The sequence below is a fragment of the Candidatus Bathyarchaeia archaeon genome (assembly GCA_035283685.1).
GTDB lineage: Archaea > Thermoproteota > Bathyarchaeia > Bathyarchaeales > Bathyarchaeaceae > DATETJ01.
In genome coordinates this window covers 1-57,671 of the sequence record DATETJ010000009.1, presented here as the reverse complement: position 1 = coordinate 57,671, position 57,671 = coordinate 1, and the positions used below count along the sequence as shown (strand labels likewise).

The 57,671-nt window shown below is 47.3% G+C and carries 52 protein-coding genes and 1 tRNA gene (1 of these 53 running past the window's edge); 22 read left to right on the top strand and 31 right to left on the bottom strand.

Going from position 1 to position 57,671, the window contains the following annotated elements:
• Together thiL and VJ249_06900 are read left to right on the top strand one after the other, a co-directional pair.
• Positions 1–730, top strand: partial view of a thiamine-phosphate kinase gene (gene thiL, locus VJ249_06905; GenBank protein ID HKZ94290.1) — the 3' portion only. Its footprint begins 278 nt before the window's first position; only the last 730 of its 1,008 coding nucleotides appear in the window; its start codon lies beyond the left edge, outside the window; it ends in the stop codon at positions 728–730.
• Positions 730–1,818 (top strand): hypothetical protein, encoded by a 1,089-nt coding sequence (locus VJ249_06900; protein HKZ94289.1) that lies wholly within the window; start codon positions 730–732, stop codon positions 1,816–1,818. The genes thiL and VJ249_06900 overlap by 1 nt, the downstream gene beginning before the upstream one ends.
• A gap of 519 nt (positions 1,819–2,337) precedes the next feature.
• Here VJ249_06900 and fen read toward each other — a convergent pair.
• The gene (gene fen / locus VJ249_06895) at positions 2,338–3,378 is read right to left on the bottom strand and encodes a flap endonuclease-1 (GenBank protein ID HKZ94288.1); all 1,041 of its coding nucleotides are present in this window, start codon (positions 3,376–3,378) and stop codon (positions 2,338–2,340) included.
• A 262-nt stretch (positions 3,379–3,640) separates the two neighbouring features.
• Between fen and VJ249_06890 the strand changes: the two genes are divergently transcribed.
• Positions 3,641–3,832: a zinc finger domain-containing protein gene (locus tag VJ249_06890; GenBank protein HKZ94287.1), complete on the top strand. Its 192-nt coding sequence runs from the start codon at positions 3,641–3,643 to the stop codon at positions 3,830–3,832.
• Between the two features lie 288 nt (positions 3,833–4,120).
• Here VJ249_06890 and VJ249_06885 read toward each other — a convergent pair whose 3' ends face one another.
• The 7 genes from VJ249_06885 to VJ249_06855 form a co-directional block, all read right to left on the bottom strand.
• Positions 4,121–4,825 carry a dockerin type I domain-containing protein gene (locus tag VJ249_06885; protein HKZ94286.1) on the bottom strand — a complete coding sequence of 235 codons (705 nt, stop codon included), beginning with the start codon at positions 4,823–4,825 and terminating at the stop codon, positions 4,121–4,123.
• 67 nt (positions 4,826–4,892) lie between these two features.
• Positions 4,893–7,616, bottom strand: coding sequence for a PKD domain-containing protein (locus VJ249_06880; protein HKZ94285.1), 2,724 nt, complete (start codon positions 7,614–7,616; stop codon positions 4,893–4,895).
• 112 nt (positions 7,617–7,728) lie between these two features.
• Positions 7,729–8,709 carry a cohesin domain-containing protein gene (locus tag VJ249_06875; GenBank protein HKZ94284.1) on the bottom strand — a complete coding sequence of 327 codons (981 nt, stop codon included), beginning with the start codon at positions 8,707–8,709 and terminating at the stop codon, positions 7,729–7,731.
• A gap of 46 nt (positions 8,710–8,755) precedes the next feature.
• Positions 8,756–9,397, bottom strand: coding sequence for a cohesin domain-containing protein (locus VJ249_06870; protein ID HKZ94283.1), 642 nt, complete (start codon positions 9,395–9,397; stop codon positions 8,756–8,758).
• A gap of 96 nt (positions 9,398–9,493) precedes the next feature.
• Positions 9,494–11,089, bottom strand: coding sequence for an exo-alpha-sialidase (locus VJ249_06865; protein HKZ94282.1), 1,596 nt, complete (start codon positions 11,087–11,089; stop codon positions 9,494–9,496).
• A 57-nt stretch (positions 11,090–11,146) separates the two neighbouring features.
• On the bottom strand, positions 11,147–12,694 hold the full coding sequence (locus tag VJ249_06860) for a PKD domain-containing protein (GenBank protein ID HKZ94281.1): 1,548 nt from the start codon (positions 12,692–12,694) through the stop codon (positions 11,147–11,149).
• A gap of 23 nt (positions 12,695–12,717) precedes the next feature.
• Positions 12,718–14,655 carry an ABC transporter substrate-binding protein gene (locus VJ249_06855; protein ID HKZ94280.1) on the bottom strand — a complete coding sequence of 646 codons (1,938 nt, stop codon included), beginning with the start codon at positions 14,653–14,655 and terminating at the stop codon, positions 12,718–12,720.
• 264 nt (positions 14,656–14,919) lie between these two features.
• Between VJ249_06855 and VJ249_06850 the strand changes: the two genes are divergently transcribed.
• Complete coding sequence (locus VJ249_06850) at positions 14,920–15,912, top strand: ABC transporter permease (GenBank protein ID HKZ94279.1); 993 nt, start codon at positions 14,920–14,922, stop codon at positions 15,910–15,912.
• Positions 15,913–15,917: 5 nt separating this feature from the next.
• A complete protein-coding gene (locus tag VJ249_06845) occupies positions 15,918–17,387 on the top strand; it encodes an ABC transporter permease (protein HKZ94278.1) in 1,470 nt (489 codons plus the stop codon).
• Between the two features lie 274 nt (positions 17,388–17,661).
• Here VJ249_06845 and VJ249_06840 read toward each other — a convergent pair whose 3' ends face one another.
• Together VJ249_06840 and VJ249_06835 are read right to left on the bottom strand one after the other, a co-directional pair.
• A complete protein-coding gene (locus tag VJ249_06840) occupies positions 17,662–18,486 on the bottom strand; it encodes a 3-keto-5-aminohexanoate cleavage protein (GenBank protein HKZ94277.1) in 825 nt (274 codons plus the stop codon).
• 48 nt (positions 18,487–18,534) lie between these two features.
• Entirely contained in the window at positions 18,535–19,701 is a 1,167-nt protein-coding gene (locus VJ249_06835) for a saccharopine dehydrogenase C-terminal domain-containing protein (protein HKZ94276.1), read from the bottom strand.
• A 137-nt stretch (positions 19,702–19,838) separates the two neighbouring features.
• Here VJ249_06835 and VJ249_06830 point away from each other — a divergent pair, with 137 nt between their 5' ends.
• Complete coding sequence (locus VJ249_06830; GenBank protein HKZ94275.1) at positions 19,839–20,741, top strand: tetrahydromethanopterin S-methyltransferase subunit H; 903 nt, start codon at positions 19,839–19,841, stop codon at positions 20,739–20,741.
• A 20-nt stretch (positions 20,742–20,761) separates the two neighbouring features.
• Here the strand turns inward: VJ249_06830 and VJ249_06825 are convergent, their stop codons facing one another.
• Complete coding sequence (locus VJ249_06825; protein HKZ94274.1) at positions 20,762–21,412, bottom strand: cobalamin-dependent protein; 651 nt, start codon at positions 21,410–21,412, stop codon at positions 20,762–20,764.
• Between the two features lie 177 nt (positions 21,413–21,589).
• Here VJ249_06825 and VJ249_06820 point away from each other — a divergent pair, with 177 nt between their 5' ends.
• Complete coding sequence (locus VJ249_06820; GenBank protein ID HKZ94273.1) at positions 21,590–23,014, top strand: trimethylamine methyltransferase family protein; 1,425 nt, start codon at positions 21,590–21,592, stop codon at positions 23,012–23,014.
• 120 nt (positions 23,015–23,134) lie between these two features.
• Here VJ249_06820 and VJ249_06815 read toward each other — a convergent pair whose 3' ends face one another.
• The 6 genes from VJ249_06815 to VJ249_06790 form a co-directional block, all read right to left on the bottom strand.
• Entirely contained in the window at positions 23,135–24,829 is a 1,695-nt protein-coding gene (locus VJ249_06815; GenBank protein ID HKZ94272.1) for a hypothetical protein, read from the bottom strand.
• Between the two features lie 90 nt (positions 24,830–24,919).
• Positions 24,920–26,071: a saccharopine dehydrogenase family protein gene (locus tag VJ249_06810; protein HKZ94271.1), complete on the bottom strand. Its 1,152-nt coding sequence runs from the start codon at positions 26,069–26,071 to the stop codon at positions 24,920–24,922.
• A gap of 14 nt (positions 26,072–26,085) precedes the next feature.
• Positions 26,086–27,558, bottom strand: coding sequence for a trimethylamine methyltransferase family protein (locus VJ249_06805; protein ID HKZ94270.1), 1,473 nt, complete (start codon positions 27,556–27,558; stop codon positions 26,086–26,088).
• Positions 27,559–27,778: 220 nt separating this feature from the next.
• Positions 27,779–28,687, bottom strand: coding sequence for a trimethylamine methyltransferase family protein (locus tag VJ249_06800; GenBank protein ID HKZ94269.1), 909 nt, complete (start codon positions 28,685–28,687; stop codon positions 27,779–27,781).
• Between the two features lie 35 nt (positions 28,688–28,722).
• Positions 28,723–29,214, bottom strand: coding sequence for a trimethylamine methyltransferase family protein (locus VJ249_06795; protein ID HKZ94268.1), 492 nt, complete (start codon positions 29,212–29,214; stop codon positions 28,723–28,725).
• Positions 29,215–29,220: 6 nt separating this feature from the next.
• On the bottom strand, positions 29,221–30,864 hold the full coding sequence (locus VJ249_06790; GenBank protein HKZ94267.1) for a D-aminoacylase: 1,644 nt from the start codon (positions 30,862–30,864) through the stop codon (positions 29,221–29,223).
• Between the two features lie 77 nt (positions 30,865–30,941).
• On the opposite strand from VJ249_06790, the gene VJ249_06785 reads away from it, so the two are divergent.
• Entirely contained in the window at positions 30,942–32,372 is a 1,431-nt protein-coding gene (locus VJ249_06785) for a M20/M25/M40 family metallo-hydrolase (GenBank protein ID HKZ94266.1), read from the top strand.
• Positions 32,373–32,386: 14 nt separating this feature from the next.
• Here VJ249_06785 and VJ249_06780 read toward each other — a convergent pair whose 3' ends face one another.
• Positions 32,387–33,730, bottom strand: a complete 1,344-nt coding sequence (locus VJ249_06780) for a glutamate-1-semialdehyde 2,1-aminomutase (protein ID HKZ94265.1) — start codon at positions 33,728–33,730, stop codon at positions 32,387–32,389.
• A gap of 223 nt (positions 33,731–33,953) precedes the next feature.
• On the opposite strand from VJ249_06780, the gene VJ249_06775 reads away from it, so the two are divergent.
• The 7 genes from VJ249_06775 to VJ249_06745 all read left to right on the top strand — a co-directional run bounded on the left by VJ249_06775 (position 33,954) and on the right by VJ249_06745 (position 39,198).
• On the top strand, positions 33,954–34,241 hold the full coding sequence (locus tag VJ249_06775; protein ID HKZ94264.1) for an elongation factor 1-beta: 288 nt from the start codon (positions 33,954–33,956) through the stop codon (positions 34,239–34,241).
• A gap of 80 nt (positions 34,242–34,321) precedes the next feature.
• Positions 34,322–36,496: a CDC48 family AAA ATPase gene (locus VJ249_06770; GenBank protein ID HKZ94263.1), complete on the top strand. Its 2,175-nt coding sequence runs from the start codon at positions 34,322–34,324 to the stop codon at positions 36,494–36,496.
• Positions 36,497–36,517: 21 nt separating this feature from the next.
• The gene (locus VJ249_06765; GenBank protein HKZ94262.1) at positions 36,518–36,763 is read left to right on the top strand and encodes a hypothetical protein; all 246 of its coding nucleotides are present in this window, start codon (positions 36,518–36,520) and stop codon (positions 36,761–36,763) included.
• 88 nt (positions 36,764–36,851) lie between these two features.
• Positions 36,852–36,936: transfer RNA gene (locus tag VJ249_06760), tRNA-Leu, on the top strand.
• A gap of 76 nt (positions 36,937–37,012) precedes the next feature.
• Entirely contained in the window at positions 37,013–37,369 is a 357-nt protein-coding gene (locus tag VJ249_06755; GenBank protein HKZ94261.1) for a hypothetical protein, read from the top strand.
• 113 nt (positions 37,370–37,482) lie between these two features.
• The gene (locus VJ249_06750; GenBank protein HKZ94260.1) at positions 37,483–38,370 is read left to right on the top strand and encodes an aminoglycoside 6-adenylyltransferase; all 888 of its coding nucleotides are present in this window, start codon (positions 37,483–37,485) and stop codon (positions 38,368–38,370) included.
• A gap of 27 nt (positions 38,371–38,397) precedes the next feature.
• The gene (locus VJ249_06745) at positions 38,398–39,198 is read left to right on the top strand and encodes an undecaprenyl-diphosphate phosphatase (protein HKZ94259.1); all 801 of its coding nucleotides are present in this window, start codon (positions 38,398–38,400) and stop codon (positions 39,196–39,198) included.
• 12 nt (positions 39,199–39,210) lie between these two features.
• Here VJ249_06745 and VJ249_06740 read toward each other — a convergent pair whose 3' ends face one another.
• The 7 genes from VJ249_06740 to VJ249_06710 form a co-directional block, all read right to left on the bottom strand.
• The gene (locus tag VJ249_06740) at positions 39,211–40,185 is read right to left on the bottom strand and encodes a DUF4332 domain-containing protein (protein ID HKZ94258.1); all 975 of its coding nucleotides are present in this window, start codon (positions 40,183–40,185) and stop codon (positions 39,211–39,213) included.
• A 124-nt stretch (positions 40,186–40,309) separates the two neighbouring features.
• Positions 40,310–40,603, bottom strand: coding sequence for a hypothetical protein (locus VJ249_06735; GenBank protein HKZ94257.1), 294 nt, complete (start codon positions 40,601–40,603; stop codon positions 40,310–40,312).
• Positions 40,604–40,607: 4 nt separating this feature from the next.
• The gene (locus VJ249_06730; protein HKZ94256.1) at positions 40,608–41,306 is read right to left on the bottom strand and encodes a hypothetical protein; all 699 of its coding nucleotides are present in this window, start codon (positions 41,304–41,306) and stop codon (positions 40,608–40,610) included.
• A 171-nt stretch (positions 41,307–41,477) separates the two neighbouring features.
• Positions 41,478–41,849 (bottom strand): winged helix-turn-helix domain-containing protein, encoded by a 372-nt coding sequence (locus VJ249_06725; protein ID HKZ94255.1) that lies wholly within the window; start codon positions 41,847–41,849, stop codon positions 41,478–41,480.
• Between the two features lie 242 nt (positions 41,850–42,091).
• Positions 42,092–42,877, bottom strand: a complete 786-nt coding sequence (locus tag VJ249_06720; GenBank protein HKZ94254.1) for a twin-arginine translocase subunit TatC — start codon at positions 42,875–42,877, stop codon at positions 42,092–42,094.
• 35 nt (positions 42,878–42,912) lie between these two features.
• A complete protein-coding gene (locus tag VJ249_06715; GenBank protein ID HKZ94253.1) occupies positions 42,913–43,209 on the bottom strand; it encodes a twin-arginine translocase TatA/TatE family subunit in 297 nt (98 codons plus the stop codon).
• Positions 43,206–43,532 carry a twin-arginine translocase TatA/TatE family subunit gene (locus VJ249_06710; protein ID HKZ94252.1) on the bottom strand — a complete coding sequence of 109 codons (327 nt, stop codon included), beginning with the start codon at positions 43,530–43,532 and terminating at the stop codon, positions 43,206–43,208. Before VJ249_06710 ends, VJ249_06715 begins: the two co-directional genes overlap by 4 nt.
• Before the next feature lie 151 nt (positions 43,533–43,683).
• On the opposite strand from VJ249_06710, the gene VJ249_06705 reads away from it, so the two are divergent.
• The 5 genes from VJ249_06705 to glp all read left to right on the top strand — a co-directional run bounded on the left by VJ249_06705 (position 43,684) and on the right by glp (position 51,982).
• Positions 43,684–44,811, top strand: coding sequence for a putative sulfate/molybdate transporter (locus VJ249_06705; protein HKZ94251.1), 1,128 nt, complete (start codon positions 43,684–43,686; stop codon positions 44,809–44,811).
• Between the two features lie 165 nt (positions 44,812–44,976).
• Complete coding sequence (gene nrfD / locus VJ249_06700) at positions 44,977–46,959, top strand: NrfD/PsrC family molybdoenzyme membrane anchor subunit (protein ID HKZ94250.1); 1,983 nt, start codon at positions 44,977–44,979, stop codon at positions 46,957–46,959.
• A gap of 3 nt (positions 46,960–46,962) precedes the next feature.
• Positions 46,963–50,010: a molybdopterin dinucleotide binding domain-containing protein gene (locus VJ249_06695; GenBank protein HKZ94249.1), complete on the top strand. Its 3,048-nt coding sequence runs from the start codon at positions 46,963–46,965 to the stop codon at positions 50,008–50,010.
• A 27-nt stretch (positions 50,011–50,037) separates the two neighbouring features.
• Positions 50,038–50,688, top strand: coding sequence for a molecular chaperone TorD family protein (locus VJ249_06690; protein ID HKZ94248.1), 651 nt, complete (start codon positions 50,038–50,040; stop codon positions 50,686–50,688).
• Between the two features lie 16 nt (positions 50,689–50,704).
• Positions 50,705–51,982: a gephyrin-like molybdotransferase Glp gene (glp, locus tag VJ249_06685; GenBank protein ID HKZ94247.1), complete on the top strand. Its 1,278-nt coding sequence runs from the start codon at positions 50,705–50,707 to the stop codon at positions 51,980–51,982.
• On the opposite strand, the gene VJ249_06680 is transcribed toward glp, so the two are convergent.
• Both VJ249_06680 and VJ249_06675 read right to left on the bottom strand, forming a co-directional pair.
• Positions 51,979–52,197, bottom strand: a complete 219-nt coding sequence (locus VJ249_06680; GenBank protein ID HKZ94246.1) for a hypothetical protein — start codon at positions 52,195–52,197, stop codon at positions 51,979–51,981. The genes glp and VJ249_06680 overlap by 4 nt on opposite strands.
• A 59-nt stretch (positions 52,198–52,256) precedes the next feature.
• Positions 52,257–52,640: a VOC family protein gene (locus VJ249_06675; GenBank protein ID HKZ94245.1), complete on the bottom strand. Its 384-nt coding sequence runs from the start codon at positions 52,638–52,640 to the stop codon at positions 52,257–52,259.
• A 62-nt stretch (positions 52,641–52,702) separates the two neighbouring features.
• Here VJ249_06675 and VJ249_06670 point away from each other — a divergent pair, with 62 nt between their 5' ends.
• Complete coding sequence (locus tag VJ249_06670; protein ID HKZ94244.1) at positions 52,703–53,113, top strand: hypothetical protein; 411 nt, start codon at positions 52,703–52,705, stop codon at positions 53,111–53,113.
• Here VJ249_06670 and VJ249_06665 read toward each other — a convergent pair.
• From VJ249_06665 to VJ249_06650, 4 genes are all read right to left on the bottom strand, one after another.
• Positions 53,088–54,398: a hypothetical protein gene (locus VJ249_06665; GenBank protein ID HKZ94243.1), complete on the bottom strand. Its 1,311-nt coding sequence runs from the start codon at positions 54,396–54,398 to the stop codon at positions 53,088–53,090. The genes VJ249_06670 and VJ249_06665 overlap by 26 nt on opposite strands.
• Positions 54,358–54,750: a VOC family protein gene (locus tag VJ249_06660; protein HKZ94242.1), complete on the bottom strand. Its 393-nt coding sequence runs from the start codon at positions 54,748–54,750 to the stop codon at positions 54,358–54,360. Before VJ249_06660 ends, VJ249_06665 begins: the two co-directional genes overlap by 41 nt.
• A gap of 68 nt (positions 54,751–54,818) precedes the next feature.
• Positions 54,819–55,379, bottom strand: coding sequence for an NAD(P)H-dependent oxidoreductase (locus tag VJ249_06655; GenBank protein HKZ94241.1), 561 nt, complete (start codon positions 55,377–55,379; stop codon positions 54,819–54,821).
• A 511-nt stretch (positions 55,380–55,890) separates the two neighbouring features.
• Positions 55,891–56,424, bottom strand: coding sequence for a GNAT family protein (locus tag VJ249_06650; protein HKZ94240.1), 534 nt, complete (start codon positions 56,422–56,424; stop codon positions 55,891–55,893).
• A gap of 103 nt (positions 56,425–56,527) precedes the next feature.
• Here VJ249_06650 and VJ249_06645 point away from each other — a divergent pair, with 103 nt between their 5' ends.
• Positions 56,528–57,151, top strand: a complete 624-nt coding sequence (locus tag VJ249_06645) for a DUF998 domain-containing protein (protein HKZ94239.1) — start codon at positions 56,528–56,530, stop codon at positions 57,149–57,151.
• The last annotated feature ends 520 nt before the right edge of the window (positions 57,152–57,671 follow it).

Here is a 57,671-nt window from a genome sequence, read left to right as displayed (position 1 = left end):
ACGGCACTTCACAGAAAAGGACATTGAAGAGATCGCTAACGGATTGAATGCCGGCGCTCGCGAATACGGCGCTTACATTCTGGGCGGAGACACAAGCGAAGCCTGCGACCTCATCATTAACTGCGCCGTTTTTGGTATTGCTGACAAGAGAATCTTGATGTTGCGTAGCGGAGCCAAGCCAGGCGACATCGTTGCAGTCACAGGCTCATTTGGGAAGACGGCTGCAGGACTCAGAATTCTACTTGGACTTATCTCGCCTCCCGCACGGCTTGAGAAAAAGCTGATTGACAGCGTCCTCATGCCCAAAGCGCGGCTTAACGAAGGACTAGCCCTAGCGCAGACTGGCGCAATCACCAGCTCAATTGACTCAAGTGACGGTTTAGCTTGGAGCCTCCACGAACTCTCAAAAGCTAGCAATGTGGGCTTCCTAATTGATAATCTGCCAATAGCCGAGGAGGTTGCCGATCTTGCCAAGCGACATGAGGTTGACCCAGTTGAGCTTTGCCTCTATGGTGGAGAGGAATACGAACTTGTTGTGACAGTTAAGCCAGCGTTGCTGGAGAGAGCTAGGAAAAAAGTGCCACTGATCAGGATTGGCAAGGCGACAGCAGAGAAAACCCTGACGTTGAAGATGTTCAAGAAGCGAGTTCCGATAGCGCCTCGTGGATGGGAACACTTTAAAACAACCATTCCAAAATCACGAATGCGCAAAGGTGGAATCTTCTCCTAATGGTTGAATCCTGCGACGTAGGCAGCCTACCATTCGTCGGCGACATAAACAAGCTCCTAGAAGGCGCCCCAAACTACGGACAACTGACCAACGAATCGACCCTCTTCTTTGAAAACAAGGTAGTATCTGGTTTCATCGACAAGGCTCAAGCCGGTATAGATGTGCCCAACTATCCGCAGTTCAGAGACATGACACAAATGTTCATCAACATGATCAATGGACTGACCAAAGCTAGCGGAGGCTACATCGAGACGGGTACGCTGACCGTGAAATCTGGGAAAGGCTTGATGCCCGAAGCCCAAGCCATCAAAAACCGCTCGCAGTACATCTATGAAAAACTTGGACAGCCCTTCAAACTGCGAATCTGTATCACAGGACCTTATACAATCAGCTCCGTCTTCGCTTACAAGGACAAGAACACCTTCACCCGCTTGGGCAACGTGCTCGCCCAGATAATCGACGCCAACATGTTCAATGATAAGCATGGCGGCGTGAAACTAGTCTCAGTTGACGACCCCGTCTTCGGCTTCGTCGATGATCCCCTGCTGGACCGCGGCTCAGAAGGCAGAGAAAACCTGCTCAAAGCATGGGAAACCATCATGCAGAAGATTCAAGCAAAAGGCGCGCAAACATGCTTGCACCTGCACAACACCTCGGACGAATTGTTCTGGCAAGCCAAATCCCTAAACATTATCGAGTCACACGTCGACGACACGTTCTACCAAGCTAAACGCACCAAACAACAACTCGAAGCCACTGACAAATTCCTCAAAGCAAGCATCGCCATAACCGACTTTGACCAACTGATCCGAAACCAAATAGTAGGCACCTCAAACCAGAAAATGAGTGACGCCGCCATCAACGAAAAAATCGCCGACGCTTGGAAAAACCTGAACGCAAACAGCATTGACCCAAGCGGGTATCTTGAGACCGTGGACATAATGAAACATAGGCTAAAGGACTCCATCGAAAGATTTGGCGAGAACAGAATCGCCTATGCTGGACCCGAATGCGGAATGCGAAGCTTCCCAACATACGAATCCGCCATAGAATACCTAAAACGAATATCTCAGACCGTCAGATCATAAAGAAACCCGCATGCTAGTGTTTTCAAAGAGAGAAGCCACCTAAAGCTTGATAGTGACGCTAAAAGCGATTTGTCATGAACAACTACATAGCCCATCAGCCGCCGTCTATTTGGATCATATTAACAATAGAATGCAGAAACCCTAGAGGGAGCTATCCCATCAAACATTCGCACATTCCCGACACTGAAGTGGTAGTCAACAAACATGCGGCGCAGACTACCTGCTTCTGAACAGAAACCAGCTCGGTATTATTACTGATTCTAAGTGGAAGTTAATAACATCTGAAACAGAAACCCGCCACAAACAGCCCACCCTTCCATGTTCAACTGCAACTGCCCAAGCCAACACAGCGATCTGGATGATGATGTCACTAGGAACAGTTTGACGACGATGTCCACACACCCACAGCCGCTAAACGCACTTCCAACACAGGTAGAAGAAGGCTAAAGGGAAAAGGCGCCTTCTTCTTTTGAAATCTCTTTTCCCGCAGCCGTCCTAGTCGGCAGAAACGAGGCTTAGCTAAGCCTTGCCAAACCACTGTTCTAACGTAGTTGCGCCCTTGCTCTTCTTTATGCCCACACTCATTTTTTCTAAAGCCTTTCTCACCCGTTCCTCGTCAAAGTCTCGTTCACCACACATGAACGCGACCACGCCTTCCACATCTGGTTCACGCCAAGCCAGAGGATAATCGTCCCTGACATTTGGGTGCAGAAAAATCTCGCGTATACGCTGAGGCTCAACTGGAATCTTGGCTTCCTTAAGCGAGAGCACGACTTTCTCTATGGTTCCATGCTCTTTAATCAACTGCAATGCTGTTTTGGGTCCGATGCCCTTCACGCCTTCAGGGTTGAAATCCGTGCCTACTAGTATGCCTATGTCCACCAACTGCTCGCGTGTGATGCCCAGTTCATCCAGCACCTTGTCTAGTTCAATTGTTTCAGGCACAACTTCGACGTACACGTTTTTTCTGGGCAGCTTTCTTCTTCCGCTGATGGTTACGTTGCGTAAGAGTTTTGGTGCGCCGAATAATAGGCTGTCGTAGTCTTGGCTGGCACAGTAATCTGTGTCGCCCTTCATGGTCATGTGGGCAGCTTGGGCTTCGCCTTCGCTTGGCGCCTGCACCCACGGTATGCCCAGTAGTTTGAGCAGGTGTTTGGCGTCGTCTGCCATGTAGTCCTTGAGCCGTGAGGTCATTTGGGCATATGTGCGAGCTTCCTCCATTTTGCCTTCCTGCAGTGCTTTTTCGTATTTGACTAGGGCTTCTTCTTTTACGTGGGCGCGGCGTTTGATTTCCACTTCCTTAAGCGTGGGTGGGACGCCGTCGAACACGTAGGCGGCTTTGATGCCCATTTCGACTAGGTTGCTGGTGCGGTAGAGCAAGCCGCTGAGGTGGCTTGTCACCCTGCCTGTGTGGTCTTTGAGTGGTGTGCCGTCTGGTTGTCGTATGATAGCTAGGAACTGGTAGAGTGCGTTGTATGCGTCTATGGCTATGGATTTGCCGTTCAAGTCGGTTAGGTTGACTGTGGTTTTTGGAACCAAGTCGCGGAGGTTGACGCCCATAAGGTGTAGGTATTAGTACGCGCACAGAAAAAATTTTTGTGTTTGAAGCGGGGCTTTTCAGGGTGTTTTTGGGGTTTTGTTTTGGTTTCTGTATGGTGTGTGTGGCTCTGTTGGCTCGTGTTTTGTGGTGCGGTTCAACATGGTTTGTGGTGCGCTTCAATGTTGTTTAGCGTGCGCATTGCCTATGTTGGGTGGAGCAGAGGGGATATAAGGGAGTCACCGCTAAGGATTAACAAAATTGCGTATTGAGGTTCAGATGAGCATGGGTGAAAAGGCTGCTGCGACCGCGTCAATGCCTATGTGCACGTCGTGTCACAAGATAATCTCGCCTAGCACTGAAGCCACCAAGTTTCAGTGTCCCAGCTGCGGCGAAATCACGATTTGGCGGTGTGGCAGATGTCGCAAGTTTGGCAGACCGTACAAGTGTCCAAAATGCGGTTTTGAGGGACCTTAGAGCTTTTTTTTAAATCAAGACCGCGTGGTTGTAACTGTGCGCTAGAAGGCGGCTTAGCGCCTATGGTCTTCTTCTTCCGACTGAAAGCAAGAACATCAGTTTATGATATGTTAAGTCATTCTGTGTTGGGTGGTGTCGGCGGGTGTGTCTGTATGTGTGCAGGTGATTGGTCATCGCGTTAGTGTCATCATCAAGCTTGGTTCAGATGCGCGCGCTTTCTGGGTAACGGGCGCTTATGTGTAGTTACTGCTTGGTCTGAAGGCGTTTCCCTCGCATGGAAACGAAGGCCTAAGTTCTTCCATAGTTGCCGCTGACAATGATAAGGTCACTGCGATTGACTAGGTCATCTTTGTTCAGGTCTGCATCTGGGTTATACGATGGTTGACCGAATGCGCTGCCATAGGCTTTTCCAAGGATTCTTAGGTCTCTGATTGCAACTATGCCGTCGCTGTTTATGTCACCTAGCGGTAATTGGAAGAAGCCGTCTCTAGCTGTATGCGGGATAGGTGTTGGAAGACCACCAACATTCGTATTGAGCAGTGTCTCGTTGAAGTGCAGAGGAACTGTGCCATTGGTGAGTACGTGGAAAGTGATCGTTGCAAGGACTCCGCTGCCGTCGGCTCCGTCGGGGGGATCTGGAAGTGGAAAGAGGGAGTTTGACATTTGAACCCAGCCAACGTCGTTGTCGATTAGTGGGCCCAGCGGCCAAGTGCTGACTCCCATCAAATCCGCGAAATCAAGGAGGAAAGGCCCTTCAACCATGTCTGAAACGTTCAAGACGATTGGGTTGAAGGTCATGTTGATCTCCCAGCCGTAAAGATTCTGGACATCTGCTATTGTGACGTTGACGTTAAAGTTCGTACCTGCTGCGGCAGTGCTTGGTAAAGGTTGTGTGCCAACCACTGTTGTAGGCGGTGATGAGACCGGTTTTGGGGTAAGCAGAATGGCTAGAACAACTGCTAGCATGAGCAGTGGGGATAATTTTCCCTTCATTGGACTCTCCCCTCTCTTATTTATACATGCGTTGGTCATATTTATCAAGTTTTCCACTTTCATATTTCTAGTGTTTCCTACTTCTGAGGAAGTAGAATGCTGCGGCTGCAACCGCGATCGTTATGACGGCGGCTCCTATATAGAGCAATGTTGTGGTTGGCGGTTCCTGAACAGTGATTGTTTCAGGCGTGCTTTCACTTGGGAAGGTCGTTGTGTCTCCTTGCCAGCTGGCTATGATCTCGTAGGTTCCGACTCCATCGGGCTTCCAGTCAATGGTGTATTGGCCTTGTGCATTTGTGGTTGCGGTGCCTAGTGTTTTCCATGTTTGTTCGTCGACCAGTTTGTAGAGTATTGTGATGGTTGCACTTTGGCGGATTGGGCTGATTGTTCCATTGATGTTTGTGGTTGCTCCAAGCGTGAAGACGGTTGGCGATGCGGATATTGACAATTGACTGTCTAGTTTTTGAATTGACACAGCGTTTTCAACGATGAATGTATTGTCGTTTGTTTCGGTTTCTCCAGTTACAGCGGTTGCGATTGCTTTTAGGTTGTAGGTGTCTGGATTGACTTCCGTGGTGTCCCAGAGAATGGTTTTTGTCTCAGATGCTTCAGTGGCTAGGTTTGTAGCTGTTATTGATTGAATGGCTGTGTCGTCGTAGTAGGCTGTGATGTCGAAGGTTTCTGCGAAGTTGCCTTTGTTAGTTACTGTAATGCTTATAGTCACTTGTTGCCCGATTCTGACCGAGTCTGGAGTGGCTGTGAGAGCCGTGATGCCTATGTTGTGGATTGAAATCGTCACATTTCTTGTTTCAATGTCCCAGAGCCCTTCGTCATCTGTGACGTTCAAAACGACTTCATACTTTCCAGTTGCGCCGTAGGTATGGTTCGCCGTTATCCCAATGGCAGAATTTCCGTCGCCGAAGTGCCATCTGTAGTTGATTATTTTTCCGCCATTTGCCTGTGAGTTTGACGCGTTGAAGGTCACCGTTGCATCCACGAGGGGAGCAGTGGGGTAATATGTGAAATCAGCGTTGGGATGGTCTATGATTGTGATAGTAGCTTGAGCTGAATTGATTAGCTGTTTGTTGTCCTCCACGGTGAGAGTCACTGTGCAGTTGTCTGCTGATGTATAGGAGTGCGTTATGATTGGGTCATCGACTGTGGTGATGTTGCCGTCGCCAAAGTTCCAGTGGTAGTGTTCTATGTTTCCGTCTGGGTCATAGCTATCAGTGGCGTTGAAGCTTACTGGTGTGCCAGCGACTGCGCGTGATGTTGAGGTTGTGAAGATCGCTATAGGGGGAGTGGCCACGGTTGTACCATGTATCTCCACCATGTGAGAGCTATGTGCGTAGGTGAAATGCAGGAATGTGTGAGTTCCATTTGTTGTCTCTTGTGGCTCCGGAATTATAGAGGCGTCTTCGAAGAAAACCGTGTAAGGACCACCTAGAAGGTCTATTGGAATAGTAACATTGGTGAAACCTCCGGTGCCAGTTTCTCCCGTAACGTTGAAGCCTATTCTCTTGTCTACTCGAATAAAATTGAAATCTGAAGTGATGGAGGTGCTTTCCACGATGACGTGGAATGTGAAGCCGCCTACGACAACTGGGTAATCCACGATATTGGTTAGCGAGATTGTAATCGCGCCGTCGACTAACTCATTATTGCTCTTTTCGTAATCTTCTTCAACGGTGGCATTGACTTTTATTATGTACTTGCCTAAGCTAACACTTGTCGTATTCCATGTGAAAATAACCGTCGTTTCCGTTTGAGGTGCAAAGTCAACTAGTTCTTGCGTTTCAATAGCCGTGTCATTGTAGTAAGCCGTAACGTTGAAGCTTTCCACGTAGCCATAGCCCTCGTTTGCCACGGTGGCGTTGATGGTTACTGGGACTCCGGGCATCACTGCAATATGTGAGGTTTTGATTCCGATGATTGCTACATCATTACCTATTGTCACGCTGGCTGTTGTTGTGGCTGTTGCACCATCGTTGTCTGTGACTGTGAGGGCGACGGTGTAGATTCCAGCATGAGTGTAGGTGTGCGTTGTTTTAGCTGTTAGGTTTATGTTCTTTAGAGGTCCTCGCATGTAGACTTCTGTTTCGTCGTCTCCGTAATCCCAATGATAGCTAACCAGCCAGGCGTCAGGGTCGTAACTGGCGGAAGCGTTAAACCTAATGGTGTCACTCACGCCGGCAGTAGACGGGTCAGCTGAAAAGCTGGCAAGTGGAGATGCATTTCCTGTTCTGTTGTCAAAGAGGCCATCTTCTGTTGTGTGTTCTATTGGTACAAGAGTGGTACCTACAACTGTATTCAGTTTCGTTCCTGTTACGAACCGTAGGAGAGTGCCTCTTTCTTCTGCCCTGACCGTGAAGGTGATATTAACTAGGGTTCCGCTGCCAGAGGCTCCATGGGGAGGGTAGGGGAACTTCAGCATGTATCCGACCAAAATGGTGCCAAGCGTATTATTTACTTTCTTGGCGAGTGCTTGGGTTGGGTAGCCGCTTTGTTTAAGGAAAGGGCCCTCCTTAATGGAGAGGACCGTCGTGTTCACAACGGCTGGATTGAACGTCATGTTAACCTGCCAGCCGTAAAGCTCTTGGACATTTGAAACGTTCACATTTATCGTGAAAGTACTTCCCACGATCTTGCCGGGATCAATTGTTTCTGGGGGGTCAACGAAGACATTTGGTATTGTCGGAGCCTTTCCCAAGTAAACTCCTTGTATTGCTACGAGGCTGAGAAACAGAATTCCAAGCAGAGCCCATGATAATCTTCTTCTAGACGCCATCATTCTCCCCTCTCTTAACCGTGAATATAAGAGCGTTCATGGACTTTATCAAGCTTACTCAGCCTATCGTTATATTGCAGGAAAGATGAAGCTGTAAGAAAAGAAAGCCTACGGGCTACTTTTTTGATCTGCGTTTCACGTAGAAGAATGCTATCGCACCCACAACTACTATCACTACGATAACCGCAACTAACACTTCCATCGGAACAATAGGCGCAGGTGATACTACAGAGACAACGACGCTGTCAGCATTGTTAGATGTTTGAGTTTCGCCTGAAACAGTACTCGCGGTGGCGGTTATCGTATAGTCTTGTGTGGCCAACTCTTTAGTATTCCAAGTGAAACTCAACGATTCCGAGTCGCCTGGCGCAAGTCCACTCACAGTTTGGATTTTTATGACTGTAGAGTCATAGGATAAAGTAACATCGAATGTTTCTGCTACGCTTCCGTTATTCTTAACGTTCACTACAACGGACACGTTAGCTCCAACCGTAACCCTCGATTCAGAAACCGTCAGACCAGTAACGGCTACATCATGCACTAGCGCCACATTGACTGAACCGCCGACTGGAGTAAAGCTTATGCGTTCCGGCAGTTGCGTGTCTGGGTTCATTGTATTAAGGAAAGTGTCTGTTCCAGGAGCATAAAACTCCAAACTACTTGTTCCTTCAGCCGTCGCATTAAACGTCACGTAAGCAAGGATTCCGCTGCCACTTGCTCCTTGGTCTAAGGGTGTACTGAAAGCACGACCTGCGAACACCCAGCCCGCTGTATTGTTGAGAGTCGTCGGCAACTCATACGTGTCTCCACCCTGCGCTAGCGCGGCTTGCTTGAGAAACGGGCCCTCGTAGAACTCAAGCGCCTCGAGAACAGCCGGATTAAAGGTGAGATTGAACTGCCAACCATAAAGTTCAGAAACGTCAGCTATGGAAACAGTGATGTTGAACACTGTACTAGGCAACCAAGCACTTGTTTCAGGCTCCAAATAAACTGTGGTGTCTGGAGAGGCTAGCGCAATACCGCAGGCACCCAACGTAAATGTGAACCCAATTAGCAAAGAGCCAAAAAACAACGTTCGCAACAGACGCTGTTTCATTTTCTGTTTACCTCACAAATCAAATTTGTCAGATTACGCTTGATTTCTATCTGGACCGCCCTTTTCTCCTTCTCGTGATGAAGAGCACTGAGGCACCGACTGCCACAATGACAACTACTATGGCTGCTATCCACTCTAACGGAATTCCAAGTTCCAAACCGCCGGTCGCATTTCTAAAAGACCCACCAACTGAGGTAAAATCCGTAATAGGAAGCACCGTTTGGTAAGGCGGCGGCACAGTGTTCAGCTTGGTCCCCTTTACGAAGTTCAAAGACGAAGCCCCTTGGCCTTTCACAGTGAATGTTACAGTCGCGAGAAGCCCGCTTCCTGTAGCTCCCTGCGTTGGATAAGGAACCGTAAATGATGACGACAGAAGCAGAAAGCCGCCTTCGTTGTTCACTCTCTTCATGACTACGGTCTCGTTTACTTGTTTGAGAAATGGGCCCTCATCGGTGCTAGCCACGTTTAGTATATTTGGATTAAACGTGACGTTCACTTGCCAACCATAAAGGTTGTTTACGTTAGTTATAGTCAGGTTAACATAGAACGTTGCGCCAGCTGATACATCCAGTACCTCTGCAGGCTTCATAGCGATCTCGGCTGCTGGGGAGGCAATTGCTACTTCTTTGGCAATGAGGATGTATCCAAGAGCGCAGAACAGGAAGAGCAGCTTCAGGTTCTTGATCAATAGCACCACGCTTCGAGGATTTCTACAGTGTAGAAGCGTAAATTTATGAAACTTTCGCTAGTTGCACAATCCTGCCGCGCTGCTTGGGTTGAAGCGTTATGTCTCTCCATAATGAATACTCACCGTCATGACATCGTCAATGTCCACCACACTATCTTCAGTGATATCGCAAGCTGGACCCCAAACTGGATTCCAAGATGGATCTGCCGTGCCGTAGTTAAACACAACCACCATGAAATCATCAAGGTTAACACGCTTGTCTGGAAAGGGCATCAAAACGCCACTGTACCAACCGCATATGTCGCCTCTAATCCTAACCACAAATGAAGCACCAGCAAAATAGTTGTCTGAAGTGTCTACTTCTCCTTGAACAGCAACTGCGACTGCGTTTGGCACATAGATCCCAGGCTTGACTTTGGTCGTATTCCACTCAAAAACTAAAACAAAAGACCTCCCAGAATCCAAAGTCACTATTGTCTGGCCCAACTGCGTTGAGTTAGCGTAGCATTTGACTTCGAAAGTTTCCTTTCCTTCTCCCTGATTCTCAACCTCTACTTCAAAATAAACAATTTCTCCTCTATACGCGAAGGTAATATTATTGTGGCTAGGAGTGTACGGCGTTACACTACGCACTGCAACATCATGAAGCTCAACACCGCTCCTATAGAATATGTCGTAGACCAGCTGAGGGTATCGCGGAGAGTTCCACGTTACCCAGATTCTTAAGTCGTTAGTCTGCACGGCACTCGGCCAATCATCATCTTCCATCGACGTGGTTAACTGAACATCATTTGTCCATGACCCATCAAAGATTTTATAGTATATGTCCGTATCATGTGCGTTTCTGTCAGAGTCCCAAAAAACCCAGATCCTCTCGTTTGCAGTTTGCATTATAAACGGATGTGTGTCATCTTTTGGATCGGTTGTCAACCGCACTTCTCCCAACCAGTGAGTGCCATTATAAGTTTTCGCGTAGATCTCCCGTGCCTCTTTAGCCCAAACTACCCATATGCTACCGTTTGCCGCTTGCATACATGACGGATACAAGTCATCCCAATAGTTGTTCTTATAGTCAGTCACAAGTAGCGTGTCATCAGACCATGGTTGGCCAGAGTCAAAAGAAGACTTGAAGAAAACGTTAGCCGACGGCTCGTATGTCGGGTCGGGTGGCGATACCGTTACGTTTCTGCCAGAACTCCAAAAAATCCAAACTTTTCCGTCTGATGATTGCATAATTGAGGGATAGCTGTCACGAGCGGGATCTACTGTCAAACGAGTATCCCCAGACCACGATGCTCCATTGTTAATCGATGTCTTGTAGTAAAGCTCGAAATCACCCGTTCTATCAGAATCCCAAACAATCCATATTCTTCCGTCAGCGGTCTGCAGAATTGACGAATGAGAATCTCGATAGGTATCGAAAGTCAGCTGGATGTCGTCGGACCAAGAAATGCCATTATCGGAAGAAATCTTATAAAAAACCTCATAGTTTCCTGTTCTGCCCGAATGCCAAGTCACCCATATTCTTCCATCACTTGTCTGGGTGATAGATGGATCCCAATCATCGCTGGGATCAGTTGTCAATCTTACGTCGGTTGACCAAGTGACAGCACGGCTGAGTTGCACAGCCGCTGACAAGGTCGCCAATAAAAGAAGCGTTGCAATCGTGAGAGATGTGAATTTTCTCTCCATTGGTAGACGACTCCTGACTGAATGAACAAAAAAGGGGATGATGGCTGCTTCCTTTTGCTAGGAAACAGCAACTAGTACGTACATCGAATTGTCGATGATGTCTCTTTCGTATGGGTGTTGGCCTGCTTCAGCAATGATAACGTAGTTGCCGGGTCCGAGGTCAGCGGTTATTTCCCAGTAGAAAGTCAATGTCTCACTTTGTCCAATCGTCAAAGTAGGTGTTGCCGTGCCAATTGTGCCCACCTTAAACACGCGCAAGGTTAGAGGAATTTCGTGTTCTATCTGTTCGCCTTGATTTTCGAGGGTGATGGTGATTTCAACCAGGTCCCCGACGTGGGCTGGATTTGATCCGCTGGCGTTGGCAGACATGGCTATTATGGCGCGGTCGTGAACTACTGGATGTATCTTGAATTGGTTGGGTCCCGGAAAGATTCCCGCCTTCCATTCCATGGTGGGTTCGTCGAGGTAGAAGCATCTTCCTATCGCCCAGTACTTCTTGACCCAATATGGCCAGTTATATGGACCTGTGGTGGTCTTCCATCTAGAATCGCCTAGGAAAAAGTCAGCTGGAAGGTCTTTCTCTTCGTGCGGAAGTATGGTTTCAACTGCGGTGCTGATAGTTCCCAGTTTCAGGCCTTCGTCTTTGCTGTATATGTCAAAGGCAACTCGCACTTGGTAAGACTGGTCGGTCGGGTTGCCAACTTTTGCCCAAAGCGTTTCGTGTTCTCCGAAATCGGCTTCTTTGAACACAGGACGTTCTGGCCAAATCAGGGTTTTTATGAGGTCTGGATGATCTCCAGCTTGCATCCATGCGTAGACTGTTAGAGCGTATTGAGCCGAGTCGCTCGCGCCGTTGTTGTCCGTTACAGTCAGAGTGATGGTGTATGTTCCCTCAGTGCCCGAGTCCCATGTCCTTTCCATTACCTTGTTTGTGGCATTAGTTCCGTCACCGAAGTCCCAGAGGTAACTCGCTATCCAGGCGTCGTCATGGGAAGCGCTGGCATCAAACTTGAACACGGTTCCTACTGTCCCAATTGATGGAGTCACCGAAAAGATGGCAACTGGTGGCTGATTAGTCACCCTATTGTCAAACAAACCGTCTTCAGCTAGGTGTGGCATAGGAACAGTGTTTCCTGCAATCACAGTGTTGAGTTTGGTCTCTTGCAGGTCCAACATGGTTACACCCACGCCAACCACTTGGAATGAGATGGTGGCGAAGATTCCGCTGCCGCTTGCTCCCGAAGGTGGATATGGGATTCTCAGCACTTCGCTTACGTAGGCGTAGCCTACAGCGTTGTCATATCTTCTCGAAAGGACCATGGTTGGGCCAGCGGACCGAAGGAAACTAGGTGATGGAAGAGTGATTGCTGTTACTTGAATTACGCTGGGGTTGAAGAACAGTTTGAAGCTCCAGCCGTAGAGATTGGCTACATCTGCGACATTGACACTGACAGCGAAGACACTTCCCACAACCTTTGTTGGATCCACGATGGCTGACGGATCAACATATACTCGAGCTGTTGTTGGCGCGGGCGCTATGCCCGCCATGGTGCTTGTGAGCAACAAGGCTACTAGGGACAGCCAAATCATATTTTTTATTTTCATTCTATTTCACTCTCCTGTTCGTGTTATGGATAGTAGAACCCTGGGTAGCCATTCTGGTATCCTGTTTGTCCGTAGCGAACACCGATTTCCATGACGTCGTCCAATTCTATGACCAAGTCTTTGTTCACGTCGGACCATGGGTCAATTGCATGCGACCATGGAGATGCTTCACCGTAGTGAAATACCGCAGCTTGGAAGTCGTCTAGGTCAATCTTTCCGTTGTGATATGGAATTGCTTGTCCACCTGTGTAGAAGTCTGGCCGTACAAGTTTTCTGAAGTAAGTTGGGTTAGCCACAAGGGTTATTGACTGACCTTGCTCACGGCTGACAAACCTATATGGTCCAGTCCCCGTCAGGTGACCAGTGGTTTCGTATTCGCCTTGCTCTCGAGATGCTTCTGGAGGTATGCTCTGCCAGATGTGCTTGGGAATCATTGGTATTCCTCCGGCCCAGTGAAGAGCCCAGGTACTTAGGACATCGTAATAAATCTCCACAGTGTATGTGCCTGTTGCCGTTACGTGGTGCAGGTTTACGGTATAGGGATAGAACAAGGAAGAGTAGGCGGCTTTCATGTAGGGAAGAGTAAATTCAACGTCATATGCGGTGAACGGTTGGCCGTCGTGCCACAGGATGTTTTGATAGAGTTCCATGGTAATCTTTGTGGCAAGCGAGCCTCCTCCTTTGTCCCATGTGCCCACTGTCCAGCTCTTCGCCATCCAAGGTATATTAGCTCCTGTTTCGGGGTCGGCAGTTATTAGAAAGTCATAGACTTTGTTCAGGAATTCCCAATCCCAATAGAAATCGGCTTGAACAGGGTTGAAAACGTCAGCATCGTTCATGAAGCCATATCTGAATGTGCCGCCTCTTTCAAAGCCTTCAGGGTGGACGCTGTAGAAAGTCCACAAGCCGTTTGCTCCGGCAGTGCCCATTCCAGAGATCACTTTAGTGTTGACAATTCCCTTCCATGGTTTATCCCAGTATGCCTCTTCACCCGTGTGGTGGCCGTAGTTCTTTCTGTAACCTATAGCACCTGCAGAGTGCCATCCTGGAATCATGGGAACCTGATCCATCAGTATATCTTGAGCTTTCTTGGCGGGTAATTCCGCAGAAGGCATATCTACTGCGAACTTGAGCTGCTCAGCCCAATAGTCAAACGTCGAGTTAGTGAAGAACACGTAATTGTTTGCCCAATCTCTTCCTGCAGTCCAATAGTCTATTCCGAACTTGCTGTGATACTGGTCGTATAGGAAGTCTGGGTCTACATAGGGTCCCCACCCACCAGTGTATATGTTATAGTCGTATGGCATTTTCATTACTTCTGCCCAGCAAACTGTCTTGTCTCTAACGAGGCCTTCAACAGGGAGTCCGAGTGCTGCAATTTCGTAAAGCATATAGTCTCTGCCCCAAGCCAATCTGTCAGGATCGTCGGCCCTTATGTAGAACTTCATCGTTGGCAGTTCGTATCTACCTGTCGCGTTATGATATTCTCTCATTCCATCAGTATCGTCATCATAATAGCCCGCGTTTGTGAGTATTTGTGCCGCTGTAGTTGGGTTATAAGGATATACCCTCACAGTGGGACTATGCCATTGCGTCCATTCAGTTGCTATGGGTGAATCCAACATGACACCGCTGAAGGATTTCAGCTGTGTAGTGAGAAACGTTGATCTATCAAACAGATGAGCTATCGCTCTTCTCACGTTAACGTCGCTTGTTGGCCATTTTATGTTGTTGAGTTCCAGGTTGTACATGTCAATCATAGTCAGAGTTTCTACCCCGAAATTGTCCGGGTCGCCTAAGAGTTCGAGGTAGGTGTCATAGTCTAAAGGCCAATCTACGATGTCTATTTGCCCGGTTTTCAGAGCCCCAAACTCGGCATCACGACCGCCAAGATACACTTTGATAAGAAGTTCGTTAAGTCGTGGTCCAAAGGCTTCATAGGTTTCTGACTGTGCGCTCACTGGTGAAACAGACATGAAAGACATAGTGGACGTTAGGACTAGCGTTATAGAAAGCAGAATACTCACTAAATTCTTTGAATAGCAATGCATTTCTTTTATTCTCCTCTCTATTCAGTAATATAAAATATGATTGACGTAGGGTTTAAGGCTTCTGGAAGTTACTTCTACGCGTGCGCTGGTGTCAATTCAGTGCATAGGGCTAAAACTAAAATACACCCGTTGTTCTAGTCTTGATTAACATCAGCGGCAGAGGAGAAGAGGGCTTTGGGCCTACGAGGGTACATATCAAAAAGAGTCCTGTATTCTGTGGCGCTTACATTTCTGGTCATTACACTCAACTTTGTTATATTCACGATGATGCCCGGGGGACCTATGTCACGTTTGGCCGACGTTTCGAGGCTGCGCACAGAAGACCAAATCGAGTACCAACTGAGACGTTTTGGGCTTCTTGATCCACCCCATATCAGATATGTCAAATATGTTCAAAGCATGCTGACCTTTCAATTTGGCTACTCTTACTTCACTGGAAGACTCATATACGACGAGATTGGCTCACGCCTTTTGACAACTTTCGCATTAGTAATAACAGCAGAGATCATATCCATTGCGATCGGATTGGTTTTAGGAATCCTTGCAGCACATAAACGCGGAGGAATTTTCGATACTACGTCTTCACTCTTATCAATAGTAGGAAATTCGCTACCAGTTTTTTGGGTAGGAATGCTCCTGATCCTCATATTCTCCTACACATTAGGCTGGTTTCCAATCGGGATGTCCTATCCTCAGGAATGGAATCTCCCAGGCAGATGGCCAACTAATCCACTAGTAGAGCTTGCCTTCAGGCTTCAACACCTTGTCTTGCCAGCTACTGCTCTGGTAATAATTCTAGCTGGAAGTTATCTTCTTTTGACAAGAGCGTCAATGATTGAGGTTCTTTCTGAGGATTATTTGATCACTGCGCGAGCTAAGGGTTTGCGTGAGAGGACGATTTTGTTCAAACACGCCTTTAAGAATGCGTCACTTCCCGTGATAACTTATATAGCAATCGAGTTTGGATTCATGCTTTCCGGGGCAACACTAACTGAAACTGTTTTCTCATATCCAGGTCTCGGATACTGGATTTGGCAATCTATAGACAACATGGATTTTCCAGCGATGCAAGCTATCTTCTACCTCATAGCTTTGTGCGTAATAGTGGCGAATTTCATAGCTGATATAGTCTACGGGTCTGTCGATCCGCGGATTAAATATGGGTGAAAGAAATGCCCAGTTTGAACTTCTTGAAAGTTTTGGTGCGTAGCAAAAGAGCAGTGATTGGGATCGCGATTCTCGCCTTTTTCGGCCTTCTGGCACTTGGCGCTCCTTTGATAACGCCATTTAGTCCAATCTATTCGAAGCGTGTGATAGCAGCCGATCTTGCTTATCCTGCGTGGTTTAGATATATGCCTGGATATGAAAAGACGAGTGAGAACCTTTTCCCTATTGACGACCCAGGATTCCTTTATGGCACGTCAGTTGGACAATGGGTCTTTACAACATTGACACCTGGAGGAGACCTCACACTTAGGTACGTTTCTGACATAGGAAGACCTGAGGGCGATCCGGGATGTGTCGCCATAGATTTCCAGCGAGACAGTGCTGGATCAACTGAACAGGTTAAAGCCATTCTGACCAAAGAGTTCTACTACCCTTTCGAAGGTCCTCCAAAAAGATTCCGAGGTGAAATTTTCATACTTGTGGAAGGCGTCAAGAATGCTTCACAATGGGGCGTAGAAATCAAAGTCTTCATTCAGCGAGCTGACGGGGAGCCAAAGTATCTGTGGAGCGCGAAACAAGGAGGAGACTACCAAAGCGAAGCGTGGATTACACCAAACGTCTACAGTGATTATGTTTACCCGCCGTTGATAGATTCATACAGCATAGACCCGCAGAAAACAACATTCGCCGTGCAAGCTAATTACAAGTACGGCGTTGAAGTAGTGTTTAAGGGCGAAGTGCAAAGAGCATCTATTTATGTTGACGATCTTGATCTGAGACTCTACGGATCCTGCTTTGGTTTGTTTGGAACCGACAACGTTGGGCTTGATGTGTTTACCCAGCTTGTGTATGGAACACGAATATCACTTCTTGTAGGCGTAGTTGCATCGTTAATATCCGTGAGTCTCGGACTAGCTGTAGGGTTGTTTGCAGGTTATCTTGGGAGAGTAGTCGACGAGGTCATGATGAGATTCACGGATATGTTACTTGTCATACCCGAACTGCCGCTGCTCCTTGTAATCGTAGCAGTGTTAGGTCCTTCAATATGGAACATCATTGGAATAATTGGTCTCCTTGGATGGATGGGATTTGCGAGGACAGTGAGATCACAAGCGCTTAGCCTAAAGGAAAGAGCTTTCGTTGAAGCTGCTAAGGCTGTGGGAGCAGGTAAGGTTCACATTGTAGGACGACATATTCTTCCCAATGTAATGAATCTAGTCTACGTTACGTTGGCCATGTCGGTGCCTAGCGCCATCATGGCGGAAGCATACCTAAGTTTCTTGGGTCTCTACGATCCCTTCGTCATGACATGGGGACGAATGCTGAACGAAGCTTTGGAACTACCAGGAGGCTTTCGAAGATGGTGGTGGATAGTTCCACCAGGTTTGTCTATAGCAGCAATCTCAATCTCATTCATACTCATCGGATACGCGTTAGACGAAATATTGAACCCGAAACTGCGTCAAAGGCAATAAAAGCTATCTGAAGTCATAACGAGGTCTTGGATCCGCGCACTAGAATGGAACGCTGCGCGCGCGATCAATATAGAAAGAGGCTTTTTCTTAACCCTTGACCTTTGCAGGCATCCCGTCGCCCATGTTCCTTCCCGAAGCTCAACCAATTATTCGTAGCGGGCTAGCTATGAGACACTTCTTCATGATCTCCTAGCTGGCCTGAACGCGCACGCGAAAAGCTTCAAGACCAACAATCTTTGCCATCTTGTCAACTCCTTAGGTGATGGAATCCGAATCAACGAAGGCGTGGTTTCAGCCCCAGAATCCTTCTCGCTTCATTAGGCGAAGCTAAATCACGCTGAAGGTGCTCAGCCAGTTTGCGCGTCCTAGCAACAAACTCCTCATTTGCCGCAAGCCTGCCCTTGGCGTAATAGATGTTGTCTTCAAGTCCAACTCGGACATGCCCGCCTAGAACCACAGCCGTAGTAGTCACGGGCAACTGCCACCGGCCTATTCCTGCAACACTGAACGTCGCCTTTTCAGGAAACTGCCGCGTCATGTGCAGCAGGTTGTCTAGAGTTGCTGGAATGCCACCGTCAACTCCCATCACCAATTGAAAGTGCGCTGGCTGCTTGACAAGTTCTTGCTGGACAAGCTTAATGCCTTGGTGAATAAAACCAACATCAAACGCTTCGATTTCCGGCTTGATGCCAAGATGAAGCATTTTCCCAGCAAGGAAAGTCACTGTTTCCCACGTGTTCACATAGACCATTGAGGGTTTGCGACCTGCAAAGTTAATCGAACCCGTTGTGAGACTGGCCATCTCAGGCTTGGTCTTAAGCGGTTGGGCTCGTTCCTCGTCAGACTTGCCTGCGACGCCACTTGTCGACGCCATAACGATAAGATGCGTGCGCTTCCGTACCTTGTCCACAGTTTCTTTGAACACACTGTAGTCGGATGTAGGGTTCTCGTTCTCGTCTCGGCAATGGACATGGATAACTGAGGCACCTTCTTGCTCACAAAGGTAAGCTGTCTCTGCAATCTCGTCCGGTGTCACCGGCACATAGGATGTGTCTTTTTTCCGGGGCACCGAGCCGGTTGGAGCCACAGTGATTATCAATTTATCCGTTTATTCACCCTCTCAAAAGACAAACTGAGGTCAAAAGAATTAGTTTATTCTTTTCTTGCTCTCCTTGACAATAATGCCTCGTTGCCTCATCATGTTAATGTACTTCGTATAGAGCTTCCCGTTCATACCAAGCCTCTCGGGTGGAATCACACCTTTCTCATCCAAGGTCTTCTTGGCTACAAGCTGAGCCACAACCGAAGCGGTATAAGCCGTGGTCCTCGCCATGGCTGTCACCTTACGCCTCTTGTCAAAGCGGTCCAGCATCTGATACGTAAACCTGACTTTTCTCCCATCTTTCAGCCCAGCGACCTCAACAAGCATAGCAACAAAATCTGGAGTTCCTGGCCTCTTTAATTTTATCTCTAGCAGTTTTTCGGTAAGACTTCGTGGTGAAACGCTTACACTATCAACCTTCACCGGTCTCTCTTCGAGAAAGCCGAGAGCTTTAAGTAAGTTCATTTTTTCAATGTGTCCGGGATATCTCAGCGACTTCTCCCACATCTCCTTTGTGCCTTTAACCGTGTGAAGCAACGTTCTCAATCCGTCGGTGTAGAAACCCTGTAACCTGCCAACATGCGGAAACGTAATCTCTTCAAGACCAGTGGTCGCTTCGACTTGAATGGTTTTGCCATTTCGCACAATGTTTGCCCTTCGAGTGTACAATTCAATAAGGTCTTTCGATGACCAGGTGATCACATAGTCCAATGGAGGAAGAGGCTTCTCTGGCAACCCCCCGTTTAACAAGTGAACGCTCTCAACTTGGTCCATTTGACTAACCGCGTGTCCAACCAATATGCTACCTAACCCCGGGCTCATTCCACAGTCAGGGACAACACAGACATTGGCTTTCAAAGCGTCTTTATACAGCATCATAACGTCCTCGGGCATGAAAGAAACATCAACCATGTCAACGCCCGCTGAGATTGAAGCCTTGCAGGCTCTGAAACCCATGAAACCTGGCAGTGCGCCAACAGCTAGATCGAACTCCTTCATTGTTCTCACAAGCTCGCGATAGTTGGAGGCGTCTACAGCCATGCTTTCAACGTTGTCTCGACCGATTTTGGCAGCAGTCTGTTGAGCTCGGGCTTGGTCAACGTCAGCCACCACGATTTTCGCTGAAGGTAGACTCTGAGCCAAGTCTCCAGCTGCAATCGATCCTATGTTGCCGCAACCTAGCGCGATTATTTTCAAATCAAACCCAGACATTCATCTAGAGAGTGCATGCTTAAAACTTGCCCCAGCCATTCCAGGAACTTGGCCAGAGCAGGAAACGGCAGAGCAAAACATAAAGCAACGAACCTGAGTTAGTTCCAACGCTGCAAGACTTATTGAGGCATTAGACAATGTGGCAACAGAAATCCGAACAAAAAAAGTTCAAAGTGGGAGAAGTATCCATCGGCGGAACGCTAGGCGAAAGCCCCACAGTCCTAGTTGGATCAATCTTCTATCACAGGCAGAAGACTTTGGGCTTTCAAGAAGAAACCGGTGACTTCAACCGGAGCAAAGCTGAAGAACTAATGAGGACTCAGGAGGAATTCTCGGACAAAACCGGACTGCCCTGTATGCTCGATGTCGTCTTGCCCTCTAAAAAATGGGTAAGCCAACTACTGGATTTTATAACTTCAGTTACAAGTGCACCAATTTTCGTGGACGCGCCTTCAGCCGAAGTTAGAGTTGCAGGACTAGACTATGCGAAACAAACTGGAATTCTGAACCGTTGCGTCTACAATTCGCTCACTCCTGAATCCAAAAGCGTCGAATACGAGAAAATCATGGAAGCTGGAATCGAATCAGCTGTCTTGTTAGCCTTCAACGCCAAAAGTATGACCGTCGCGGGCAGAATTGAGGCGATAAAGCAGCTTCTGCCCAGAGCCCTTCAGAGCGGCATCAAAAAAATACTAGTTGACACATGTGTGCTGGATGTGCCAACCTTGGGCTCGGCGTTTAAAGCGACCCTTGAACTGAAAAGCGAATTAGGGTACCCCACTGGGTGTGGGGCTCACAACGCTATAGGTACATGGAAGGGGCTGAGAACCAAGATGGGTCTCCAAGCTGTCAAGCCTTGCATAGCCGTTGCCAACGCCTTAACGGTTGCAGCGGGAGCCGACTGGATACTCTACGGACCAATAGAAGACGCGCCATTCGTGTTCCCCGCAGTTGCCTTGGTAGACTCTGCCTTCGCTCAGCTACGAATGGAGAACGGAAAGATGCCCGCTGCATCTCATCCAATTTTCAGAATTGCCTAGAAAAATATGTAACCGATTCGTTAATCATTTACATTCAAAAGCTTTTTCGCGATTCTGACGGCTTCTATTGCGTCTTCGCCATAGCCGTCGGCTCCAGCTTCTTCAGCCCACTTTGCTGTAGCGGGGGCGCCTCCCACGAGAACTTTCACTTTCTTTCTCAGGTCAGCTTTCTTTAGAGCTTCGATGACTTCACACTGAATTGGAAGTGTCGTTGTCAAGAGAGCGGACAGAGCAACTATATCAGGGTTTAGCTCTCTAGTTTTCTGCACGAAGTCTTCGGTAGAAATGTCTTTTCCAATGTCGTGCACTTCAAAGCCTGCTGTGAAAAGCATCATGGCAACGATGTTCTTTCCAATGTCGTGGATGTCGCCTGCGACTGTGCCGATTAAGACTTTTCCTAATGCTTGTCTCTTTCCGCTGCTTTTCTTGATCAGTGGTTCCAAAACCTCGACAGTGGCTCTTCTGGCAGCGTCGCCTGCCACCACTAGGTGTACCAGGAATATTTCTCCGTTCTCGAATTCCTTGCCTATTTCTTTCAACACTTCCGTTAAAGCGTTGACAACTTGGATAGGGTCATTGCCCTCCGTTATCATTTTTCTAACGGTTTCGACGAATTTGTCTGCGTCAAATGCAAGTAGCTCTGCTCGAAGAGTTGAGACAAGCGTGCTCATGGTTACACCGCATTTATCTGGTTGCCTTAGAAATTTGTACTTCTCGATTTAAACCTATGCTTCAAAGAAAGTCGATGCTTATTTGAATAGCTCCAAAAGCTGTTGGGTAAGAAACTGTTAAAAGCGCTAAAGAGACCCAGACTCCAACTTGTAGCGCATGTCTCTGGAAGGGTAAAAATGTGGCTGAAGTTCTTAAACCAAGGGGAAATCGAAAAAATTCATAATGCCAGCCTGACAGTCTTGGAGGAAGCAGGCGTATCAGTCCAAGACCCTGATTTTCTGAAGTTTCTCGCAAACATGGGAGCGAACGTCGACTATGAAAAAAAGAGAGTTAGAATGTCTTCAGTTATGGTTGATGAGTGCCTGAAGAAGGCTCCAAGCGAAGTGACTTTTTACGCCCGAGACCCGAAGTACAACGTGAAGTTTGAAAATGGAAAAATCTACGCTCATCCGACAGGTGGAGCTGCCAACGTACTCGACCTTAATTCGGGAGCGGCGCGACCCGCAACTCGGAAAGACGTTGAAGACTTGACCACAGTTGTCGATGCGCTTCCGCACATCCACACCCAAGTGATGATAGTCTATCCAAACGATGTTCACGAACGTTTGAGGGATATTTATGCAGTTGACGCTGTTCTGAGAAACACTGGAAAGAACTTCGATGCCACGCCTTTCAACGATGAAAGCTTCAAGTTCATAATCAACATGATCATCGCAGTTCAAGGAGAAGAAGAACTAACTAGAAAGCCGATAATAACTGCCAGTGCCTCTCCAACCAGTCCACTTCAGTTCTCAGCCGAGGTAACAAGAATAACGACTAGGGCAACAAAGTACAACTTGCCCATCGCCGTGCTACCCTGTCCTCTAGCAGGAGCAACTAGCCCTGTTACCCTTGCGGGGACGCTAGTTCAACAAAACGCTGAAATGCTGGCAGGCATAACCATGGTGCAGCTTCTAAACCCGGGCAACCCAGTTCAATATTCGCCCCGCTGCATACCATTGGATATGCTAACTGGGCAAGCCTGTTACGGAATTGAGGCAACCATGATGAATGTAGGCTGTGTTCAGCTCGCACAATATTATGGTTTACCATGCGACGTGTATGGTTTGGACACGGATTCCAAAATTTTGGATGAGCAGTCAGGCATGGAGAGAGCAATGGGTGGGCTTCTCCCTGCACTAGCGGGAGCGAACTCTTTGTCAGGTGCAGGATGCATAGAGGGTGGAATAACCGCAAGTTATGAGCAACTCGTCATCGACGACGAAATCTTTGGAATGATATTTAGAGCAGCCAAGGGCATAGACGTTAACGAGGAAAAACTTGCGGCGGACGTAATAGTAAAAGTCGTGAAAGAGTCGTCGAACTTTCTGGAGCAGAAACACACTCTAAAGCATTTCCAAAGCGAATACTTCCGACCCAAGCTTGCCAGCAAAGACGCAAGAGCACGTTGGGAAAAAATGGGCAGCAAGAGCATAGTAGATGTAGCCCGAGAAAAAGCTAGGAAAATACTGGCAGAGCACCAGCCGCCTCAACTCGATAAAGATGTGGGGCGTAAAGTGGACGAAATTGTGAAAACAGCGACGAAAGCGTTAGGACCTTAGAATACTGGCGCTGCGTCAACACCTGAAGACCAGTCTGGCTTGGGTGAATGTGAAACGTTTGGAAATTCGTTCTTACCAGAGATGCTGCCAGTCCTTTTTTGCTCAAAGGCTGACGGAAGCCTATTGATTCATAGCGGGGCACCAAGGTTTGTTGATGAAGTTTCTGATTTTCCTTTCAAAGGTCTTTCGAGGGGGAAATCCCAATGATGAAACGTAAGTGTTGAAATCCACCAGACTCTTCCCTTTCCGAAGTGCCGCTGTCTGGAGTCTTCTGACCACGTCGCCCGCGATGCAGTAGCAGGGGGCGTAGCCCACTGTTTCAAGGAAACCCCATGTCTCATTGTAAATCATTTTCTTTGAAAGTCCTGTTTCTTTGTGTGCCCATTCAACGAAATCGGCTATGGGTTCCTTTTCCATGTTTATCCTTACATCAAATATGGCTCTTAGAAAACGCATGATTCGCCATTTTTGAACGATGAACTCGTTTTCAAGCAACATTGTTTCAATGTCGTCCCCTCGGCTCAATATTTTCAGAAGGGCAGTTTCCTCGTCGCTTGGCTTCTTCTTGACTGAGAGTTTTTTCAGCAGTATGGCGAACTCCAGTTCTCTGTGAAATGAGATGCCGTCTGAGATGTGTGTGGAAATCGCTGACGAAACAATCTCTAATAGACGCGGGTTCGCTGCAAACTGTGTGACTGAATTCGAGTAGTTGACTGCGTGGCCATATTCCTCATGTAGGATCGCCTGAACGAGCTCGGGAGCATTGATCGACGATGAAGTACGAGGATCTGTGGTGATGAAGAAGACATTGAATGGTTTGTGGGTCAGACCGTCGAAAGGCATCATCGCGGCAGTGGTTATCAGGTTGACCAAGTATGGAGGAGTTTCTATGACTCTTGTCTCATACTTAGGCGTCATTCTTACTATGTTATCATCAAACACTTTCTGAGTAACATATCGAGTTTGCCTTACAAATTGTAGGGCTTCTTGCCTCGGAATGCCTTTACGTTTGCTTATTTCTTCATCCATTGTTTCCACTGACGGCTTGGCGCCGTAGGCTTTGGCTAGCGAGCGCGTAATCCTGTGAAGGATTGGTAGCTCTTTCTTGAGCCAGCGCGTGGCTTTTGCCTCGATTTCCTCCGTAGTTTCTGGATAGCCCCATACGTCGGCGAGAAGCTTCGGATATTTGGCTTTGTGCTGAACTTTCTCTCGGTTCTTCCTAATGATCGGGTATACTTCGCCAAAGTCTCCTTGTTTGATGCCTTTAGCTCCGAAGAGTCTTCTGTATTTTGAAGCTTCTTGCTTCAGTACGGTCATCGATTTCTTGACGTTTTCGTCTTTGGCTTCGGTGAATATTGTATCTAGTATGCCCAGAAGGTGATCGGTTGTTTGACATGTGAGTATTCTGATTTCTGTTGACCATTTTTTGTCTCCGAGTAGACTTGTATATGCTTTAAGGGCTTCTCCAACCTGCATTGCTAGAGACTGGAGATGCTCAGGAACGATTCCTTCTTTTACCAGATGGGCAAAGAAGGCGTTTGCAGCGCGTGAGGGAACCATGTATGGCTCGTTGAAACTCAGGGATGTCAAATAGCTTCGGAGAAGTCCCCGCTGGTCTTCATTCGTGGCTAGCTTCAGAACGCTTTTCAATTCATTCTCTGCAGCTGCAAGGTTCTTTTTGGAAGGAACAAAGAATTTTCCTGCGCACAGGTTAATTCCATCGGTGTATGCAGACGATGGGTCGAATTGCTTGTACCACTTGAGAAATCGCTCTTCAACTGCGTTTAGTTCTTTCAAAATAGGATTTGGCTTCATGTTCTCTCTTCATCCACGACAGTTAGTCATTATGAATCTTTCTTTGCTCAGGTTTTGAAAAAGCCATGAATATCACGAACTGGAAAGAGACTAATGCAAGGCCTTCTTGCTTTCTTTCACACGTATACTGCGTTTCTTCAACAAAGCCATCAACTTCCTGAAGATGACTTCGTCGGCGCCGAGTTTTTCTGGCGGAATTATGCCTTTGTCTGTTATGCTTTTCTTGGCGATTAGCTGAGCAACGCATGAAGCAGTGTACGCTGTAGTTCTTGCCATTGCTGTCACCATGTTGCGTTCGTCATAGTGATCTAGCAAGTAGAAGCTGTACCTGATTTTCCTGCCGTTCTTCATTCCGTCGACTTGCACTATCATTGCAAGAATGTCATGGACCTCAGGCTTCTTCAGTTTGTGCTCCAGCAGTTTGACCGTTACGCTTCTTGGGGAAACGCTGGAGTCATCAATTTGGACTGGTTTTTCATCGAAGAAGCCCATCTCTCTCAGTAGTCTTATTTTCTCGATGTGCCCAGGGTACCTAAGAGTCTTCTCCGCCAAGTTCTCGACGCCTTTCACCGTGTGGAGCAGCGTTCTCAGCCCGTCGCTGAAGAAAGCCTCAAGTTTGCCGACGCCGGGGAGTTCGATTTGCTCTAGCGTGGCCAGTGGTTCAACCTCAGTTATCTTGCCGTCCTTGATGATTCTTGCTTTTCTCATGTATTCGTCTATAAGACCTTCAACAGACCACGTTATCGTATAACCAAGAGGAGGAATTGGCTTTGAAGGCAGACCTCCAACCAAGATTTTAGCGTCGTGAACGTGATCGAGTTTGCTTACACCGCGCATCAAGAGCATGTGGCTCAAGCCAGGTGCTACACCGCAGTCGGGAACGATTGTCACAGCTGCCTTTGTGGCTTTTTCACTCAGTGCTAGGGGATTCTCAGGCATGAATGAGACATCGACCATGTTTACCTTCGCGTCGATGCACGCCTTAAGTGCTTGGAAGCCTATCTCCCCAGGAAGCGCTCCTATCGCCAAGTCAAATCCTTTTAGGGTGTTGACCAAGTTGTCGCGGTTGGACACATCGAGTTCAAGTGAGGCGACGTTCTTCTTGCCAATTCGGGCAGCAGCTTCCTCTGCCCTATTGTGATCTCTGTCTGCCACGACTATTCTCGCCGAGGGCATGCTCTCTGCAAGGTCTTTGGCAATTACGGAACCGATGTGCCCGGTGCCCAGAATAAGTATTTTCATTTCCATCACCTTGATTAGAGAACCGGGAGAGACTTGATCTTGTAGCGTGTCATGATCTCGTTTAAGGCTTCCCTTAGGTCGTTTTCAACGTCAGGCAGTAATGGTTCTGGGATATGATCCTTGAGAATCTTGTCCACGGCTTCTCTGGCTCGGGCTACCATTTCTTTTGGCTTCTGTTTCCTAGTGGCTTCCAAAGTTGACCGATCAATGACATCTGAAGGCATAAGCTGCTCTTTTTCGAACCATTTTAATGTGTGAGCTTCTCCAAGGTAGTGCCCGCCGGGGCCAACTTTGCTTATGACATCAAACGCTAAGGTCTCAGAGGTGGCGTTGATGCCCTCTACGAGTCGTAGAGCCATTCCGCAGATTTCGTTGTCAATTATGAGTTTTTCAAGAGACTGGCAGTTTTCAAAAACGAGCATTCCGGGGCCAGAGATAACGTTTACACCTGCAAGGGCTCCTAGAATTGCCCCAGCGCCAGATTCAATGCCACATTGAGTATCTATGATCTTTGAGTCGCTCAGACCAAGATACGCGTGGCTCGGCAGTCCATAATGCTTGGCGATTTGTGCGGCAGCGCATGCTGTCATCATGTTTTCAATTGAGCCGAGACGAGAAGAGAGGTATTTCATGTCGAAGGTTGTTGGGGACCCCCCGTAGATGACTGGTGCTCCTGACTTTACAGCCTGAGAAATCACCAAGCCGCTTAGGAACTCGGCGTTGAATTGAACGAGAGTTCCTGCAAGAGTCACGGGGCTTGTGGCGCCCATCTGTGGTGCGGGTATGATTTCGGCTGGTAAACCAAATTTTGCGCAGTCTATCAGGTTTTGGCATGTGGTGTCGCTCCACATAAGCGGCGAGGAGGGGCAACAGTCGAAAATCGCCAAAGGCTTTGCCGCTAGCTTGTTTTTTCCAACTATGGTTTCCAGTAACCGCTTCATATCCAGGAGTCCCTGTTTTGTGAATGCACCCGTGATCATGGGTTTGGTAGAATTCTTGAGCACAAGGTAGAGACGGTAGAGGTCTCCTAGTTCCTCAGGCACTTCGGACGGCACCATCGCTGTACTCTGCGCTTGGATATGCTCCAAACCGTCTACCAGTCTCACTAGCTGAACAAGATCTTTCGAAAACGGTTGTCTTATTTCGCCTGTCGCATGGTCGCTGAAATAGACAGCGCTTGAGCCTGGGTTGAAGACCGTGCTGTTCCCACCTATTTCCAGCTCATTCTTTCCATCTCGGCTGTACAGTCTTATTAGTGAGCGGGTCTTACGCAGGGACTCCTTTACCAGAGACTGGGGAACATGTACGGTTTTCTTCCCTAGGTTCACACTGCACCCTGAGTTCTTTAGCAGGTTCAGAGCTTCGTTGTTCTTCACTACTACTCCAGTTTTCTCCAGAATCATTAAAGAAGCATTGTGAATGTTCTCGATGTCGTTGGTTGAGAGAAGCTGCAGTGTCGGTCTAACGGCAGATGGCGCTTTAGGCATGAAGCATCCCTTATCGACATTTGTGGGAACGAACCTATTTTCAAAGTCGACACTTAAGGCTTCTCTTTATTCAAGGATGGCAGTCGATTTCCTTGCTAAGCGCTGTGTCATTTGAAAGCAGTATTGGCTACACGCAGCTTTCTAGCATTATTCCCCGTTTCTAGGAGTCTGGACCGCGATTCAGTCTCAAGCCTAGGCGTTTCAAAGAAGTGCGTGAGTTTCATTTTGTTTTCTTGAGGATTTCCTTCATGAATGAGTCAAGTTCCTTTTCAGTGTCCGGAGCAGGGTGTCTAGGAACGTGCTCTTTCAGTATTCTGTCCACGGTTTCTTTGGCTCTTTCCAAGGTATTCTTAGCTCCGGTTCTTTCCCATTGTAGCTTGCTCATTTTATCTATTACAGGAGAAGGAACGTGTTCCTCGATTGAAAACCACTTCACGGTGTGTTTCTGAGCTAGAAAGTGTCCACCCTGATCGACCTTTTTGAGCAAGTCGAATGCCAGTGTTTCCTCATTTACGTCGATGCCTCTTGCAAGCCTTAATGCCATGCCGCAGATTTCGTTGTCAATAACGAGTTTTTCGAAGCTCTGGCAGTTTTCAAAGGCTAGCATTCCTGGTCCGGTTATGCAGTTGATTCCAGCCAGCGTTCCTAAGACTATCCCGTTAGTTGATTCGACTCCTGTTTGTGCATCAACCGTTTTTGTTTCGCTCATGCCAAGATAGGCGCCTGAGGGTATGCAGTAGAATCTCGCTATTTGGGAGTAGGCTATTGAAAGCATACAGACTTCAATGTTGCCGACGCATTGGGTTCCGTATCTCATGTCCATAAGCGATGGGGACCCACTGTAAATGACTGGGATTCCTTTTTTCACAAGTTGAGCCATGACAAGCCCGGACAGAAATTCAGCGTTGTGTTGCACTAGGAGTCCAGCCAACGTCACAGGTGCGGTTGAACCCAATTGTGGGGCGGGTATAACCTCAAGAGGAATATCTGATTTTGCTGAGTCAATGAGGTTTTGTGAGGTTACCTTGCTCCATTTTAGAGGAGGTGAAGGGCAGACATCCATCAAGAAAGGTGGTCTCTCACTGAGTGTTGACGGGCTTCCAAGTGCAATTTCGAGCATTTTCTTCATGTCGTGAAGCCCTTCGATTGTGAAGGAGCCTCCGACTACAGGCTTAACGAGTTCTTGAGTATTATGTACAGACGATATCTGTCGGCTACTACGCTTGGCACGTCTGAGACCAGCATCGCAGTGCTCTGAGCATGAATGTGTTCCAACGCGTCAGTCAACCTGACAAAATCAACGAAGTCTTGAGACAGCGGAGTTCTCATCTGCATGGTCTTTCTGTCTAGCATGTACACTGCAGTTGAGCCAGGATTGAAGTACACGTTAGTGCCGCCGAATAGAAGTTTGCATTTGCCATCAAATGAGTACAAGCTGAATTCAGCGGGAGCCTTTTGAAGAGATTCCTTAACAAGTGACTCGGGAGCGCAAGCTGACTCTTTCTCGAAATCAACTTTGGCGCCGGCTTCGTCCAGTATTTTCAAAGCTTCTTGGTTGTCTATTTTGAAGCCTATCTTCTCCAGGACCCGAAGCGAGGTTGCATGAATCGTCTCTATCTCATCGCGAGAAAGTAGCTGCAACAGGCTCCTAGCCAACAGTTTTCACCTTGTCGTGTGGCGAAGGACCCTTCCCGGAAGCGCGCCAAGGTGTCTGCCTCTTGCCACCACTATTTCGCCGCTAACCATCACGTACTCGATTCCTTCGGGATATTTGTGCGGATAATTGGGTAAGGGAAAATGATATGGGAAACGGCAAGTTGCTCTGTCCTTCATTGTGTCTGGGTTGAAAACAACAATGTCTGCACACATGCCCACTCTTATCAAGCCTCGATCAAACAGGCCGAGTTTCTGAGCTGGAAAAGATGTCATCTTCCTAATGGCTTCCTGAAGAGTAAGGACGCCTTCCTCCCTGACGAATCTCTCCAAAATGTAAGGATACTCGCCGTAACTGCAGGGATAATATCCGGAGATTCTGCTCAAAACCCCATAGGGTGCAACTGCGCTACCGTCGCTGCAGATCATCATGAGAGGATGTTTCAAGACCGCGCGAATGTCATCTTCGTCTATGTAATTGAAGATGGCGCTTGCTTCACCTTTTTCCTCAACCAGAACGTCGAAATAGGCATCAAACGGATCTGTTCCTCGAAGTCTAGCGATGTTATCAAAACTATTTCCAACCAGTTGCTTGTTTTTCTTGGCAGTGAATAGGAAAATTCTACCCCACTGCCCATGTTTAACGAGACCGCAGTAACCTGGTCCAGGGAATTTATCCGCGACTATCTCCTTCTTAATCCTCTTTCGAGTCTTATGGTCCTTCAGTCGTTCTACGATTTTGCCAGATCCACCAGCCTGAGCCCACTGCGGAAGAACACTGCTTAGTTGAGGACCCAAGTCGCTGTGGGCGTCATTGTCAATAGTCAGTTCGATACCGCGTGTCCGAGCGTCTTCGTAAAGTTTCGACATCTCTTTGAACTTGCCGTGTCCTCCATATTTGGGGCAATTGTGGGAGACTTGGACAGGTACTTTGGCTTTCTCTCCGATTTGTATGACTTCTTTCAAAGCGTCCACTATTGTCTCCCTTTCGCCTCTAGTGTGAGATGCGTAGAAACCCCCGTACCCAGCAACCACCTTGCACAGTTCAATTAACTCAGAGGTTTTGGCGAAGCAGCCCGGCAAATACACTAGCCCACTAGATAAGCCAAAGGCTCCTTCTTTCATGGACTGTGCGACAAGCTGCTTCATTTCATTCATCTCCTTCCTTTTAGGAGACCTGTTCTCGACGCCCATCACAGCTGTTCTCACAGCCCCGTGGCCAACAAGCGAAGCCACATTCAGGGACACTCCCTGCTCCTCTAAGCGGTGAAGGTAGTCACCGAAAGTAGACCAATTCCACTTCACTGCCTTAGCTTCAGCTCCCCACTCATCTTTGAGAAAGCGTAGCTTCTCTCTTCTCAAGGGCGCAGGGCTGGTGCCACAGTTGCCGATAACCTCTGTTGTTACGCCTTGTCTAATTTTGCTTTCTGCTCGAGGATTTATCAACAACGAAAGGTCCGAGTGCGTGTGAATGTCTATGAAACCTGGAGAAACCACTAGCCCGCGCGCGTCTATAACTCTCTCAGCCTTGGAGTCGCTCAGCTGGCCAAGCTCGGCTATTTTTCCCTGAGCGATTCCAATGTCAGCTTTAAACCATGGGTTGCCCGTGCCGTCGACTATGACCCCATTCTTGATGAGAGTTTCGAAAGCCACAAGTGACCCTCACATGTCATCAACATATAATCTTAAGATTTTTAAGGTCTTTTCAACAAATGCTAGCACGATGTAGTATGGTCAATCTTGAAAAAGTCGGCAAACACATTGACGTGCATCTAAGTCAACACATAAGTAGGATGCAAGAGTTCCTGCGCCAACCCAGCGTGTCAGCGGAAAACTTCGGCGTCAGAGAATGCGCCGAACTCCTAAAGAACTACCTTCTCAATCTTGGATGCAAAGACGCAAGACTCATAGAGACAGGAAGTTTTCCAGTAGTCTACGGCGAATACAACAGTCAAGCCGAGAAAACCTTACTTGTTTACATGATGTATGACACTCAACCGTTTGCCGGAGAAGAGTGGTCAAGTCCACCCTTGGAAGCGAGGCTTGTGGACATAAATCCGTTTGGCAAATGCGTCATTGCCCGAGGCGCCATAAACACCAAAGGACCACTTGTCGCATTTCTAAACGCCTTAGAATCCATCCTAGCAGTCGACGAAGAAATCCCTGTGAATCTGAAGTTCATGGCTCAAGGCGACGAAGAACTTGGAAGCACTGACTTCGCCAGATTCGTAGAAGAACACAAAGAAATGCTGGGAAAGGCCGACGCGCTTTTTGGACCAGACGCCAGCCAAGACGAGAAAGGCAAGGTGATCATGGGTCTTGGATGGAAAGGAATTGAATACGTCGAACTTGAATGCAGCGGCAAATCCTGGGGAAGAGGACCCACGGAATTCGACATACATAGCAGCGACAAATCATGGGTCGACAGCCCAGCGTGGCGCATGATACATACACTTGCAACCATGACCTCCGAAGACGGTAACCAAGTCCTAATTGATGGCTGGTACGACAATGTGAAACCGCCATCAAACGAGGATCTTGAACTCATCGACAAGCTAGTTCAGACACTCGATGAGGAGACCGCCAAGCGCGAAATGAAAGTTGACCGATTCATGAACGATCTGCACGGGAAAGAACTGCTTATGCAATATCTTTATTCAACAACGCTTAACATCGACGGCATTTGGGGCGGATACACTGGCCCAGGATCGAAAACAGTTGTTCCCCACAAAGTCACTGTCAAACTTGATACGCGACTTGTCCCAGATCAGCATTCATCAGAAATCATACCAAAGATTCGCCGACACCTTGACAAACACGGCTACTCAGACATCTCAGTTAGGTCATTAGATCCGTATGAGTGGTCCAAGACAAGCGTAAGAGAACCAGTGGTTCAAGCTATGATCGAAGCATACCGAAAACTAGGATACGAACCCGAGATTTGGCCACACTATGCTTCAAGTGTGCCTTATCACATGTTCAGTCGAGGTGCGCTCTACCTGCCGTTTTGCGACGGAGGACTCGGACATGGCGGAAGAGCCCACGCACCGGACGAGTATTTTGTTATCGAAGGAAACGACAAGGTCGCTGGACTGGCCAGTTGTGAGAAATCCTACGTCGCCATACTCGACGCCTATGCAAGCTACAAGCCGCTAAAGTAGGGAATAGAAAGGGCTTATTGCCTTGTTGTAGCCTTTGCAGCGGCGTTAACGGCTTCGAAAGTTGTCTTCAAATCAGGGTTTGTGTGGGCAAGTGACGTGTAGTACGTGCGCCCAGGTCTAACGTATACTCCGTTGTTAATCAGCTCCAAGTCAAAGTTCATGCGTTTCTTGGAATCCGCTTGCGCAATGCCTCTATAATCCTTGATCCGACGAGAGGTGAAAATACTTTGAAACATTGAGGCTAGACCTATCACCTGAGCATCGATTCGGTTGTCTTCAAACGCGTCTCGCATGCACTTCTTGACTTCGTCAGCAATTTTATTTATGTGCCTATAGGTCCCTGGCTTCTTGAGAATCTCAATGGTTGCCAACCCGGCGGCTAAGACTGTTGGACAACCGTTGAAAGTGCCGCTGTGAAAAACACGATCAAAGGGAGACTTGGCGCCGACAGGAGACATGTGCTCCATAATGTCGGACTTGCCTGCGAACACACCGATAGGGAGACCACCTCCTACGACTTTTCCAAGCGCGACTAAATCAGGAGTGACTCCGAAATACTGCTGTGCGCCTCCAAGCCCAAGCCTGAAACCAGTCATTATTTCATCAAAAATCAACACTATGTTGTTCTCTTCGGTAACTGCTCTCAATCCCCTCAAGAAGTCTCGATCTGGCGGCAGGGATCCTCTGGCTACAGGTTCAATGATAACTGCAGCCAGTTCATCTCTGTTTTTCTCGATTGTTCGTTCAACCGTTGCTGTATCATTAAACGGTAGGACAATTGTGTTTTCCAAGATGAACTTCGGTAAGCCCGCTGAATTGGATACCGCAACTGGTGAGTTGCTTGGACCAGCTAGATCAAGCGGAGGAGATACGCTGACTGCTACATAATCATGCGCTCCATGATAATGTCCTTCGAACTTGGCGATTTTGACTCTGCGAGTATGAGCTCTAGCCAATCTTATGGCGTGTAAGGTTGCTTCCAACCCAGAATTCACGAATCTGCTCATCTCTGCACATGGAATCAGTCGCTTCATTTCCTTGGCCATTTTGATTTCAAGTTCGTGGGGAGTTCCGTAGATTGTGGTGCCATTATTGGCAAGTTGTTTCTTAATCGCTCCAACAACAGCAGGATGTCCATGGCCAAGAATCAATGGGCCTAGACACAAGCAGTAGTCGACATATTCGTTGCCGTCTACGTCGGAGATTCTGGAGCCTCTGGCCTTCTTCATGAAGACAGGGTACGGTTCGAAGAATTTGATGTTTGCAGTTACGCCTCCAGGCATCACCTTAGACGATTGTTTCCACAGTTTAGAAGATAGGCGTGTCCTTTTCATGTACCTCGTCTTAGGGTCGCTCATGGATGATAGACCTCATGTTCACACGTTCATTCTGGCAAATGAGATTAAGCATTAACTGAAGGTCTTCGGAAGTTAACTTTTGCGACCTTGATACGTTTAGAGGTGCAAACTGATAGGAGGATCTGAGGACACGCTTCATCCACCGCACAGAACAAAAAAGAAAAAAGGAAGTGTGCTTGAGATATCGCCATTAGACAACGAATGAGGACCTGAAGTACGAGAAATGGATTGGTGGATTATGATGGCTAAGATGCTTGTTTCCATGAAGATTTTTCCAGAGGACATAACCATACCTTTCGATCAGCTTAAACAGCAGATTCAAGCGATTATTCCACAAGATTCCAAGGTATTGAGGTTTGAGGAGGAGCCTATTGCGTTTGGGTTGAAAGCCCTGATTGCTCACATCCTTGTTCCTGAAGAGAAGCAGGATGAGTTAGAGAACATTGAAAACGGCATCCGCCAGATTCAAGGCGTGAGCAACATCGAAACCTTCATGATGCAGAGATGGTAATCCGCTTTTAGGTTTACACTTAAATAAGAGATGCATACTTCCCGATATACGATATTGTTACTGAACTGGAAGTGCATAGTATGAGCGAGGTGCAACTCAGAGTTGGAGACGCCCGTCAAAGAGACGTGGGCAGAGGCATTGCTCGCATAGACCAAAAGACAATGCAGAAACTGGGGCTTTCGGCGGGCGACGTCATAGAAATCGTGGGCAAACGCACAACAGCCGCAATCGCTTGGCCAGCTTATTCTGAGGATCAGGACAGAGGTTTGATCCGAATCGACGGGTTTACGAGAAAGAACGCTGGCGCAGCCATGAACGAGTATGTTTTGATTAAGCCTGGAAAGGTTAAGGATGCGCAGAATGTGGTTTTGGCGCCTGTTGACATGAGGTTAAACGTGGATGAAGACTTCACTAATTTTGTGAAAAACCGGTTGATGGAGCGCACGTTTGTTGAAGGCGACACAACGCTGGTAATGATGCTGGGTCACGCCATACCGTTTACGGTTACGAAGACTCGTCCGCACGGCATAGTGCGCATCACCTACGAGACTCAGCTTCAAGTTTTGAATGAGCCGATACCCGAAGCCAAGGTGGGCATGCCGAGAACTACGTATGAGGACATTGGCGGATTGCAAGAAGAAATGCAGCGCATTCGAGAGATGGTAGAATTGCCGCTGCGGCATCCTGAAATCTTCCAGAGACTCGGCATCGAACCGCCAAAAGGCGTGTTGCTCCACGGTCCACCGGGCTGCGGTAAGACATTGCTGGCTAGAGCTGTAGCCAACGAGTCTGAGGCAAATTTCTTCTCGATTAACGGACCTGAAATCATGAGCAAATTCTACGGAGAATCCGAAGCTCGATTGCGCGAGATCTTCCAACAGGCTCAGCAGAACTCGCCGAGCATCATTTTCATCGACGAATTGGACGCAATTGCACCAAAGCGTGAAGAAGTGACGGGCGAAGTTGAGCGACGGGTTGTGGCGCAACTCTTAGCTCTAATGGACGGCTTGAGCGGAAGAGGCAACGTCATCGTTATAGGCGCGACTAATCGTCCAGGCGCGTTGGATCCTGCCCTGCGTAGGCCTGGTCGTTTCGACAGGGAGGTTGAGATCGGCGTGCCTGACAAGCAAGGGCGACATGAGATTTTGCAGATTCACACTCGTGGCATGCCTCTGGCGCAGGATGTTGACCTCAAGAAGTTGCGGGATATGGCTCATGGTTACACTGGTGCTGACTTGGCTTCTCTAGCTCGCGAGACTGCCATGAAGGCTTTGAGACGTTACCTGCCTGAAATCAATTTGGAGGAGGAGCGCATTCCGCCAGCGGTCTTGGAGAAGATGGAAATCCTCATGGAGGACTTTGTCAACGCCTACAAAGAGATTACACCCACAGCGATGCGGGAAGTCTACATTGAAATCCCAACAGTTCACTGGACAGACATTGGCGGCTTGGATGAGGTTAAGCAGGAACTCCAAGAAGCTGTCGAATGGCCAATCAAGACCCCCGAGATGTTCAAACGCATGGGCATAAGGCCGCCTAAAGGCATCATGCTCTCTGGTCCGCCTGGCTGCGGAAAAACACTGTTGGCAAGAGCCGTGGCAACTGAAAGCGAAGCTAACTTCATTACTATAAAAGGCCCTGAAGTGTTTTCAAAATGGGTCGGCGAGTCGGAGAAGGCCATCCGTGAGGTTTTCCGCAAAGCCCGTATGGCAGCGCCAGCTGTGATCTTCTTTGACGAATTTGATTCTCTTGTCCCGAGGAGAGGCATGGGCTACGCTGACAGTGGTGTCTCTGAACGAGTGATAAGTCAGTTGCTAACTGAGATGGACGGCATATCGACACTGGAAGACGTAGTAATCATTGCCGCCACAAATCGACCGGATATAGTTGACCCAGCAGTTCTTAGACCTGGCAGATTTGACCGGTTGATCTATGTGCCTGAGCCTGGTGAAAAGGCGCGTTTTGACATTTTCAAGTTATATACCAAAGATATGCCCCTAGCTAAGGATGTTGACCAGCAGAAGCTGGCAGCTGACACGAAGATGTATTCTGGCGCTGACATTGAGGCTTTATGTCGTGAAGCCGCTATGAACGCGCTGCGCAAAGATGTGCAATCGAAAGAAGTGTCGGTTGCTGACTTTCAGAAAGCTATGGAGAAGATTGGTCCAACTATATTGCCTGACATGGAAGCGTGGTACAAAGGGTTTATGAAACAGATTCGTCGAGTGCAGAAGCCAACGACGCCTATTACCTGAGGCCTATGCGAGGTGGCTTGTTTGGCTATTAAGACTTGGCGTCCTCACCCGTTGGATCTAACAATACTTGAGACGTTGGAAAGGAAAGGCGGGATGACAGATGAAGAGCTTTTCGACCTGCTTAAGGAAACTCACGAAGACTTGGGTTTTGGAATGCTGAACAAGACTCTGATGAAGATGGAAGTGGAAGGCAAGGTCTACGTGTCTGCCTTGACCAAGGGCAAGAGGCGCGTTGAACCTGTGAAACGCAAGGAGCCAGTTCGCTAGAACGTAGATCTCCCTCAAGCTTGCCTGTTTGCATTTTAGGTAGAGTTAATTACTGGAAATAATCTCAAATCTCTGAAGCTGTTTCAGTGCGGGGGTTGCCAAGCCAGGTCAAAGGCGTGGGCTTCAGGAGCCCATCCCGTAGGGGTTCGTGGGTTCGAATCCCACCCCCCGCATCAAATGCGTTACATCGATGGTTCTCAAAAACCATTAAAAGTGGACAATGTAGTTAGATTGAGGGAAACTGCATTGATGAATGACGATAACTACATATGTCACATCATCATTCCTTCCAAAAATTATCAAAAATCAAAGGTTTTCTTTGAAAGAGTTTTCAGATGGAAAATCGAAAAACGACCAGAGACAACTTCTGTTGACGTTCTGCCACCATCAGGAAAAGGTGTAAGTGCAGAATTGAACTCGGAAGAAGCACTTGTGGTTCCATCAATTCATACCTCCAATATCGATGCAAAGCTCAAACTAATCGAAAAGTTTGGTGGAAAAAAATTGAAGGACAAGACACCCATCGGAGAAAATACAGAACATGGGTTTTTTGCTCTATTTTTGGACCCAAATGGAAATAAGATGTGCCTGTACTCTAAGAGATGAGTAGAGAAAGTATGGAAACTGAAACTTCACATGAGTCTGGGGTTCAAATCCCACCCCCGCACTGAAGTGAAGCAATTCAAGATGTTAGGAAATGCGATTAGGAGAAGTCAGCTTTGAATGGCGTAGATGTGCATGGAATGTATGAGCAACTTGTCCATAGGTTCGTTAAATGGGCTAAAACTAGAAGCGACATCCGAGCTGCAATCATTCTAGGATCTAGGGCTCGAACTGAATATCCTGCTGATGAATGGGCAGACTTGGATGTGATTGTCGTAACCTCCAACCCTGATAGATATGTGTCCTCGGCTGACTGGCTGCTAAGCATTGGCAAACCGTTGCTCACCTTCATCGAGCCAACGTCTGGCGGTGACGAAATGGAACGTCGTGTACTTTTCGAAGGCATGCTTGACGTTGACTTCGCTATCTTCCCTCTAGCCAAAGCTCAGGCGCTTATCCAGGGCGGAATGGCTTCGGTTCAAGCTGCAAACGCGTTTGGTCGAGGGTTTCGCGTGATTTTGGACAAAGATGACATCGCTTCTAAACTTCAAGCTTTGGTTTCGTCTGTCAAGAATGCTACTCCTACGCCCCCCACACATGACGAGTTCCTTCAAGTTGTCAATGACTTCCTGTATCACGCTGTTTTCACAGCCAAGCATTTGAGGCGAGGTGAATTGTGGTGGTCCAAGATGTCGTCGGACTGTTACATGCAGCACTTGCTGCTTCGCATGGTTGAGTGGCACAGCCGGGCAAGGCATGGATGGAGCTATGACACTTGGTTTCGTGGGCGATTCCTAGAAAGATGGGCAGACCCGCAGGTCTTGAAGCAGATGCGCCACGCTTTTTCCCATTACAATGAAGCAGATGTAAAGCGCGGACTGCTAGCCGCGATGACTTTGTTCCATACAGTAGCAGCGGAGGTTGCTGAAAAACTGAAGTACAAATATCCCGTTGATGCTGACAAACAAGTGACAGAGTGGATCGAGGCGCGGTTTTCAGAGTAAACCCGGGCTAGGAGCCTTGTGTAGAGAATGGCCACACTTCTCGAAATCGTGCTTTTAGCTGTTATTCAGGGCTTAACAGAGTGGTTGCCAATTTCCAGTTCGGGGCATCTTGTCATAGCTCAGGAGTACTTGGGCTTGCGGGTTCCTGTATTCTTCGACATTGTTCTGCATCTGGGTTCTCTGGTGGTAGTTCTGGCTGTGCTCTGGAAAGATGTGCTTAACATCTTGAAAGCAGTTGCCCGCTTAGACTTCAAGTCAGAAGATGGCAAGCTGGCCCTGTACGTAATCTTGGGTAGTATGGCAACAGCGGTCATCGGGTTGACTCTTAGAGATTTATTTGAATCGTTTTTTCACAATCTGCTAGCTGTGGGCGTGGCCTTCATAATTACCGGCAGCTTCTACAGCATAGTATATGTTTCTAAACGGGGCAAACTGCCAAGCGGATCTCTAAGTCCACTTCGCGCGGTTCTTGTAGGAATAGCCCAAGGGGTTGCCTTGATTCCAGGCATTTCGCGAAGTGGTTCGACAATTGCGACTGGTTTGCTATTGAAAGTTGAAAGCAAAGTGGCATTCAGGTTTTCTTTTTTGCTTTTCGTGCCAGCTATCATAGGCGCCACTGTGTTGACAGCACTGGACTCTGAGAACCTATCTATGGCAGGCATTGACTATTTTGGCCTGTTCTTGGGCTTGGTCGCTACCGTCATTGTTGGATTCTTTTCCCTGAAGCTGCTGCTGAAAGTTGTTCTGAAGGACAAGATGCACGTGTTCGCTTATTATTGCTGGGCACTGGGCTTACTTCTTGTCTTGTCTCAGGTTGTTCGAATCTGATGCCACGATCGGTTATAGATGAGCTTGTTTAATCCACTGTGAAACGTCTTCGATTGTCGGTACCTTGCTTGCAGACATTTTTCCCTGTTCCACATAGGTTTTAGCGATTCCATTTAGGCCACGGTAAAGTTGAACAGGATCTTGATTGGCTAGCTCTCTGCGAGACGTGACTCCAAATCTGACTAGAAGCTCCGAATGATTTTCGTTTATGCCTGGAACCATCAGCAATTGAGCTTGAGCTTGAAGATGTGCAATGGTTTCCGGTGATTGGCCTGTCTTTTCGGCAATTGAGGTTGAATCGGCTGCTAGCAGTTCGCTTACGTTGGTGATTTTGGCATTGCTTAGTCTAGTTGCTAGGCTAGGAGGAACATTTTTGAAGTCCTCAAGTCTGGTTTGTCCTGTCAGCCTCGGCTTTTCTTGCTTCACTTTATTCTCATTAAGTCCTTCGACAGTCTTCTTGATTTTCGTTAGTTCAGTGGCTTGCTTCCTAGCATTGTCAGCGCTCTTTTCTGTTTCCTTCTCCAAGCTTTGCAACGATTTCTTTTGGGCGGTCAGGCCTTCGGTGACCTCTTTTCTGGTTTCTTCAAGGTTTAAGGTGATTTTACGGAAGGTCTCGTCGGCTTGTTTATCGCTGTCTTCCAGTTTTCTGAAGAAGCCTATCTGAGTGTTTTCAAGCATGTTGGCGTTTGCGGCCAGGCTTTCCTCAACTTTGCCGATTCTCTGCGTGATCTGTGGGTCTACAGGCATTCCACGATAGATCGAAAAGGAAGTTGCTGAGAACAACACCAACGCTATGATTGCGGATGCCCAGAAGTAGACTTCTGCGTTTATGTTGCCTAACGTTGTATCAAGAACTCTGAAGACCGTAATAGAACCGCTGCCATATAGATTAAGCTGAACCAAAGCATTGAACACGTTCAAAACAGCAATTAGCGTGAGTAAGCCAAGAATCCACGTGAGTGCTCCATTTATTCGGTTGGCTGTCAATGTTCTCTACCGTGTTTTTGTGCTGATTCGATGACTTAAGATTTTTATGAAGCGTGAATTCTAAACGCAAATACAGTTTGCCTCAGGAGTACCCAAGTCTTCTCGCCGAGACTTTGAAAAACGATTAAGTACCCGTTGTCGAAGGAGATTGATGGTGTTGGAGACGTTTTTCCATTCGCTCAAGTTTTTCAGCCAGCTCAACGATGGTCTTCTCGTGCTCCAATAAGATTGACATAATCATCGCTTCGAACAGAACCGGCCTGGTTGCCATGCTCGAGGCGGAAGCATGCAGTCTACAAGCGTTCATCATCTTATCAAACGCCTCAACATCATGCATACGAAGTGCTTTTCTAAATCCTTCCCAAGTAGCGATTTCTCCTTCTAGACCCTGCCGATACGAGACGACTGTTCGCCCCAAACAGTTATGCCTCCATAAATTTCTCCAAAGTTGTCCTATTTTGTAAGATGTCAACTTTGAGAGGCTTGGGAAAATCAGAGTTTTGAATTGTCAACTGTAACCTGCCATTTAATTCGGTGACTTCTGCGATTGTGCGTGTCTTTTCAAGCAAAATAGATTCTAGAATGTTTTGCCTTCTTGAGCTTTCGTTATTAAAGCATGTTGCTACCGTGATTATGTTTCGTCTGAGGGCAAGATCAGAAAGACGAGTAATCACCTTGTTGAAAATGACAAACGATTCTTGATTTGGCACATCTCTGTCTAGAAACAAACTTGTAATGTTTGAGATTAAGACCAACTTCGATTTGTAACGTTTCAAGGCGTCTTCTAACGTTTCTAGGATGATAGCTGAAAGTTGATACGCTGTGAAAGCTCGTGAAACAAACACTTGTTCCAACGCTGATCTAGGGTTTAAGCCAAATTCGCGAGCGATAGCTGAAATTGCGTATGGGTTGAAGGTGTTTCCGCCGTCCACATAGATGGCTGAGGAAGCAAGCCCGCCTTCCTCTTTTGGGAGCTGGCAGTGAACACATAGCCTAAAGGCTAAGGTCTTGCAGAATGGATGCCTATGTAATATGGCGAAGTCGCCCAGTTTGAAGCCTTGAAATTCTTGGTCAATGCTTTGGATGCCGGAGGATGACGCTTGCTTGTTGATGGTTAGCAAATGGGATCACAACGGTTTGAAGGAAGTGAAGGTTCCTGCGGCAGTCTTCAAAAGCGTTGAGATGAAAAGGAAATCAAGGGTTTACAGTGAGCCATGCGAAACTACTGCCGTTTAGAGAAGCCGTTTGCTGATTCATGCGTAGCTGCGTGGCGGAAAAATTCTCAGGGATTCTTAGTAGAATGGTCCTTTGTTGCATATCACTTGTGAGCCGCGTTTCACTAAGTAGACGCCGTTGTTTCCGTTTCCATTGTTTGAATCGTTGCCGCTGCGTTCTTTCTTTAACAAATCGCGGAGTTCTCGGTAGCTCTGAAGGTAGCGCACGCCCTTAGAAGTGGTTTTGTAAAAAGTCCTCTCGCTGTTCTTGACCGTTTCCAGAAGTTTCAGGTCTAGCATGAGTTTCAAGTATTCGTTCAGCTGGGCAAAGCTGAGGTTAGCTCGGTACATGACCTGGGTCTTTAGAGCTCCATCTATAGTGACTTCCAGTATTTCCGCCATGATGAACATGTGGTCTCGACGTTTGTGTAAATTGTCTCCAACTGACAAAATGCTCTATAACTCCCTTCTATAGTCCTCATTTAGAAAACAGAGCTAGCCAGACTCTAAAGGAGTGTTTCATCTAGAACAATATTCCAGAATCGAAATCTCCCATGTTCTTTCTCCTTTTTTCGTTTTAGCAAATTGCTTGGGTTAGCGGGAGTCCTGAAGAACTAATCAGCAACTGAATGAGTAAATTGCTGGTCCAAGACAGATTTCCTTCCTGAGCGTTGCCTAGAATGCCATAGGGATCAAGGCTGACGGTTTTTTTCGTATCGTCTGGCGATCAAGACACTGATCTCCGTGAGAATTAGGATTGGGATGAATAACGTCACTTCAGTGATTATTGTTGGATCAGGATCAATAATCGCGATCAGTATTATTATTCCTGGATAAAGCGTTTTCCGATTTCGAGTTACATGGCTTGTCTTTAAGATTCCAGCTTTCACCAGCAGGACGAAGAACACTGGGAACGTGAGCATGAAGCCTGAGAGGAGTGTACCGCCCATGATAAGCGAGAAGAACTCGGCGAACTCAAACTTGAGAGGAAGCCCGAGAAACTTGGAGGCTAGAAGTAGAGCGCGTACACTCATGGGCATTATGAGAAAATAGCCAAATGCCACACCAAAGACGAACAGGCTTGTAAAAAAAGTCACGAAGGTCAAAATGCTCTTTCTTTCACGTTCATGCAAGGCTGGACTAATGAATTTGTAGATTTCGTACATAATAACAGGCGAACTGATTACAACGCCCAACATAACAGAGACAAAAAGATAGATTTCAAGTGGTGCAAACCAACTGATTGGAAGAAGCTCAACCTCAGGCGGGACAAGGTCTTCTTGCACTTTTCTGATTAATAAAACGGCGACAGTTGTGGTCCAAGGGTTCGTTAAAGACAGGTTTTCAAAGTTGATGTTTATTGGAAAAGCCATTACAAACATTGATGCCACTGCCACAGCGATGAAAATAATCCGCAATCTTCGCAGAAGCTCAGTTACGTGCTCCCAGAAGGTCAACTCTGCTCTAGCGTCAGGCATCGGAAATCACTAGGGTCGATAGTTGGTCTAAAGTCCTAATTTTCCACGGCTTTCTTGTTCATCTCATTTAGGACTTGTTTTACGTTTTTTCCTTCGGTTTCTATTCCCATTTTCTTTGCTGCGTCAAGTATGGCTTTGTCTTTCTCCTTTTCCTCAACTGGGGTTTCCGAGCTTGATCTTCTGAATTCTCTGACACTCTCACCTAAGGCTTTTGAGATGTCTTTAAGACGGCTTGCCCCAAAAACGAAGATGAGGATGACGAGAACTAGAATTAGTTCAGGCCAGCCCAAGTTTAGAAAAGAAGACAAGATATGCCAATCGAAAAGGATCAATTCTTCACCTCGCTTTCTTCGATTCCTGCGGTTGAGGTCCTCTCCACCTGGCTCTTCCCAACGCTTGCACCTGTTTGCCCAGTTATTTCTCCTTCCGTTCTCCTTTCGGTGTTTATGCCTAGTTTGCGCGTTATGTCAGTGATTTCTTTGCTTTCTCTAGGAACTGTTTGTGAGGAAACAATGGCGTCTGAAACTCCTCCACTAGCCTTTCTAAATTCGGCAATGATTTTACCTAGCTCTCTTGCAATTTCAGGAAGTTTGCCTGGTCCAACGACGAGTAGCAAGAGCGCCAAGACCAGTATGATTTCCTGCCATCCAAGCATCCGAAGGACCCTCGAAATCAACGTTGTATATGTTTCAAACTTAAAAAGTTAGCTTTAAATGATTGTGATCATAAATATATCGGAAAGCAGGACCTGACCTTCCTAAAACAAGGATTCCAAGCGATTTCAATTAGCGGACGGATTTGTCAGCATGGTGTCGTTGCGATTCGACAGAAACGAGTTGGCTGGAGCGTTCGGAGACCTTGGAACATTTATTCCCCTTGTTACAGCCCTTGTGGTACTGAATGGTTTAGATCCTAAAGGCATTTTTCTAACGTTTGGTCTTCTCTACATTTACTCCGGTCTGGCTTTCGGCATCCCTATGTCCGTTCAACCAATGAAGGCTACAGCTTCCATAATGATTACCGAAATGTATTCTCCGACATCGCTTCTTGGCGCTGGCCTGGTGATTGGGGTCTTTTTTCTTATCTTGTCACTCACAAATGGCATTGCGCTGATAAACAGGCTCACTCCCAAAAGCGTTGTTCGAGGAATCCAGTTAGGTTTAGGTCTCAATCTGATGTTGGTTGCATTTAGATTTATGCAGAAAGACTACCTGATAGGTTGGATTCTATCCCTCATTGGCGTAGTCATTGTGTTGGTTTTCCTCAAGAGCAGAAGATTTCCATCAGCTCTGATCCTTATTTCAATAGGTGTTGGATTCTCCCTTCTTGACGGTTTCCCGCTGAGAATCTTCACTGAGAGCATCAGTATGGGATTTCCGATGTTTAGCCTACCCACAGCTACCGACATAGTGCAGGGTACGATTTTGCTTGCTCTCCCTCAAATACCTCTCACGGTAGGCAATGCAATTTTGGCTACGTCGCTGCTTTCGCACGATTACTTCAAAGACAAGAACGCGGTTTCTGTTAGGCGTTTGGCGTTGAGTCACGGTTTCATGAACGTGTTTGCAGTTTTACTCGGTGGGATACCTGTGTGCCACGGAGCAGGAGGGTTGTCTGGGCATTACCGTTTTGGAGCTAGAACGGGTGGAGCCATGATAATTATCGGCGTCATTATGGTAATCCTCGGCATATTTTACGGCAATGCTATAGTGCAAGTCTTGGGTTTGCTTCCTTTTTCCATTCTCGGAGTGCTCCTCTTCTTTTCTGGATTGGAGCTCGCATTTGCGGTGAGAGATGTGACCTTGAATAGGCGAGAGCTTTTCGTTGCCTTGTTTGTGGCTGCGGTTTCCGTTGGCATTCAATACGGCTACGTTTTAGGACTGGTTGGAGGCGTTATGTTAGCACGTTTGATCCAAAATCGCCGCAAAACATGAATAAACCATCTTTTGGAGGGTTTAATTATTCCTTTTTTTTGGTGTTTGCCTCCGACTTTCTCACTAAATTGGCTTTTTTGTTCTTATTTATATGATGAAAATCCATAAATACTAGCTTACAACACATAAGAAAATCCGTTTAGATGACAAGAGGGAGGAGATGATATGAGAAAAAGTGTTCGGTTTCTTGGATGGATAGGAATCTTGCTGGTGCTGGTTGGATTAGGAGTTTACGCCTTGAATCTGCAATATATGCAGGGATTTGCCTCAACTGGTATGAGAGATGTGATGATATGGGGTGTGTATATCACGAATTTCGAATTTTTGGTTGGAATAAGCACTGGCATAATGATTGCCATAAGTGTAGCTTACTTGTGGAACAATAAACTGTTCGAGCCAATATTGCACATCGGGGGGATTCTTGCAACGGTTACAGTTGTGCCGGCGATGCTCTTTGTAGCCGCTGACATAGGTCGTCCCGAGCGACTTCTAAACATTGTTCTATACCCGAATATGTCGTCGATGCTTGTTTTGGACTTTGTTTCACTTTCACTTTACATCGGCTTTTGCTTGGTTTTCTGCTTTGTGACTATAACTGGCAGTGGCGGGAAAAATGCTAAGAGTTTGGTTGCTGCAATTGGAATACCTTTTGCAGTTTTTGCGCATTCTTTTACGGCTTGGGTTTTTGGAGTTATAATGGCGCGACCGCTTTGGAACACCTCTCTCCTCGCTCCCATATTCCTGTCCTCAGCTTTGGTCTCAGGAGTCTCTCTGCTGATTTTAACAGCACTCCTGGTTTCCAAGTTTTCTGTCTTCGAGTTTTCATCTGAGCTAACGTCAGAACTTGCACGTTTTCTCGGCGCTATTATTCTCGTCGACATCTTTTTCATCTTTGTGGAGCTGGTCACGGTGGGCTATGGGGCAGGGTTTAGCATTCTTGGGCCATTGTCGCAGGTTCTGAGTGGACCTTACGTGACAGTGATATGGATTGAGATTGCTATTCCCTTAATCGTTTTTGCTCTGTTAGCGTATCCGAAAACAAGGAAGTCAACGGCTATCTTAACCGTTGTAGCATTAGTTGCGATGAGAGGAATATGGGTCAAAAGATACTCAATGCTTCTCTCGGGATTGTCTGTTTCCCCGCTTGGGGAAGCAGGAGCATACAGTCCAACTATGATCGAATGGGCAGTTTCCGTTGGCCTTTATGCGTTGGGTGCTTTGCTCTTTTCATTAGGCCTCAAGATACTGCCCTTCCTTGCGTCTAGAGGTGCGATCTTGCCAAGCGGTCAGCTTGCACTAAAGCCAAAGTCTATGATCGCCGTGCAAGACATAGGATCAGGTCCGCAAGTAAAAGACGTATCCAATGTCTCTAGAAGAGACTTCTTGAGAATAACGGCGGGCGTTACAGCAGGCGCAGCGGCGTTAGCCAGTATTCCGGGCTCTTCAATCTTTCTATCAAAGCAAGAGGCAATTACGCAAGCGTCAACCGTTGAGGAATGGGCTATGGTTCTTGATCTTAGACGTTGCATAGGATGTCAAGCCTGCTTTGCAGCGTGCAAGTCTGAAAACGGAGTTCCAATGGGAATACAATACACGTGGGTTGAAACTCACGAAGAAGGCAAATACCCAAACATGAAATTAACCTTTCTTCCAAGACTATGCAATCACTGCGATAATCCACCCTGCACTCAAGTCTGTCCAGTGAACGCAACTTACAAGAGGGAACAAGATGGCATAGTGATGCAAGACGTTAACAGGTGTATAGGTTGCAGGTACTGCATGGCCGCGTGTCCCTACGAAGTGAGAAGTTTTCTTTGGGAAGAACCCAAGGGTGCTTGGCCACAAGCATGGAACGGCAAAGCCGACGCCAAACATGGCTTCGTAGTTAAATGCCATGGCTGTTTCCACAGAATCGAGAAAGGGCTGAAGCCAGCTTGCGTTGATGCCTGTGTTGGAGGCGCTCGCATCTTTGGCGACATGCAAGATCCGAATAGTGCAGTCAGAAAAGTCGTTGATGCAATCCCCACGAGTGGACTTAAAGCATATCTTGGCGCTAAACCTATGGTCTTTTACGTGGGGTTGTCTGACAAAATCGCTGAACGTGGAAAGAAAGCAGCTAATACAATCGTAGTGCATCAGGAGGAATGATGAATGAAGATGAAGAGACGAGAATTCATAAAGGGAGCAGCCGCAGCTGGAGCCCTTGCCCTGCTCACTGATGTCAGCAAAGGCTTAGTGAACAATGTTTTTCGACCTGCTAAGGCTCAAACCACATCGGAACAGGAAAAATACGTTTGCAGTCTTTGTTTAGGCTGTAACGTTAGGTGCGGCATCAGAGTACAGATAGAAGCGTCTAGTGGACGTGTTGTTAAGGTTGAAGGCAATCCATATCATCCAAACAACAATGCTTGGAACCCAATCCCGTATAGCACTCCTGTAAAAGACTCTTTGAGTTATTCAGGAAGAATTTGTCTGAAAGGCGCCAATGCAGGCATAGACCACGTGTACGATCCCTACAGAGTCAGGATCCCGTTGAAAAGAGCGGGTCCACGAGGTTCAATGAAGTGGAAACCCATAAGTTGGGATCAACTGGTCACGGAGGTTGTTGACGGTGGCGCCATTTACAGTGACATAGGCGAGAGTGTCCAAGTTGAAGGCTTCAAAGACGTAGCGACTGACATGACAACTCCCGCAAACGAGGCAGTTCTTAAAGCGTCAGACGCCCCCAAGGCTCACCAAATTGTTGTTCTCCGCGGCAGAGGGCAACCGGGTCGAGTGGATTTTCTTAATGCACGCTGGCTTTCTGGCGCACTAGGATCGGCTAGCTTCATTGCCCATGACAATATTTGCGCAAATGGAGTTCAAACAACGCACAAAGCCATGACAATCATTGGCAAAGATAAGTACGAAGGTCAAATTCGCACAGTAACCAATGACGATTATGCTGATCAACTTCGAGTGGACATTAAACACGCCAAGTTCATAATCGCTTTTGGCGACCCCTACTCAGCCGGGCAACCTGCAATAGTTCCTGCAGGAGCTATTCTGCCAGACAGACTCGCAAACGGCGACCTGAAGTTGGTTGTGGTTGACCCTCGAGCTGGAAACGTCGTCACAAACGCAACCAAATGGATTCCAGTCAAGCCGGGAACAGACGGCGCCTTAATGATGGGCATGATCAGATGGATTATAGAAAACAAGTGGTACAACAAGTTCTTCCTTGAAAACACGACGGAAACTTCAGCTAACAAAGACAGTGAAAAAGCTTGGACAGGCGCCCCTTACCTAGTTATTACAGGACCTGAAGACTACCCTGACGACCTCAAGTATCTGAGAGGAAAGCATCTTGAGGGAACAGACCCAGCTGATAGTGAGAAATATGTTGTGTGGAATGGTTCAGGCACAGAAATTTTCGACAAGGTTGATCATGGAACGCTTTTCTTTGAAGGCGAGATTCAAGACAAAGATGGCGCCACCATACAAGTAAAAACCGCATTGCAAATGCTGAAGGATAAGGCTTATGAAAAAACTATGGATGAGTGGGCTCAGATATGCGGAGTCGACGTCAATGATTTGAAATGGCTGGCACAGGAGTTTACGAGCTACGGCAAGAGCGCAGGCATGCTAGTCTACCGCGTCTTTGGTGTCCAACCCAACGGTGTCTACACCGTGATGGCTATGATAAGCCTTCACATGCTCATTGGCAATATCAACTGGAGGGGCGGTTATCTTCAGGCTGCTTCCTTTAGTTGGACAAAGGGCGTCTATGATCTCGACTCATTTCCAGACAAACTATCACCTAAGAAAGCTCCTATCTCTAGAGAGAAGTTCAAGTATGAAGACACGAATGAATATGCCAACAAGCCAGCGGGTCAGAAATACCCTGCAACCAAGCCATGGTTTCCGAAAACCTATGGCGGTTTATGGACTGAAGTGTTTGAGAGCATCAAAGATAATTATCCGTACTCATGTAAGATTTTGATAACATATTTTGGCAACCCAATTTTCGTTATGCCATCTGGGCACAAGTACATCGAAATAATCAAGGACACCAGTAAGGTTCCAATCCACGTTGCAATCGATGCAGTAGTCAGCGAGACCAGCATGTACGCCGATTATATAGTTCCTGATGTGGTGGGTTTAGAGGGCGTGTATGGGCTGATGCCGCCTTACCCGCCGTGCATGGCAAGATGGATAGGCGTGCGAGTTCCCGCTATAGAGCCACTGGTTGGCAAAGTAAGCGGAGATGATGATAGGCCAGTGTGTGCTGAAACCTTTGCGATAGATGTCGCAAAGAGACTTGCAAACATTCACGGCAAACCCAGCTGTTTAGGCTTCCTGAAAATTGGAGACAAGGAACTGAATAGAGCTGAAGACTATTTCCTAAGAGCCATAGTTAACCTTGCCAATAATGCGTCTTCATTGGTTCAGGCAGCCAGCGATGAGGAGGCGAAATTTGTTGAGGACAATTATCCCAAGTCGTTCGTTGATTATGCAAAGTCGATTCTGTCGGATGAGGAATGGCGTAAAGTCTGCTACATCATAGTCCGTGGCGGAGTCTTTGAGCAAGCAGACTCTGGGTTTGAAGCGCAAGGGCAGCACAAGTATGCAAGGAAAAACATTTTCCGCTTTTGGGTTGAAGAGTTTGCTGCGCTGAAGCACTGGAAGACAGGAGAACACACGTTTTGGGGTTCTGCCCAATACGTCCCTGCACAAGATATGGACGGCAACTCACTCGATGATTTAGACAAGGACTACAAGTATGTTTGCGTCTCATACAAAAGTGGGCTTCACACGCAGTCTAGGACTATAGGCTACCGATGGGCCCGCGAAGTCATTCCGGAAAATGCTGTCGAAATGAATGAAGACGACGCTGCAAACGAGGGGCTAAAAGACGGCGACATGGTTAAGATTGTGTCTCACTCGCTGCCGGAAGGAGTAACAGGAAAGGTAAGAGTTACTAAACGAGTGGGACCAGGCGTGGTGGCAATGATGTTCCATTATGGGCATTGGGCATACGGCAACGCCAACTATGAAATAGAAGGTCAAGGCTCAATTGCCGGTGACCCTAGCCGTGGCGCAGGAATATGGGTAAACAAATTGACCAGAATCGATGATGTGACAAAAGCTCCGGTTGTCGACCCCATCAGTGGCGCTGCAACTACTACTGGTTTCAGGGTAAACTTGGTCAAGCTCTAGAAACAGCTGTAGCAATGAGAAAAAACTATGAACAGCGTGAGGACGGAATCTCTCAAGAACAGAGAAGCATTGTATTCGTGGTTTGCAGCCCTTTATCTTCACGAGCCAAACGAAAGACTACTTCAACCATTCTTGAACATCGAGACAACAAACGTTCTCGCCTCAGTCTTCCAAGATGAAAAACAACAAAAGACCCTAAGAGAACTTGCGGCTTATGTCGAGCTAGCCTCAGTTGGAGACTTGAAGAGTGAATTCAACGCTTTGTTCGTCGTGCCAACCAAGGGAAGCTATACGCCCCCGTATGAGTCATGTTTCAGAGAGAATAAAGGAAAGGGCATGGGCAACCTTTGGGGTGAAACAACAGCCGATGTTGCAAAGTCTTATCGTGCCGCAGGATACGAGGCGACAAATCTCCAGGGGGTCTTTGCGCCAGACCATATTGGCGTTGAACTGGCGTTCATTGCAAAACTCTGCCACGACATACTGCAGTCTTTTGAGAACAAGGATTTTGAACAAGCACGAAAAAGGGAAGAGCTTCGGAAATCATTCCTCAGAGAGCACATAAGCCAATGGATTGAGGACTTTTCAAGAGCCGTCGGCACTTCATCTTCATCGGTGTTCTATAGGCGTCTAAGCGCGCTGACAGTAGACTTGATACACTCAGACTTGAGTTCCTGAGGGAACTGTGACTCATTTGTCGAGGATTGACCAAAGGAGAATTTTCAAACTCGTGACGCTTGAAGAAGCGTCTCGTCGCCTTCAACAAGCTCTACATACGGTAAGACTGGACTCGGAAATCGTCTCCGTAGAGAAAACTCGTGGGCGAATTTTAGCTGAAACCACAGTCTCTCACTCGGACATTCCCCTAACAAAAATGTCCGCGGTTGACGGTTATGCCGTTAGATCTAGTGAAACACAAGACGCCTCCTTAAAGAAACCGTTGAAGCTCAAGGTTAAGGGAGAGCTGTTTCCAGCAAGCACTCCGGGTGAGTTCAGCCTGTTGCCGCGGTGCACAGCGTACTTGGGTTGTGGAGCGCCGGTCCCAGATGGTGCAGATGCTGTGATTCGAGTTGAGGACACGAGACGACAAGGAGAAGAGCTTGAAGTTTGTCGCCCGATTGAAAGGAACAAAAACGTGATTCTGGCTGGAGAAGACGTAAAACGCGGAAGCACGGTTCTACACGAAGGTCGGGTGCTGAGACCGCAGGATATTGGTTTGCTTGCCGCACTGCGGATTAGGGAAGTCAAAATTGTTAGAAAACCTCGTGTCGCAGTCTTGTCTGTCGGTGATGAACTGACAGAGTTGAAGAGTGACGAGCAGTCAAAGACTATCAACAATTATGCACTCGTAGTTTCCGCAATGGCTTTGGAGTTCGGAGCCGAGGCGCAGGTCTACGGAGTGGTTCCAGATGCCGTCATGAAAATTGCGGAGAAAATGGAGGAGGCTCTGAAAGCAAATGATATTGTCGTTACGATAGGCGGCTGTTCTGTTGGTTTGAAAGACTTTGTGCCCGATGCGGTGAATGCAATAGGGAATCCAGGAGTGATCGTGCACGGGATTAAGATAAGCCCGGGTAAAGTTGCTGGATTTGGCGTTGTCAAGGGCAAGCCTCTAGTTATGTTGCCGGGACACATCGTGTCCACTGTAGCTGGCTTTTATCTGTTTGTGGCTCCGATTATTGGTCTTTTCATTGGACAAGATGTTCTCCGACCGCTTAGAGTAAATGCAAAAGTGAGTGGAAAGGTTAAGGCAAAGCCTGGCATTAAGACGTTCTTGCGGGTGCATGTGCACCGAATCAAAGGCAGCTTGGTTGCAGAGCCTATTCACGGTGGCTCAAGTTCTCTAAGTACGATAGTTGGTCCAAACGGCTTTACGATCGTTAAAGAAGGAACCAACATTAACAAAGGCGACGAAATCACTGTAACGCTGTTCAGCGAACAGGAATTGCTGCAACTCCAGAGAATGTGTTAGTTTCCAAGTTTTCCCTCTCTGTAATAGTATTTCATTGATAGATAGAGCATGAGCAACAAACCTGCAAGGATAGGCGTGTAAAAACTCAAAGAGGTTGAAACGTCATCTAAATCCACTTTTCGACCAAGAATCGTCAGGATAAGCGAGATTAGCAAAGGAGCAACAAAAAGGATAAGCCCAACTCTGTACAAATCCTTAACGCGTTCTTCAACCATGAAAGTCAACCGAACGATTGGTTTAACCAGAGTTTCTTTTTATGCGTTTCTCAACAGTCTCATCTTCTCTTGATTAATTCGATAAGAGTTCCGTCTGGATCTTCGATAAAAGCTATCAAAGGTCCTGTTGGTCCGAGCTTGAATGGTTCGTCAGTTATTGTGACTTTCTCCTTTCTGAGTGCTGCAATGGTTTTCTTCATGTCTTTGATTTCAAAGGCGATGTGATCAAACACTCGGTCTTCATATTCAGCTTGGATGAATTTCCGCTGTTTTCTGTAGAAGGTCAGTTCAAGTTTGGATCCTTTGCCCTCTGGGTCCTGTAGAAAGGCGATTTCAGCGTTGTTCTGGGGGATTTCGCGGCACCTTATAAGCTTGAGTCCCATTAGTCTCTGGTAGAAGTCAATTGACTTGGCCAAGTTGCTGGTTCGAATGCTTGTGTGCACAAACATTTGGATGCCTCAGTGGCGATTTGTGTTGGCATTCAGGTATATAGGAGAGACGGTGCGTGTACCAAATCGCGGAAGTCTTTAATACATTGCCAAGCAATTTCGATACCGTGATGAGTTTGAGCTTTTTTGAGGTCTACCGTCAGCAAATGCTTGAGGCAGTTGGACTGATATTTCTTTTCGGCGTTGTGGTTGGGTTTCTTTCACCTTTGTATTTGGCAGTTGAACGGTATGTTTTCCTCAGCGTCTTCTTAACCGCCATGCCAAGTTTCCTGCTTGAGGTCGCCGTCTATTTCAGTGCTGCAATTCTGTGCCTAACCTGTTACTGGAACGTTAAGAAAGAGCGACTGGGGCTGGCAAGTGTTAGAGGCGTAGTTGCTGCTGGTCTCCTAATCATCAATGGAACGTGGCCGGCAAGCCTCCTTGTTTTGGGAGCAGCTGTAATCAGTTCTCTGTGTCAGAAGCGTTAGCCTTGATTGTTTCGTTGTCTCGGTTTGTGAATTTGCGGGTTAGCAAGAGGACTGCGCATGTCAAGATCGCTGCGGGTAATCCGAGGTACACGATCAGCCTTGGAAAGTCGGTTGTCTGTTCAATGTGTCGTTGCTGGGAATACCAGTTTGTAAGCAAGGTTTCTGCTGGCTTGTTCTGGGGCGTGAAGTCGGTGTCGTTCAGTCCTCCTGCGCTTGGGTTTGTTTCCCAGATCCACCAGTAGAGACCGTAGAACCATGGCCTGTTCCACAGCGTCTGGAAAACAGCCGAGTAACTGTCTAGTTGTTCCTTCAAATCAGGGCGCAGTGGTGCTATCCAGTTGCCTGGTTCGATGTTGTTGCCATCGCCGCTTCGGCAACCTATTTCAGTGAAGATAATGGGTTTATTGACTGTTGAGGCCCAGTTTTCGAGGGCGTTTGCCATGCGGTTCCAAGCCTCTTTCAATTCGTCTAGGGATGGGTGGTTCTTGCTGGTTAGTGGGAAATAGGCGTCTATGCCAATGTAGTCAAGGCGATCCCACCATGTGATGCTTTGAAAACTGTCGAATGTTGCAGCGTAGGTCAACGGTCCAGTGTAACGCTTTTTCACTTCATCGATGACTTGTCGCCAGCTTGCTTCATCTCTTTCAGTATTCCTGAACTCGCATCCGATGCAGAGGAGATCAATGTTGTTTTCTTGGGCGAATGCGGCGTATGAGCTGATGAAAGCCATGTAACTTTTGAACCATTCTGGGCTGCTTGGAATCTCGCCTCTGAATTGAGTGTATACGTCTTCGGGGTCAACCATTGGTTTCAACATGACATTTATGCCGAGCTCATGAGCCTTGGCGATAGCGATTGCGAGCGCTTTGTCTGTGGCGGTCCAGTTGGTTTTGCGGTAAATTTGCGTAGCAGTAATGTTTTCCTGCAGCCACCAAACAGTGATTGCCACGTACTCTGTGTTTGTTGCCGCCATACGTTCGAGAGACTCGTTTGAAAAGGAACTGTCGTAGGGAAATGGTTGATGTCTGTACGTCATGCCTTTTTGGAAGACTGGCTCAAAGCCGTTAGACTCGGAAGTTCTAGCGCTGATGGAAGATAAGCTGGGATGAGCTGTCAAGACTGAAACTAGCACGCAGATTATGATAGCGTCATGGGATTTTGTCATCCATGGTCCCTTGGGTTGGATGGGAAAATGGTGCCATTGACAGAGGCTGTATTCACGCTGCAGTTCATGTGAAGCCGTGCTAGGCATCGGTCGCTTTGAATAGCTCGATCCAGATTCCATTTGGGTCTTCGATGTATGCCCATCTGCCGCCTTCCACTTTCATTTCTAGAACGGTTGGGTATCCGGCTGATTTGGCTTCCTTCAAGGCTTTGTCCAAGTCGTCAACTCCGAATGCAAGATGGTCCAACCCTTCCCCTACAGTGTACTTTGCGTTATAGGGGCTGCCTTTTTCGTAGTGGTTTATTTCTAGAACGAAACCGCCTTCTTGGCTCACCATAGCAACGGTTTCTCCCCTAGTCTCTTTCACTTTGCCGCGACCCACAACTTTCATGCCGAGCAGTTTTGTGTAGAAGTCGATGGATTTCTGCAGATTTTTTACGCGGATTCCAACATAGGTGAATTTTGGCTTCATGGTTATCGCTTAGACTGTTAGGTGGTTATGCATTTATGATTTCTGACATAAGTGGCTCTTTGTGTGGCTTATTCTTGCTTCAGCGTTCGAGTCCAAGCAACTAGTCTCTCGAGTAGTTCCTTGATTAGTTTCTTGGTCGTCGGGTCTTTTACTCTGCCGTTTTCGTCGATTTTGTCGCCTGCGAAGGTTACAATTACCTCTGGACTGTTGAGGGGACGCATGTTGAGGAAGACAAAGGTTTGTCTCAGATGATATTGTGCTCTGGCGCCGCCGAGCATGCCGATCGATGCGCTCATGATTGCTACGGGTTTGTCGTCAAAAGAGTTGTCGCCGTAAGGACGCGAAGCCCAGTCAATTGCGTTTTTCAGGACGCCAGATACCGAATAATTGTACTCGGGCGTCGCGATAAGTATGGCATCTGCCGCCTTGATCTTGGTCTTAAACTCCTTGACCTTTGCGGGCATGCGAGTCTCCAAATCTTGATTGTAGGGTGGGATACCTTTCAAGTCGAAGATTTCAAGCTTGGCGTCTTTGGGCAACAACTCTGAAGCAGCACGCAACAGAGCTTTGTTGTATGAGCCCTTTCTCAGGCTGCCCGCAAAGCCAAGGATGGATACAGACTTGTTCATAAGCAGTACATTTGGTCCGCCAAGTAAAAAGCGGTTTCCATAATTACAGTAAGTGGCGGATTAGCATTGAAGTTCCTGAAGCGATTATCCCGCTATTCTCGGGGATCAGCAAGTCTGATGATAATTAGCGTTGTGGGCAACCAAATTATCAGCCCAGCCGCTAACGGATGAATTGGAAGGAAGTTTATCGTGAAGTTCCATAGCAGGAACCATGTTAGAAACCAGACACAGTATTTCGCCTTTAAACTCTCGTTCAGCCTTGAACGGAAGAGACTCCAAGCTCTCTTAGCTCGATCGACTCCTTTCACTCTCTCAACCTGCATCAAAGCGTCAGTATAACGAAGCAAGAAGAGTGGTTATGGCGTTATTCTGGAGCGCAGAATATTCCGTTAATCCTATGACGAGGCTTGATTACAGCATGTTTAGATCGTCTCTATACGATCACTATCCAACCAATCAACTTCTCCCCCTAGTTGGTTGGATAGAAATTCCATGCACACACAAATCTAGGCTATTTTGAAGTTGTTTTTGTCAGTATTTTTGGTTCTTTCCATTCTTCGCGTATGATGCTGTATATGCAGTCATCTCTCCACTTTCCACGGCAGTAGAAAGTTCTTCTGAGAATGCCTTCCCGTTTGAACCCGGCTTTCTCAAGCGCTTTCCACGATTGAATGTTTTCTGTGTCAGCCTTTGCCTGAATTCTCATTATGTTTTTGGCTAGAAATAGATAGTCGACTATTGTCTGAATTGCTTCTTTGGCGTAGCCTTTGTTTCGCTCGTTGGGCACGATGTTATAGCCTATCTCCGTTTCGCCCCCTGACAGAAAATGGGAAATAAAACCGATTTTTGTTCCACCCTTCTTCTCAATGAAAAACCATTGTTCATCTTTAATATTGTCGTAGAGTCTTTCCAAGTCCGCCATCGTCTCTTGTTTGAGATTCTCAAATTGACCACGGAAGTCAACGTTGTTGTCCCATTCGAGCAGGATTGGCAAGTCTTGTTTTTCAACTATTCTGAGGCTGACATTCTTGCCTTCAAGCAACATGACTCACCCATCCACGTGGTTGCTTCGGTTCAGCTATAACTTTTCCCATCGTAGTTTTGGTTGGTTGGAAAGTCTTATCTTTCAAGTGGCGACATTGCAACGCATGGCATATTCAAGAGAAAAAGTGGCAGGAATGCTCTTTTTTATCGCAGCCACACAGTTCGTCCTAGGTCTTACCATTGCAGAGGCGTTGTATCCTGGCTACAGCGTGTCTGACAATTACATAAGCGACCTTGGAATCGGACCATCCGCTATAATTTTCAACTCATCTGTCTTTCTTCTAGGACTATTATTACTCATTGGAACGTACTTTCTAAGACACATCTCTAACTTTAAAACCGTTAACATGCTGCTCCTCCTGATGGCTATAGGAGCAATGGGTGTCGGCGTCTTCACGAAAACTTATAGAACCGCTCACGGTGCGGTGGCTACGATGGCTTTCTTCTTTAGTGGGCTGTCAGCCATATCATCATTTAAAGTGCTGAAAAAGCCATTATCTCTGATAAGCATAATACTTGGAACGATTACGCTTGTAGCATTGGTCCTCTTCTCAAGCGGTATGATCACAAGCGGCTCATTAACCAGCGACGTTGCGTATGACAGCGATTTCTACTTGGGTTTAGGTCCCGGTGGAATGGAACATATGATCCTCTATCCAGCACTCATGTGGCTCGCTGGATTTAGTTGGCATCTGGTCACGCAGCGGGAAATGCAAACAAAAGAGTGAATGCAAGATCACTTTGCTAGAAAAGAGTCTAGGGAGCTTCTTGTCATTATTGATGATGATTGGCAGTACAATTTGGACACCTTACGTTAGCGGTTTGATCCAGAATAGCTTTGATGGCACTTCCTCTATTTCTGCTGGTCTGGGTACACATTCGGTTTGGTCTGCAAATGATTCTTAATTGGCTCATAAAGTTCTTTTTCTCCAGATTTGGGAGAGTCTTCCATAAAAACAATCTCTAGATTTTGATATACTTCTTTTGGAGTTCTGCTATAACGTTTTCGCGCGCGACTCTTAGCGAGCAAACATAAAAGAAGGTTTTGTGCTTAGGTGCATTTGGCAGATAGGCATGGGTTAAAATGGGTTTTCCGCGCGCGCCCTGTTTGCCGTAGTTTTTGTAACTCGGAAATTGTGGGCTAGGATACATTCAAGTTTACTGCGTCTTATGTATTATTCAGTATGCGTGAGAGGTATTTGGTTTTCACGGGGAGGCCTAATGCGGGCAAGAGTAGCATCATCAGAG

Bases quoted from the DNA above. Each gene is read 5' to 3' on its own strand.
- VJ249_06900 (HKZ94289.1), top strand. From the start codon at position 730: ATGGTTGAATCCTGCGACGTAGGCAGCCTACCATTCGTCGGCGACATA.
- fen (HKZ94288.1), bottom strand. From the start codon at position 3,378: ATGGGCGTCAACCTCCGCGACTTGGTTCCAAAAACCACAGTCAACCTA.
- VJ249_06890 (HKZ94287.1), top strand. From the start codon at position 3,641: ATGGGTGAAAAGGCTGCTGCGACCGCGTCAATGCCTATGTGCACGTCG.
- VJ249_06885 (HKZ94286.1), bottom strand. From the start codon at position 4,825: ATGAAGGGAAAATTATCCCCACTGCTCATGCTAGCAGTTGTTCTAGCC.
- VJ249_06880 (HKZ94285.1), bottom strand. From the start codon at position 7,616: ATGATGGCGTCTAGAAGAAGATTATCATGGGCTCTGCTTGGAATTCTG.
- VJ249_06875 (HKZ94284.1), bottom strand. From the start codon at position 8,709: ATGAAACAGCGTCTGTTGCGAACGTTGTTTTTTGGCTCTTTGCTAATT.
- VJ249_06865 (HKZ94282.1), bottom strand. From the start codon at position 11,089: ATGGAGAGAAAATTCACATCTCTCACGATTGCAACGCTTCTTTTATTG.
- VJ249_06860 (HKZ94281.1), bottom strand. From the start codon at position 12,694: ATGAAAATAAAAAATATGATTTGGCTGTCCCTAGTAGCCTTGTTGCTC.
- VJ249_06845 (HKZ94278.1), top strand. From the start codon at position 15,918: ATGCCCAGTTTGAACTTCTTGAAAGTTTTGGTGCGTAGCAAAAGAGCA.
- VJ249_06835 (HKZ94276.1), bottom strand. From the start codon at position 19,701: ATGTCTGGGTTTGATTTGAAAATAATCGCGCTAGGTTGCGGCAACATA.
- VJ249_06830 (HKZ94275.1), top strand. From the start codon at position 19,839: ATGTGGCAACAGAAATCCGAACAAAAAAAGTTCAAAGTGGGAGAAGTA.
- VJ249_06825 (HKZ94274.1), bottom strand. From the start codon at position 21,412: ATGAGCACGCTTGTCTCAACTCTTCGAGCAGAGCTACTTGCATTTGAC.
- VJ249_06820 (HKZ94273.1), top strand. From the start codon at position 21,590: ATGTGGCTGAAGTTCTTAAACCAAGGGGAAATCGAAAAAATTCATAAT.
- VJ249_06815 (HKZ94272.1), bottom strand. From the start codon at position 24,829: ATGAAGCCAAATCCTATTTTGAAAGAACTAAACGCAGTTGAAGAGCGA.
- VJ249_06810 (HKZ94271.1), bottom strand. From the start codon at position 26,071: ATGAAAATACTTATTCTGGGCACCGGGCACATCGGTTCCGTAATTGCC.
- VJ249_06805 (HKZ94270.1), bottom strand. From the start codon at position 27,558: ATGCCTAAAGCGCCATCTGCCGTTAGACCGACACTGCAGCTTCTCTCA.
- VJ249_06800 (HKZ94269.1), bottom strand. From the start codon at position 28,687: ATGAAGAAAATGCTCGAAATTGCACTTGGAAGCCCGTCAACACTCAGT.
- VJ249_06785 (HKZ94266.1), top strand. From the start codon at position 30,942: ATGGTCAATCTTGAAAAAGTCGGCAAACACATTGACGTGCATCTAAGT.
- VJ249_06780 (HKZ94265.1), bottom strand. From the start codon at position 33,730: ATGAGCGACCCTAAGACGAGGTACATGAAAAGGACACGCCTATCTTCT.
- VJ249_06775 (HKZ94264.1), top strand. From the start codon at position 33,954: ATGGATTGGTGGATTATGATGGCTAAGATGCTTGTTTCCATGAAGATT.
- VJ249_06770 (HKZ94263.1), top strand. From the start codon at position 34,322: ATGAGCGAGGTGCAACTCAGAGTTGGAGACGCCCGTCAAAGAGACGTG.
- VJ249_06755 (HKZ94261.1), top strand. From the start codon at position 37,013: ATGAATGACGATAACTACATATGTCACATCATCATTCCTTCCAAAAAT.
- VJ249_06745 (HKZ94259.1), top strand. From the start codon at position 38,398: ATGGCCACACTTCTCGAAATCGTGCTTTTAGCTGTTATTCAGGGCTTA.
- VJ249_06720 (HKZ94254.1), bottom strand. From the start codon at position 42,877: ATGCCTGACGCTAGAGCAGAGTTGACCTTCTGGGAGCACGTAACTGAG.
- VJ249_06710 (HKZ94252.1), bottom strand. From the start codon at position 43,532: ATGCTTGGATGGCAGGAAATCATACTGGTCTTGGCGCTCTTGCTACTC.
- VJ249_06705 (HKZ94251.1), top strand. From the start codon at position 43,684: ATGGTGTCGTTGCGATTCGACAGAAACGAGTTGGCTGGAGCGTTCGGA.
- nrfD (HKZ94250.1), top strand. From the start codon at position 44,977: ATGAGAAAAAGTGTTCGGTTTCTTGGATGGATAGGAATCTTGCTGGTG.
- VJ249_06695 (HKZ94249.1), top strand. From the start codon at position 46,963: ATGAAGATGAAGAGACGAGAATTCATAAAGGGAGCAGCCGCAGCTGGA.
- VJ249_06690 (HKZ94248.1), top strand. From the start codon at position 50,038: ATGAACAGCGTGAGGACGGAATCTCTCAAGAACAGAGAAGCATTGTAT.
- VJ249_06680 (HKZ94246.1), bottom strand. From the start codon at position 52,197: ATGGTTGAAGAACGCGTTAAGGATTTGTACAGAGTTGGGCTTATCCTT.
- VJ249_06665 (HKZ94243.1), bottom strand. From the start codon at position 54,398: ATGGAATCTGGATCGAGCTATTCAAAGCGACCGATGCCTAGCACGGCT.
- VJ249_06660 (HKZ94242.1), bottom strand. From the start codon at position 54,750: ATGAAGCCAAAATTCACCTATGTTGGAATCCGCGTAAAAAATCTGCAG.
- VJ249_06655 (HKZ94241.1), bottom strand. From the start codon at position 55,379: ATGAACAAGTCTGTATCCATCCTTGGCTTTGCGGGCAGCCTGAGAAAG.
- VJ249_06650 (HKZ94240.1), bottom strand. From the start codon at position 56,424: ATGTTGCTTGAAGGCAAGAATGTCAGCCTCAGAATAGTTGAAAAACAA.
- VJ249_06645 (HKZ94239.1), top strand. From the start codon at position 56,528: ATGGCATATTCAAGAGAAAAAGTGGCAGGAATGCTCTTTTTTATCGCA.